Source organism: Peptostreptococcus sp. MV1 (assembly GCF_000758885.1).
In the GTDB taxonomy this organism is placed as follows: Bacteria; Bacillota; Clostridia; order Peptostreptococcales; family Peptostreptococcaceae; genus Peptostreptococcus.
In genome coordinates, this window is sequence record NZ_JRNB01000067.1 from 1 (window position 1) to 57,671 (window position 57,671).

Genomic DNA, 57,671 nt, shown 5'->3' on the forward strand with positions numbered 1-57,671 from the left:
TTTAGCGTTGGGAGAGAATTTTTTCTCTCACCAACGCTAAATATTATACAACCGTATGTTTATTTATTTTCTAATTTTAAAAGAGATTCAGCTACTCTGTTTATAGGTCCTGCTCCACAAGTCATAAAGATGTCATTAGGTCCCAACTTGTCCTTTATATAGTCAACTATATCGTCGAAGGTTGGAAGGTAGATGGCATCTACATGGTTTTGGTAGAGGCTCTGGACTAGGTCCCTGGAAGATATATCGCCGGGGTCCTTTTCTCTGGCTGCATATATATCAGTTACAATTACCTTGTCTGCTGAATAGAAGGCCTCTGAAAATTCCTTGAACAAGCTCTTGGTCCTAGAGTATGTATGAGGCTGGAAGGCAACCCATAGTTTCTTGTCCTTGAGATTTTTGGCAGCTGCTAGAGTAGCCTTAATTTCAGTTGGATGGTGGGCATAGTCATCTATGACTAGGGCCTCCCTGTAGTAACCCTTCTTTTCAAACCTCCTGCCAACTCCAAGGTATTCCTTTACAGCCTTTCTAATAGTGTCTATATCTATATCCGATACTATGGCAGCTAGGATAGCAGCTGTAGCATTGTATATATTGTGAAGTCCGTATACGGATAGGTGGAAGCTACCTAGGTTTACGCCCTTGTATTTTAGGTTGAATATGGCATAACCGTTCTCGTCATACCTGATGTCTGTAATGATGGCATCATTGTCAGGGTCCTGACCAAACCTAATTATATTTGCTCTGACATCATAGACTATGTCCTTGGTATTTTCATTGTCGCCATTTATTATAAAGTGACCATTTTTAGGTAGGAGCTTGCCAAACTTATTGAAGGAAGCCTTGATCTCATCTAGGCCTGAAAAATAGTCTAGGTGGTCTTCTTCTATATTCAATACAATTCCTATCAATGGGTTGAAGCTAAGAAAGCTATCTACATACTCGCAGGCCTCTGTAATAAAGTGTTTGGAGTTACCAATCCTTACATTTCCTCCTATTGTACTCAGGTTGCCACCAACTAGGACAGTTGGATCAGTCTGAGCATAGTCAAAAATAGTTGACAGGATACTAGTAGTTGATGTCTTGCCGTGAGTACCTGCAACAGCTATAGAGTTTTTGTATTCCCTCATTATCTGGCCCAAGAAGGCAGCTCTGTTGATTAAAAGTATGTTCTTGTCTTTTGCTTCTTGTAGTTCTTCATTGTCATCTGATATGGCAGCAGTGTAGACTACCATATTTATATCATCTGCTATATTCTCTTTTTTCTGGCCGATGTATATAGTTGCTCCTAGGCTCCTAAGGTGGTCTAGTAGGTAGGAGTCTTGGGCATCTGAGCCAGATACCCTATAGCCTTTATTTAGGCAAATTTCTGCTAGAGCACTCATATTTATGCCACCTATACCTATAAAATGTATATTCACTTACGTGTCACCTCTCCTTATTTAAAAAACTATAAAAATATTTATCTAAAGTATACAATATGAACGTTTTATATGTTATAATTAAGGAACGTTCACTATATATCGGTGTTTTTAATTACTTGAAAACACTATAGACAGTATAATGTATATTTCAAATAAAATAAAGTTTTTATTTTATTTAATAGCTACATTATACCATAAAGGGTATGTGTGTGCTAGTTTTGATATGTTTAAAACAAATAGTTCTATAAAGAAAGTTTATTATATAAAGTTTTATGTATGAATTATGAATCATACTTAAGAAAAATAAGAGTTAACTATATAAAAATGGAGGAATTATGAATAAATTTAAAAGAAATGAGCGTATAGGAGCAATCGTAAAGATACTATCAGACAATCCAAATAAGATTTTTACCTTGAGTTTTTTCACTAACCAGTTCAATGCGGCCAAGTCTACCATTAGTGAAGACCTTATAGTGGTTAAGAATGTGTTTGAAAAGCTACAGCTAGGAAGGGTCGTGACAATATCTGGAGCAGCTGGTGGTGTCAAGTATATACCAAAGACATCAAAGGAAGAGAATGAAGAGTTCCTATACCAGCTATGTGATAGGATAAAAGAAGAAGGTAGAATTTTGTCAGGTGGATTTTTGTACCTGATAGACCTGATATACGACCCAAGTGTTGTCTACAAGATAGGCGAGATATTTGCCTCTAATATAGACTACAGTGAGGCCGACTGCGTAGTTACTATGGAGACCAAGGGTATACCTATGGCCCTGATGACTGCCAAGGCTATGAACCTACCACTTGTAATAATCAGGAAAAATACCAAGGTGTCCGAGGGTCCTACAATCAGTATGACCTATGTAACTGGCTCGTCTTCTAAGATTGAGACAATGAGTCTTCCTAGCAAGGCCCTAAAGCCAGGCAGCAAGGTTATAATTATAGACGACTTTATGCGTGGGGGTGGTACTATCAAGGGTATGACTGAGTTGATGAAGGAATTTGACACTGAGGTAGTGGGAACTGGAGTATTTATTTCTACTATTCACCCAGAAAACAAGTTAGTTTCTAACTATATCTCTTTACTTGAGTTGGATACTAGGGGTGAAGAGGTCCTAGTATATCCTAATTTAAAGACCTTCAATTTTGAATACAGGGGTGAACAGGATCAAGACTAGTTTTAGCTTTATTTTATAGAAATATTAGAGGGCGTTTCAGATGCTTATACTTTGTGTAGGAGTCATCTGGAACGCTATTATGATGGGGAAAATTAAGCTTTAGTTTATATAGGGGGTATAAACTAGGGAAAGGTATATGGGAACTTCTGTGTATATACCTTGAATTTGCAGTAAAGAGGAGTGATATATATGAAATTTATTAAAAGATTGATCTTCTTGCTGGTAGTGGTATCGATAGCAGGTGGATCTTTCTATCTAATTCCTACCAGGTATCTAGATGTCAAGGCCAGCTACCAATATCCTAATATGCCAAATGGTTGTGAGGTGACTTCTCTAGAAATGCTGATGAGGTATGAGGGTTTTGACGTGTCTAATGAGAGTTTAGAGTCATACCTAGCCAAGTCTGGATACAGGGATGGCGACCCGGACAAGGCCTATATAGGCAGTCCCTATAGCAAGGATGGTTTTTATTGCTATGCAGGGCCATTGGCATCTTGTGCCAATTCCTACTTTAGGGATTTAGGAGTGTCAAGAAGTGCAAAAGATATAAGTGGGGCAAACCCATTTACTATTTTAAATTATGTAATATTTAATAAGAAGCCGGTGGCAGTATGGTATACCCTAGATGACAAGGAACCGACCTATAGTGACAGGTCATACAGGGATGCCAGTGGTCAAGATATCAAGCTCTATTCTAACCTTCACTGTGTGGTGGTAAATGGAATTGGCAAGGGCATGGTCAGTTTGATCGACCCAATCAAGGGCTATAGAAAGGTGAATTTTCTAGAATTTGCAAGGCTATATATGCAAATGGGAAATAGGGCTCTGGTATTGGAGTAGAGGATACATAGATTGATACTGTAATTTGGCTAATAAAATATATTATAATTCGGATGAAAAATGCCCAACATATGATATAATAATTGTTGACTAAAAAATGATGGAGGACGGAATATGAAAAAGGCAATAATATTAGCGGCTGGCAAGGGTACTAGGATGAAGTCTATTCACCCTAAGGTAATTCACCAGGTGTGTGGTAAGGCAATGGTAAACCATGTAATTGATGCGGCTAGGTCTGCTGGTGTAGGCGAGACTGTGGTTGTCTTGGGTCATGGTATAGATGAGGTAAGAAGTATAGTAGGTCAAGATGTGAAGATAGCCATTCAAGAGGACCAATTGGGAACAGGCCATGCGGTAATGATGGCAGATGAATATATTGGTGCAGAGGACACTATAATGGTCTTGTGTGGGGACACACCACTTATAGAGGCTGATACTTTGGAGAGGTTTTTTGCCTTCCATGATGATGGTGGATATGCAGTGTCTGTACTGACAACATCAGTTGCAGATCCTACAGGTTATGGCAGGATCATCAGGGATGACCAGGCTAGGTTGGTCAGGATAGTTGAGCAAAAGGACGCCAACGACCAGGAAAGGGCTGTAAAGGAAATCAATTCTGGTATATACTGCTTCAAGGGCAGCTACCTTAAGGAGGCCCTAGCCAAGGTTGACAATAATAATGCCCAGGGTGAGTACTATCTACCTGATACAATAGAGCTTATCAGAAATGCAGGTGGTCTAGCTGGTGCCTACCAGGGGGCTACTATAGAAGAATTGATGGGTGTAAACTCTAGGATCCAGTTATCAGAGGCTGAGGCCACTATGAGAAAGAGGATTAATGAGAGACATATGGTAAATGGTGTAACTATTATAGACCTAGCTTCTACATATATAGATGCAGATGTAGAAATAGGCAGTGATACTATTGTCCTACCTGGTTGTATGCTTACTAGAGGAGCAAAGATAGGATCAGCTTGTAATATTGGTCCACATACTAGCATAGAAAATTCTGTGATAGGTGACAATACAAGCGTCAAGAAGTCTGAAGTAATAGACGCTAGAGTAGGTGACAACACCAATGTAGGTCCATTTGCCTACCTAAGACCAAAGGCAGATATAGGTAACAACTGTAAGATAGGTGACTTTGTCGAGGTCAAAAATGCTAGCTTTGGTGACGGTTCAAAGGCTTCCCACCTTTCATATATAGGCGATGCAGAGGTCGGCAAGAATGTAAATGTAGGTTGCGGAGTTGTATTTGTAAACTACGACGGCAAGAACAAGTTCAGGTCTATAGTAAAGGACAAGGCCTTTGTAGGTTCAAATTCAAACCTAGTGGCTCCTGTTGTTGTTGAAGAAGATACCTTCATAGCTACTGGTTCTACTATTACTGACGATATACCAGAGGGTTGCCTAGCAATAGCTAGACAGAGGCAGGTATTAAAGCCAGGCTGGGTAGAGAAGAAGAGAAAAAGAGACGAGGAAATCTCTGCAAAGAAAGATAAATAAGATAGGTAAAAATAGATGAATAAACATAGATAATATGTTATAATGTAATATAGAGTGTAAAAATTAAGTTAAGTTTAAGTATTACTTTAGGAGGTTTGTATATTATGAGTTGTTACAATAGCCATAAGATGAAGCTTATTGCTGGTAACGCGTCTAAGGAGTTAGCTGCCAAGATAGCAGGTAACCTAGGAGTAGAACTAGTTGATTGTCAGGTCAATACATTTAGTGATGGTGAAATAGCTGTTACAATAAATGAAACTATTAGAGGTTGTGACGTTTTCGTTATCCAGTCTACAAATAGTCCTGTAAATAACAATTTGATGGAATTATTGATATTGATAGATGCATTAAAGAGGGCATCTGTAGGAACTGTTGCAGCAGTTATCCCATACTATGGATATGCTAGACAGGACAGAAAGGCTAAGGCAAGAGATCCAATCACTGCCAAGCTAGTAGCTAACCTAATCACAGCAGCAGGTGCTGATAGAGTTCTTACTATGGACCTACATGCAGGCCAGATTCAGGGTTACTTTGATATACCAGTTGACCACCTATTGGGTGGCAAGATATTGGCTGACTACTTTGCAAAGAAGCTATCAACTGATGATCTAGTGGTTGTATCACCAGACCTAGGTAGTGTTACAAGGTCTAGAAAGTTCGCCAACAATATCAGTAAGGAAGTGCCAATTGCAATAATTGACAAGAGAAGACCTAAGCCAAATGTAAGTGAGGTAATGAACATAATCGGTGAAGTAGAAGGAAAGAATGTAATCCTACTTGACGATATGATAGATACTGCAGGAACGATAGTTAATGCAGCCAATGCCCTTAAGAAGTTTGGTGCCAAGGATGTATATGCTTGTTGTACACATGCTGTATTATCTGGTCCAGCCATTGAAAGAATAGATAACTCAGATATTAAGGAATTGATAGTACTTGATACTATAGAACTTCCAGAAGAAAAGAAGATAGATAAGATAAAAGTCATGTCAGTAGCAGATGTATTTTCAGATGCTATCAACAGGATTTATACTTGTGATTCAGTAAGTAAGCTGTTCTAGTATCAGTTTATTTTTGAAATATAAAAATTCATATCAACAACAGAAAAACTCAAGTTCGCTTGGGTTTTTTTGTTGCAAATTTAATTTGCTTAGGGCGATTTTCCTCCTTGTGCACATAATACTATAGTGGATATCTTATGTATAAATAGATGATACTAGGAGGAGGTAGACCAATGCTTGATTATATAAAAAGCTTGAACCATATAGAATATTCAGACATACATATAAGAGAGGGCAAGGAACTAGCACTTAGGCTAGATGGAGATATTGTAAAGACCAATGTAATAGTATCTCGTGATGATATATTGAGATTTATGGATGGTGTAGGCAGGGCAGATATGGTGGACAAGATAGGGTCCAGTGGTGACTTGGATTTTTCTGTAGACTCGGATGGCTTGAGGTTTAGGGCCAACTTGTTTTTGCAGAGGTCAGGTATGGGCTTGGTGCTCAGGAGGATAAATAATCATATTAGGTCCATAGAGGAACTGGGGCTTCCTCATATTGTAACTGACTTTGCTAGATTGACCAGTGGTCTAGTCCTGATAACAGGTCCTACTGGATCAGGCAAGTCCACTAGCCTAGCAGCTATTATAGAATATATAAATGTAAATTTTGCCAAGCATATAGTCTGTATAGAGGACCCCATTGAATACTACTATGAGGACAAGAGGTCTATTATCAGCCAAAGAGAGTTGGGACTGGATTCAACTTCTTTTGAAAATGCCCTTAAATATTCTTTGAGACAGGACCCCGACGTTATAGTGATTGGTGAGCTAAGAGATCAGGAAACTGTAAGAATTGCCATGAGGGCGGCTGAGACAGGCCACCTATGTTTTTGCACCCTCCATACCTTGGGAGCAGGGGCAAGTGTGGAAAGGTTGATAGATATGTTTGATACAGGTGACCACACCAAGGTTAGGACCCAGTTGGCCATGGTGCTCAGGGGTGTATTGTCCCAACAACTGATACAAACAAGTAGAGGAAGAAGATTGGTAGTGGAGCTTCTCCTATCAGACAAGTCTGTTGCCAATATGCTCAGGGAAGGCAAGACAAATCAACTGACCAACTATATACTTACGAACAAGTCCAGGGGGATGGAGTCAATGGATGAAAACCTCCTGGCTCTCTATGATTCCAAGCTGATAGACCTAGACTGCCTATTAGACCATGCAATAGACCAAGATTACCTGATGAAAAAGAAGGGTAAGGTCAAGGAGGGCTATGGATTATGGAAGTAGTTGTATATTTTGCCCTTAGTTGTCTACTACTAGGTATCTTTACCATGACTCTCTTGGAAGCAAGGGGGCTTGAAATTTCTATAGGGGGACAAATTTTTATATTTGGACTCATATGTTTATCGGTTATTTATAATATTTACTGTGTAGCCATAGGAGATTTTTTCTACATTTGTCGGATGGTCTATATTCTGCCCTTCTTGATAGCTATATCCCTGGTTGATGCTAGCAGCCAGTGGGTATTTGATATAGATGTGATGGGCGGTCTTGTCCTTAGTGAATCTATATTGGTCTTGGAAATATTAGAAATTTTGCTTGATACTGGAAATACTATAGATAAAATTGGCCCGTTGATTTATAATAATGTAGTAGGCGTTTTGGTCTTGGTCGGCCTATCTTATGGTTTACACAGGTTTACCAAGGGGCTTGGCATGGGAGATGTCCTAGTATATGCCATGGTTGGAACCATGGGTGGCTTGCTAGATTCCTTAGCGGTATTTTTTTTATCGTTTATAAGTGCAGGCCTATATTGTGTGATAATATTGATAAATACGAGGAAAAAGGACGGTTTGATAGCATTCACTCCGTTTATTTCTATTGGTTTTATAGTGACATATGAAATAATGATATTTATTTAGGAAGGATTAAGAAAAAATGTATATAATAGTGGGGCTGGGTAATCCCGGAAAAAAGTATGAGCATACCAGGCACAATGCGGGTTTTGATGCAGTGGATATCTTGGCCGAGGAATACGGTATAAAGATAGACAAGATAAAGCACAAGGCCTTGATAGGAGAGGGCAGGATAGGTAGTGAAAAGGTGGTCTTGGTTAAGCCACAGACCTATATGAACCTGAGTGGTGAGTCTGTCCAGAGCGTATTTCAGTTTTATAAGCAAGACTTGGACCATCTAATTATCATATATGATGATATAGACCTAGATGTGGGCAAGTTAAGGATTAGAAAAAAGGGAAGCGCCGGTTCCCATAATGGTATGAAATCTATAATCAAGTGTTTGGGTTCACGGGATTTTCCTAGGGTTAGGATAGGTGTATCCAAACCAGAACCTAATAGGGACCTAGCAGACTTTGTTTTGTCCAGGGTTTCCAAGGACCAGGCTGATGATATGAGGTCAGGACTAGACAAGGCAGTTAAGACTGTGGAGGAAATTATTAGGACTGATATAGATATGGCAATGAACAAGTATAACGGTTAAAGTGTGGTGTTAATATAAATGGAAGATGTGCTAATATATCCTTTGAAAAATGACAAGGACTATAGCGGTATGCTGGCTGCTATAAATGAAAAAGGCAATATACATATAAGTGGCCTGTTACCAGTGACTAAGCCTAATATGGTGTATTCTATTTTCAAGGATACGTCTAGGCAGGTTATGTATATAGCCAATACTGAATATGAGGCAAAAAAAATATACGAAGAATTAGGCGTCTACCTAAACAAGAAGGTTGAATTCTTAACTACGAATGATATCCTATTTTATCACTTGGATGCTAGGGATAGGAAGGCAGATGCCAGAAACCTAAAGACTATACTAAGACTACTGAAAAAAGAAAAGATAGTCTTGGTTACATCAGTAGAGGCCATAGCTAGAAAGTATCTTCCAAAGAAGATAATCTTGGACAATATATTCAAGCTAAAGGTTGGTCAGACCATGGATATGCAGGAATTGGCTAGGAAGCTAGTCCATCTAGGCTACCAGAGGGTAGGCAAGGTGGAAGGTTTTGGCCAGTTTAGCATGAGGGGAGGAATAATAGACGTATTTACCCTTATGTATGACTTTCCTTTGAGGTTGGAGTTTTTTGATGATGAGATAGACTCTATCAGAGAGTTTGATATATATTCGCAGAAGTCAATCGACAAGTTCAAAACTGTGACTATTACCCCATCTAGGGACTTTATATATCCTGATGATGTGGATGCCGCTGTAGAAAAGATAAGGGCAGAGGTAAATGATATCACTGACTCGGATATCTTCAGAAATATTGAAAAGATAGGCTCTAGAGAGTACTTTGACGGAATTGAAAACTATATAGACTATATGTACGAAGGCCATGACAAGAGTCTTTTTGAGTATCTAGCAGATGATGCCCTGATATTTATAGATGATATATCCAGGTACAGGGAGAGGTTTAAAAATATACATGCAGAGTTCAAGGACAAGTATATGCTCAACCTTGAAAGGGGCTTGGCTATCAAGGGCCAGGGCAAGCTTTTGTATTCACTAAACGATTCTATTGACTGGATGGGTGATAGGAAATTAATTGTCAATTCCCTGCTTAATAAGGCGGTTAGTGATATGAATATCCAGCACGACTTTAGTATTGAGACTAGGGAAGTACCTAGCTACAGTGGTAGGATAGATATGTTTGTGGAAGATGTCAAAAGGTTGAGGCACGCAGGCTACAAGCTAGTCATAGCTGCAGCCACAAATGACAGGGCCAAGAAACTATCAAATATGCTTAATGACAATGGTATAGACAATATATACACTTCCAAGAGAGACCTGGAAATAAAGACATCCCAGGTGGTAGTTATGGCAGCCAATATAGGACAGGGATTCCAGTACCCTTCTATCAAGTTCCAGGTGACAACAGATAGGGAGATGTTGGGTGCTAGCAAGCAGGGCAAAAAATCCAAGTCCAAGAAAAAGAAGAAGGTCAATTCTTCTAAGATAGATTCCTTCCTAGATTTAAAGGTTGGAGACTATGTTGTTCACGAAAATAGTGGTGTAGGTAAGTACACCGGTATAGAACAAATTAGTGTAAATAATATAAAGAGGGACTATCTAAAGCTAGTCTATCAGGGTGGTGATAACCTCTATGTACCTATAGACCAGATGGATAAGGTCCAGAAATATATAGGAGGAGATGTAGAAAGGGTCAAGCTAAATAAATTGGGCAGTCAGGACTGGTCCAGGGCCAAGCGCAAGGTCAAGAAGGAAATAGAGGACATGACCAAGGAGTTGATCGAACTCTATGCCAAGCGTGAGGCAAGAAAGGGCTACAAGTTTGCCAAGGATACCCTATGGCAGGGAGAGTTTGAAGAAAAATTCCCATTCCAGGAGACTGATGACCAGCTCAAGGCTATCAAGGATACCAAGAAGGATATGGAATCATGTAAGGCCATGGATAGGCTAATATGCGGTGACGTTGGTTATGGTAAGACAGAGGTAGCTATTAGGGCAATTTTCAAGGCTGTCATGGAAGGCAAGCAGGTAGCTGTCTTGGTACCGACTACAATCCTTGCCCAACAGCACTACAATACCTTCGTTGAGAGATTTGAAGACTATCCTATCAGGGTAGAAGTCTTGTCTAGGTTTAGGACTGCCAAGCAACAAAAGGATATAATTAGCGCTGCCAAGAAGGGCTTGGTTGACGTCCTGATAGGTACCCACAGGATAGTGTCAAAGGATATAGATATGCCAAAATTAGGTCTGGTAGTTGTAGATGAGGAGCAGAGGTTTGGTGTAAAGCACAAGGAATCCTTAAAGAAAATCAAGGCTAATGTAGATGTCTTGACCCTATCAGCTACACCTATACCTAGGACCCTACATATGTCCTTGAGTGGTATAAGGGACATGTCTATTATAGAGGAGCCTCCACAGGAGAGGTACCCAGTAATGACCTATGTTACAGAGGCCAAGGATAGTATTATCCAGGACGAGATTCATAGGGAGTTGGCCAGGGATGGTCAGGTATTCTTTGTATATAACAGGGTCGAGGGCATAGACGAAATGGCTGCCAGGATTAGGAGATTGGTACCGGATGCCAAGGTGGGGGTCGCCCACGGTAGGATGTCATCCAATCAGTTGGAAAATACAATATTGTCCTTCCTGTCTAAGGAATTTAATGTTCTGGTCTGTACAACTATTATAGAAACGGGCATGGACATAGCCAATGCCAATACCATGATAATATACGATGCAGACAAGATGGGCTTGTCCCAGCTCTACCAGTTAAGAGGTAGGGTAGGTAGGTCTACTAGACAGGGCTATGCCTACTTGATGTATGAGAGGAACAAGGTTCTAAGTGAGGTTGCCGAGAAGAGGTTGAAGGCCATCAAGGAATTTACTGAGTTTGGATCCGGTTTCAAGGTTGCTATGCGAGACCTTGAAATAAGAGGGGCAGGAGATGTCTTGGGAGCCCAGCAGCATGGTCATATGGCAGTCATAGGTTATGAATTGTATGTCAAGATGCTCAACCAGGCCATAGCCAAGGTCAAGGGCCAAGAGGTCGAGGAAAATGTAGATGTGGAAATCGACCTGACAGTCAATGCCTTTATACCGTCCAGCTATATAGAAGACGAAATGATAAAGTTGGAAATGTACAAGAAGATTGCTACCATAGACAGCAAGGAAGACATGTATGAAATACAGGAAGAACTAGAAGATAGGTTCTCCGATATACCTAAGGAAACTCAAACCCTTCTGAACATAGCCTATGCCAAGGGACTCTGTAGGAGGTTGAAGATAGAAAGGGTAAAACAGACAGGCAATACTATAGACTTAGCTCCACTTACAAAGTACCAGACCAAGGAGGTTGGTAGCTCAAAAATAGTTGAAGAGTTATTGGTAATGTTAGAGGGCTTTTATCAAAATATAGAAAAAATAAAAAATTAGGAGGTTGTAATTTTGAAAAAAGTATTAGCAATTTTATTGGCTGCAGTAGTGGGAATATCTACAGTAGCGTGCTCAAGTGATGATGTAGGTTCTGTGGATGGAAAGGGAATATCAAAGAAAGAGTATACAGATCAGTTGAAGTTCACAAAGTTAATGTATGAGATGCAGTATGGTGAGAAAATTTGGGATCAGATGAAACTAAAGGACAAGAACTATCAAGAGACTGTTAAAAAGAATGTATTAGATTCCTTAATCAAGACTAATGTATACCTAAATTATGCAAAAAAGAATGATATCAAGCCAGACAAGAAGGTTTTGAGCCAGTACAAGGAACAGAACAAGAAGATATTTGAAAATGCCAAGTCTAAGGAAAGCTTCAAGAAGGCTGGTATAGATCAGGATTTCATGGAAAAGTATTCTGAACAGGCAGCTACAATGGCAGGTTTATCAAACTACTTACAGAAGAAGGCTGCTCCTTCAGAGGAAGAAATGAAGGCCAAGTTCAAGACTATGGGCGATAAGGTAGATGCATCTCATATATTAATCAAGACAGTTGATGACAGCAACAAGCCGCTTCCTGAAGCCAAGAAGGCAGAGGCCAAGAAGAAGGCGGAAGACCTATATAAGCAGTTGAAGGCAGGAGCAGATTTTGCAGAATTAGCCAAGAAGAACTCACAGGATCCAGGAAGTGCTGCAAATGGTGGTGCCCTAGGTGAATTTGGCAAGGGTCAGATGGTTCCTGAATTTGAAAAGGCTGCATTCGCACTTAAGGAAGGTGAGATATCTCAGGTAGTAGAAAGTCAGTTTGGTTACCATATTATCAAGTTGAACAAGAAGGTGAAGGCAGACTATGCTAAGAGTAAGGCTGAAATTAAATCAACTCTTACAAATGAAAAAGTTAAGAAGTTAGTTGAAGAAATAGTCAAGGGAACTAAGACAGAAAAGAACGAAGACAAGTTAAAAGACATTGCTTTTGGTGATGAAGCCAAGGCTGATGACAAAAAATCAGACGAAAAAAAGTCAGATGACAAGAAGGCTGCTGAAAAATCAGACGACAAAAAAGCAGACAAGTAAAAAATAAGAAGTGGCAATCTTTAAGATTATGCCACTTCTTTTTTAATAATAAAAATCTTTAATTAACAGTATTTCTCTATTAGGCTATCTATGTATTCTATTGCCTTGTCCTCTTCAAGTGTTATCATAGTAGGCACGTACATCTTACCAAATTCGTAGAAGATGTCACCAAAGTTCTTGCTTTCTATGATGCAGTAAGGGTTGTTGTCTGGAATACATTTAGGATCATTGTATTCTATCAAGAGTCCATAATTTTTGAAGGCTGTTAGAACAAAGTCCTTGTTATCGTATTCTCCTGTAACTATATAGAACTTGAAAGAATCCTTTTTATTAAGGTGTCTAGACTTTATCGATTCAAATATCGCCCTTATTTCTTCCGGTGTAAATGCTGGAAGAGAATTTAGGTGATCTGTCAGCATACCTGTCTTAGCAAATTCCTCCAAGCCACTCATTGTATAGACATCAAATTGCTTTTTCTTTTTAGAAGAATTAATTCTGTCTTCCAAATATTTTATTAGAGAACTTAGAGCAGTCTTGGAATCAACACCAGAGATATCAATGTCACTAATGCTTGATAGTAGTATTTCCATATCTTCTTTAGGTGTTCTATCTATTAGGCTCTTATAAACTTCCATAGGTATCCTATTATAGCAAGGGTTTGGCTTAAACAAGAAAACATCATATTTCTTTTCCAAGTCTGCTATTAGGTCTCCCAAGAAGTTTAGCTTTTTTCTATTATCCACTGCAAGTGTGTAGCCACTTGCTATAGATTCATAATTTCTATAGAAAAATTCTTTAAGGTTATCATCAGAGTTAAGTGCATAACAAGATGAAAGGTTTTCATCAAGTAGGGAAATTAAGAACTGCTTGTTGTTGAACTTTCCATCTTCATCTGTATATCTGTAGTCCAATATCATAAAATTGTTGAAAAAGCCCTTGTTGAAAGCTACAGAATCTTCTGAATAGAAAAGAGTGTAGTTGTTTACCTGTAGTAGAGGTATAATAGACTTCAACATATTTATATTGTCGGACTGGTTTATCTGTGACAGACTAACTAGGTGTTCTATCTTATAATTAGAAGAATTTGTAGATATATTTTCAATGAATTTTAATACTGATTCAACGGCATCTTCCTTGTAACAGTTAATAATCTTTATGTCGCACTCAAAGTTTTTGCTATCAGAAACTTTTTCGATCATTCCAAATACATCATCTATGTATCTTACATATTTTTCCTTGTCATAAAAAACAAGTTCAATATTATCCTGGAAGTCCTCAGATGTATTTTTACCGTATAAGAGTTGGAATATAGCATCTGTAGCATAGGATAGTTTTTCATTTGATGTAGACATGTTTCCGTAGTAGATTAATTCTCTCTTCTCTAATTGGCTGAGATTCAAGATGTCTGCTATTATGTCTAGCAATTCATCAGACGGTTTTTGAAGACCTTTCATTACCCTGTATATAGTAGATTTACTCATACCTGTTTTTGTAATAAAAGTTTCAATTTTCATTTTTTTCATTTTAAGTTTTTTCTTAATAAAAGAATCCAAATTTTCCATGTAATCACATCCATTTCTTTTATGTAAATAATTATAAAAATTCATTGAATATATTTATATACCTTTTATATATTCTGACATACGTAATAGGTATTCTAATATATATAACATATATCTCAATATATTCGCTACCTATAACTATATTCTATCACACTTTTATAAGATAAGACCATAAAAATCTTAGAAGTATCAAAAATACATGCTTATTTGGAGGTGCATTTTAGTGGAGCGAGTTGTACTTTTTGTCTATCATTATATTTTTGCATTTAAAAGGCTGAGATGAATTTAAAAAGTTTTTGCACAGTTAAAGAAAAATTAATATTCTGTGGTATAATATACTTTGAATTACTATGGACAGCATGTTTTATTTCAATAGAATTGAGTATATACTAGGGGGTGTAGCCTCTTTAATACACTTGGATTAAGAATACAGAATTATTTATATGGAGGAAATAATGGAAACAGAACAGAAGAAAAGTAATAAATTTATAAAGGGAACCCTGATACTAGGGGCAGCGGGAGTAATCATCAAGCTCCTAGGAGCTATATTTAGGATACCTCTGGGATCTTTGATAGGTTCTGAGGGTATGGGTTACTATCAGACGGCCTATCCGGTCTATGCCCTCTTCCTAACTTTGGCCACAGCAGGTTTTCCAACTGCTATTGCCAAGTTAGTATCTGAACAGGTGGCCTTGGGCAACCACAAGGGGGCAAATGAGATATTTAAGATAACCCATATAATGCTTTTTGCTACGGGACTTGTCATGTTTATGATCTTGTTTTTTGGAGCTGAATTTATAGTTGGTAGTGTTCAGCACAATCCGAATGCAGTTACAGCTATGAGGGCTATTGCACCGGCCTTGTTGATTGTACCATCTATGTCTGCCTATCGTGGTTACTACCAGGGTTACCAGCAGATGAGTAGGATTGCCCTATCACAGATATTTGAGCAGGTATTTAGGGTGTTTTTAGGATTGGGACTAGCCTATGTATTGATGAGACAGTTTGGTCCAAAGCTAGGTGCAGCCGGTGGTATATCGGGTGCTACAATAGGTGCCTTTGCATCATTCTTGTTCCTAGTCTTGATATATTTGAAGGATACAAAGAAGAGGAAGGAATTGGTTAATAATAGTGTAGGATATGTGAAGAAGCCTACCATGGAAATCATTGAGAATATCATAGTAGTGGTATTACCTATAAGTATAGGGGCCTGTATAATGCCTTTGGTAAATGTAGTGGATTCAGTTATAGTTATTATGAGACTCAAGGTAGCTGGTTATACACTTATGTCTGCCAATTCACTTTTTGGTCAGTTAACAGGTATGACAATGCCTATTATAGCCATGCCTATGGTCTTTACTACAGCTATAGGTATGAGTCTGGTACCAGCCATATCTGAATCATACGCCTTGAAGGACTTTGACCAGGCTAGACATAATGCCAAGTTGGCTATAAAGATTACGCTTTTGTTACTATTACCATGTGCCTTTGGTTTGGCAGCCTTGTCAACACCGATAATGTCACTACTCTTTCCTAAGCAGCCTGGTGCTACATTAGGAATGATTTTATTTACCCTATCTCCAGCCTGTATCTTCCTTGGTCTATTGTATACTTTCAATGGAATACTACAGGGAATGGGCAAGCCTATGGTTCCGGTTATGGCCCTATTATGTGGTATAATAGGTAAGATAGTTGTAAGTTATGTCCTGACTGCTATACCGGCAATAAATATTCTGGGATCAGCCTTTGGTACTCTTGTTTCTTATGTGATAGCTGCGGCTATAGAGTACATATATATAAAGAGGTCATTGAAACTTCAGTTCAACCAGATGGAATACTTTATAAAGCCGTTAATAGTAGTTATGTTGATGTTTGTAGCAGCTAGATTCTCTTATATTGGCTTGACTGCATTTATAAATCCGAAGATTTCTACCCTAGTAGCAATAGCTATCGGTGGTTTAGTTTATATATTTGGTATTTTGGGTCTTGGCGGTATCACCCAGGAAGAAATATTAGCCATGCCAAAGGGAAACAAGCTCTTGGCAAAGCTTAAAAAATATAGGTTGATAAGGGGTTAGTTTGATGACTATTAGTATAGTGGGTCTGGGTGCTGGCGATATATCTCAGATTAGTCATGGGGCCATCAGCCTCTTGAAATCTGGCAAGCCAGTCTACCTAAGAACAGAAAAACATCCAATAGTAGATCTTTTGGACATAGAATATAGGTCTTTTGACGACTATTATGATAGTAGGGATGATTTTGAGCAAGTATATGAATCTATAGCCAGGGAGATTATAGACCTGGCTAGGATGAATGATATAGTCTATGCTGTGCCTGGTCATCCTAGGGTGGCTGAGTCAACAGTAGGTCTGATCGAAAAATATGCCCTTGAAGAGGGGATAGATATAGAAGTTATTCCTTCTATGAGCTTTATCGATGCCATGTACAATTACCTGGGATTTGATCCGGCAGAGGGTTTTAGGCTCTTGGATGCCTTTACTATAGACAAGTGTGATTTGGATGAACGGGCCAATGTGATAGTGACACAGGTATATGATAGGTATATAGCATCTAATGTGAAATTAACTTTGATGGACTACTACAAGGATGAACAAGAGCTATGGCTAGTAAGTGGAGCAGGTGTGAAGGGTCTTGAAAGAAAGAAGAAGTTGGCCCTGCATGAGCTGGATAGTCAGTTAAATGAATTTGATCACCTGACTAGCCTGTATATACCTAGGTCTGATGGAAGTCCAGGCCAGGGGAAAAAATACAGGTCAATAGGAGACTTAATAAAGGAATTGGAAGGTCATACCTATATAGAAAGTTTAAATATGTTAGATAAAAAACAATCGATATCTTCTCTTGGGTCAGATAGGGAGACAAGAGATCCATATGAACATATATTAGATAAGATGATTGAAATTTGTAAAAAAGCCAGAATTGATTTGGACTTGGATTTTGATTTTATGTTGGAAGACTTGTCTGAACTGGTTTATTCACTTGCAATTCTGTCTAGCCAGGGAAGCAAGGATGGTTATTTTGACTTAGATGAGATAAGCGATATGGTCTATAGTAAAACATTGATTTAATCCAATCTTGACAGATGCTTGGAAATTGCAAAAAAAAGATAAAAAATAAAATAAATATGAATAATTTGGATAAAAACATTGAAAAATGAACAAAACTTATGTATAATATTGTTGTCAACTAGAAAGTGAGTTACATTTTTTATTGTGAAATTATAAATACAGGAGGTAGTTATTGTGAATAAGGCAGAATTAGTTGCAAAAATGTCAGAAAAGAGTAATTTAACAAAGAAGGAAAGTGAACTTGCATTAAATGCATTCATGAAAGTTGTTGAAGAAACTTTAATAGCTGGAGATAAGGTTCAGTTGGTAGGATTTGGAACTTTTGAAACTAGAGAAAGAGCAGCTAGATCAGGAAGAAACCCAAGAAAGCCAGAAGAAGTAATTGAAATACCAGCTTCAAAGGCACCAGTATTCAAGGCTGGTAAGGGTCTTAAGGAATTAGTAAACAATAAGTAATAAAATCGAACTAAATAAATAAAGTTTACTATAAAATAGTATTGACACTAGAAATTGTCGGTACTATTTTTTTCTTGTGTGGTATAATAGATAATAGTGGATAAAACTAAGTCATAATAGATGTTATAATAAGTATTGTAAGAAAAGGAAATGATCATGAGATTGGATAAGTACCTTAAGGTATCAAGGATAATTAAAAGAAGGACAGTAGCCAAGGAAGCTTGTGAAAAGGGTTTAGTAGAAATAAATGGCAAGTTAGCCAAGTCGTCTTCCGAAGTAAAGGTTGGCGATATCTTAAAGATTAGATTTGGCGAAAGAATGGTAGAATACAGGATAACCAATATAAAAGAGCACGTCTTAAAGGATGAAGCTAAGGAATTGTATGAGTTAGTATAGATTATCAAAAATTATTATAAGTGGGAGGGTATTTTTATGAATAAGGTAGTAAAAAAGGCAGTAATACCGGCTGCTGGATTGGGAACTAGGTTTTTGCCTGCAACTAAGGCTCAGCCAAAGGAAATGTTACCAATAGTGGACAAGCCAACTCTTCAGTATATTATTGAAGAAGCTGTGGCATCTGGAGTTGAGGAGATATTGATAATAACAGGTAGGAATAAGAAGTCTATAGAAGACCATTTTGATAAGTCAGTAGAGTTGGAATTAGAATTGGAAAATAAGGGCAAGACAGAGCTCCTAGACATAGTTAGGAGTATATCAAATATGGTGAATATTCATTATATTAGGCAGAAGGAGCCTAAGGGGCTAGGGGATGCTATATACTGTGCTAGGTATTTTATAGGTGATGAGCCATTTGCGGTTATGCTAGGAGATGATATGGTTGACAATGGTCAGGGCACTCCTTGCTTGAAGCAGTTGATGGATGCCTATGAAGAACATAATGCGACTATATTGGGTGTACAGGAAGTTGCAAATGAAAATACCGACAAGTACGGTATAATTGATGGACAGAAGGTTTCAAAAAATACTTACAAGGTCAATGCCCTAGTTGAAAAGCCTGATCCTGACCAAGCACCATCAAATGTGGCTATTTTGGGTAGGTATATAATTACACCTCAGATATTCGATATATTAGGTCAGATACCACCAGGTAAAAATGGTGAGATCCAGCTAACAGACGCCTTGGAAATATTGAAGGACAAGGAAGATGTGTATGCCTATATTTTTGAGGGTAGGAGATATGATTTAGGAGATAAGCTGGGATTTTTACAGGCTACAGTAGATGAAGCCTTGAAGAAACCTCAGTTGAGAGATGATTTTTTAGCATATCTAAACCAGGTTTGTGAGAGGGAAAATGGTGAAAGGTAGTTATTGTGATGGCTAAGAATAAGAAAGTTTTGTATAAGCTAGTATCTATTTTGATAGCGTTGATGTTTGCAGTTTCCAGTGTGGCTTTTGCCATTAGCGTATTGATGGGTAACTAGGGGAAAGGATGTTTTTATGACGGACATAGAAATCGAAAAATTAAAAAGTGAGAGTCTAATAGAGTTAAGAGTTATAGCAAGAAATCTGGGTGTAAAATCTGTCACTACATATAATAAGTCCGGCTTGATAGAAAAAATTAAGGAATTTGCAGAGTTGGAAAATTCATCTAATAAGATGGGACTTAGCTACAATAATGGTGATAGGCAGGAAAAGTCAAATGAAGACTTTGGAAGACGCAACAATAATTCAATGGCTGAAAAGTCTGGCTCATATAGGAATCAAAACGATGGCAATAGTGGGCAACAAAAGAGGATTCTTTATATGACACCTCCGGAAATGAATGACGATAACAAGGCTGAAGGTGTACTTGAAATATTACCAGATGGATTTGGATTTTTGAGGGGAAGCAATTATTTGTCAACGGAAAATGACACTTATGTATCCCCCAACCAGATAAGAAAATTTGGACTAAAGACAGGTGACTTTATAACAGGTGTAGCCAAGCCGGAAAACCCTAATGAAAGATTTAGGGGAATGATGTATATATACAAGGTGAATGGAGATGATATATCATCTGGAAGATCTAGGACTCCATTTGAACAACTAGTGCCAATTTATGCCAATGAAAAGCTTGTGTTGGAAACTGAAAGGTATGAGATTGCAACTAGGATAATAGACCTTTTTGCTCCAATAGGTAAGGGGCAGAGAGGCTTGATAGTTGCTCCACCTAAGGTAGGTAAGACAGTATTGCTAAAGAATATTGCTAATAGTATTACACAAAACTATCCAGATGTAACACTAATAGTCCTATTAATAGATGAAAGACCGGAAGAAGTGACAGACATGATGGAATCAATAGACGGTGAGGTTATATATTCAACTTTTGACCAGGCGTCTTCCCACCACGTTAAGGTTGCTGAAATGGTACTGAATAGGGCTCAGAGGTTGGTGGAACATGGAAGGGATGTAGTAATATTGCTAGATAGTATAACAAGGTTAGCGAGGGCCTACAACCTTACTATAAACCCTACAGGTAGGACTCTTACAGGAGGGCTAGACCCTGGAGCTTTATATGGACCTAAGAAATTTTTTGGTGCGGCAAGAAATATAAGAAATGGTGGTTCATTGACTATATTAGGTACAGCCTTAATAGATACAGGATCTAGGATGGATGATGTAATCTTTGAGGAATTCAAGGGTACTGGTAATATGGAGCTTCACCTGGATAGGAATTTAGCCGAAAAGAGGATATTCCCCGCTATAGATGTGTACAAGTCGGGTACTAGAAGAGAAGACCTTCTACTTAATGGAGAAGAAATGGAAGTCTTATACAAGTTGAGAAGGTCATTTACTAATGGAAGTAACCAGATTATATCAGATAATGTAATTGAAGAAATGAAGAAAACAAAGGACAATAAAGAATTTATAGACAAGATTAAAAAAATTAATTTTAAATAGTATCTATAAAGTTGTTGAACAAAGTCGCTTATTATGCTATAATAAGGAAGTTGAATTTTATTAGAATCGGAAGGTTCGTGATTATAGGGAAAGGAGTGAATTACATGCAGAAGGATATACAGCCAAACTACAAGGAAGTTGAAGTACGTTGTGCTTGTGGAAATACATTTATGGCAGGATCAACTCAGGACGAGATAAGAGTAGAAATATGCTCAGAATGTCATCCATTCTATACAGGTAAGCAGAAGAATATCGAAAAGGGTGGAAGAATCGATAAGTTCAAGAAGAGATTCAATATGGAGTAATATTACACCTAGATTAATATTTAGATTCGAATTTATGTATTAAGGGACTATTGCAGGATTTTGCAATAGTCTTTTTTGTATTTCAAATGATATGAATTTGGCCAGATTAGGATCCTAATTACCACAAGCTAGACTATCTATGATATAATTCTAATGACAGAAAGAGAGAGTGAACTTAGCTATGCTAATTAAGGATATAATAGAAAAATACAGTAATATTCTGTCAGGAACTAGCAGCAGTCCAAGGTTGGATGTAGAAATCCTTCTATGCTATGTCCTGGCTTGTGACAGGGTCAAGTTAATGATAGACTATGGACAGGAATTGGGAGCTCAACAATTTTCAAAATTTGATGACTTGGTAAGCAAGAGGATGGACCATATGCCCATAGCCTATATAATAAATAGAAAAGAGTTTATGGGCTTAGATTTTTATGTAGATGAGAGGGTCTTGATACCTAGGCCAGACACAGAGTTGATAGTAGAGGACTTGGTTGAAAGTCTGGCAAATTATAGAGGTTCAACAAACGTACTAGATATGTGTACCGGATCGGGAGCTATTATACTAAGTGGTGCTAGCTTGTGGAAGGAGTCTGAGGACCTAGCCAGTGGACAAGTCAACAGGGACATAAATTTTATAGGTGTTGATATATCCAAGGAGGCCCTTGAGGTAGCCAGAAAGAACAGGTATATGCTTGGCCTTGAAGGTGTAAAGCTGATAGAATCGGACCTATTTTCCCAGCTTGAAGACTATAAGGGAGGACTCGATATAATAGTATCAAATCCGCCTTATATAGAAAATGCAGTCATGGATGGTTTGCAAAGAGATGTAAAGGACTATGAGCCGAGACTAGCCCTAGTTGGTGGAGATGATGGTATGGACTTTTATAATAGGATTATAGAAGATGCCTATGATTTTCTAAGGCCAGGTGGTAAGTTGACATTTGAGTCAGGCCACGACCAGGCCCAAAAAATATTAAAAAAGATGGAGCAAGTAGGTTATATAAATGCCTACACCAAAAGAGATATACAGGGATTCGAAAGACTGGTTGCAGCCTATAAATATTGACATTTGTTATCTAGGTGTGTTAAAATATAAAATTGATTATGTGAAAAACGAGAACTAATATATATTTAGATAAAATACAGGAAGGTGAAAATCAAATGCTAAATAAGCTAAGGGTTTTAGAAGATAAGTACAAGGAGCTGAGTAAAAAAGTGGCAGATCCTGATATAATCAGCGATCAGCCTACTTGGCAAAAGTTGATGAAGGAAACTTCTGAAATAGAACCAATCGTAATGAAGTACAGAGAGTACAGTAAGGCGAGCGAGAGTATCGCAGAGTCAAAGCAGATACTAGAAGAAGAAAGTGACGAGGACCTAAGAGAGTTGGCCAAGATGGAGCTGTCTGAATCAGAGGCCCTATTAGAAGAATATGAAAATGAGTTAAAGATACTATTGGTACCTAAGGACCCTAACGATGAAAAGAATGTTATCGTAGAAGTTAGAGGAGGAGCCGGTGGTGATGAAGCAGCCCTATTTGCTGGAGACCTATTTAGGATGTATTCTAGGTATGCAGAAAGAAGGGGTTGGAAGACATCCCTTATGAGTTCCAATGAAACAGGAGTAGGTGGCTATAAGGAAGTATCCTTTATGATAAAGGGTAAGGGGGCTTATTCTAGACTAAAGTATGAATCAGGAGTTCATAGGGTTCAGAGAATACCAACTACAGAATCTGGTGGTAGAATTCATACATCTACAGCCACAGTAGCAGTGTTACCAGAGGTAGAGGATGTAGAAGTAGATATAAATCCAGAAGATGTAAGGGTTGACGTATTTAGGGCATCAGGTAATGGTGGTCAGTGTGTCAACACAACAGACTCAGCAGTTAGACTGACTCATATACCTACAGGAGAGGTAGTTTCTTGTCAGGATGAAAAGTCTCAGCTAAAGAACAAGGAAAAGGCCATGAAGGTCTTGAAGGCTAGATTGTACGACAAGGCCCTAGCAGAACAGCAAAAGGGTATAGCCGCAGAGAGAAAGAGCCAGGTTGGTACTGGAGATAGATCAGAAAGAATCAGAACATACAACTTCCCACAAGGAAGGGTTAGTGACCATAGAATTAATTTAACCCTATATAAGTTGGATTCATTTATAGATGGGGATTTAGATGAAATGATAGATGCATTGATTACAGTTGACCAGACTGAAAAGATGTCATCAATATAATCTAGGTATTTGTTAAAAGACTTTGGTTTTACTAAAGTCTTTTTTAGAAAGGAATTACACTTTTTACCTAGCTAACAAGACTCGTAAAGAAGGTTGATACTATGAAAACACTGATAAAAGAGATAGATATAAATGAGCCTGATAAGGGCTTGATAGATGTATTTGCAGCTATGCTGGCTGATGGCAAGACTGTCATATTCCCGACGGAAACGGTCTATGGTCTAGGAGCAAACGCCTTAGATGAAGATGCCGCTGCCAAGATATACCAGGCCAAGGGCAGACCAAGTGATAATCCACTTTTGGTTCATGTTGCGGATAAAAAGGATGTATACGACTTGGTAGAGAATATAGATGGAAGGGCAAAATTATTGATGGAAAAATTTTGGCCAGGCCCCCTAACCATAGTCTTCAAAAAGAAGGACATTATACCGGATAGGACTAGTGGAGGGCTAGATACTGTTGCAATTAGAATGCCATCTGACCCGGTGGCTAGACAACTTATCAGGCGGGCAGGGGTACCTATAGCAGCTCCTTCTGCAAATATATCAGGCAGGCCATCTCCAACCAAGCCGGATCATATAATCAGGGATATGGATGGTAGGGTAGATGGAATACTGGTAGGAGGACCATGCAATTATGGTGTAGAGTCTACAATTGTTGACTTATCATCAGGTATAGCCATGGTACTGAGGCCGGGTAGTGTGACCCTGGAAATGCTCAAAGAGGTATTGGGTCAGGTAGAACTAGACCCATCATTAAAAAATAAGGATGACAATATAAAGGCCAAGGCTCCGGGTATGAAGTACAAGCATTATTCTCCACAGGCCCAGGTATACATAGTGAAAGCAAATGACCTAGATGACTTTGCACAAAAGGTGGACGCCCTGTGCCTAGAGAATGAAAAGAAAAAATTGAGAACAGGGGTCATGACTAGGAGTTCAGACGGTCATACTTATCGGGCCATACGATTTGACCTAGGTGAATCTGATGCTGACCTGGCAAAGAACCTATTTGATGTATTGATTGGCTTGGATAGGGAGTCTGTAGACATAGCCTATGTACCTTATTTTGAGGAGAAGGGCCTGGGTGTAGCTATAATGAATAGGCTGAAAAAGGCTGCTGCCTATAGGATTATATAGTAGAGTGTAAATGAGCTACATTATTGTGTAGTTAAAATAAAATTTTGGAGGAATGAATATGAAAATAGCATTAGCATGTGATCATGGTGGACTGAACCTAAAGTCGGCTATCAAGAAGCATCTTGAAAAGTTGGGCCATGAAGTAGTGGACTTTGGAACTAATACAAGTGATTCAGTCGATTATCCGGATTTTTCTGAAAAGGCAGCAAACAGTGTGGCCGAGGGTCAAACTGAATGTGGTATCCTAGTATGTGGTACTGGTATAGGTATAGGTATAGCGGCCAACAAGGTTAAGGGAATTAGGTGCGCAACTGTAGGGGATACATTCTCTGCTAGGATGACTAAGGCCCATAACAATGCTAATATGATAGCCTTGGGTGAAAGAGTCACAGGTATAGGTCTTGGTTTGGATATAGTAGATGCCTATCTGAATTCATCGTTTGAAGGTGGAAGACACCAAAACAGGGTAGACAAGATTACAGCAATAGAAAATAAAAATTTATAAAAGGTATTTTAGGAGGAAAAAATGAAAAGAGTAGTAATTACAGACCATCCATTAATTCAGCACAAGTTTACATTGATGAGAAAGAAAACAACAGGTTCAAAGGATTTTAGAGAATTATTGACTGAAATAACAATGTTGATGGGCTATGAGGTTACAAAGGACCTACAGCTTAGGGATGTAGAGATAGAAACACCTATTCAGAAGACTATGGCCAAGGAATTGGATGGTAAGAAGCTAGCAATAGTTCCAATTCTTAGAGCTGGTATAGGAATGGTTGATGGATTTATCAGCTTGATTCCAGCTGCCAAGGTTGGACATATAGGTCTATACAGGGATCCAGAAACTTGTGAACCGGTAGAGTACTACTGCAAGTTGCCACAGGATATAGGTGAAAGAGAAGTATTTTTGGTAGACCCAATGTTGGCTACAGGTGGATCAGCTACAGCTGCTATTGAACTATTAAGGGCTAGAGGGGCAAAGAACATCAGAATGATAAACTTGGTCGCAGCTCCAGAAGGTATAGAAGCAGTTCATGAAAAGTATCCAGAAGTAGACATATACGTAGCTTCTGTTGATGAAAAATTAAATGAGCATAAATATATAGTACCAGGTCTAGGTGACGCTGGAGATAGACTATTCGGAACTAAGTAGTTTTAATAAGTGTGGAGGTTGCATAGACTTTTTGTTTGTGTAGCCTTCAAGCTTTTTGTAAGATACTTGGTCATGATAGTATTTGATTTTGTTCGTGAAATTAATGTAAAATAAATATTAATTATTTTTAAAATTTGCATAAGTGGGGTATATTTAAGGGTAATTAAAAGTTAAATGTGATATAATGAGTAGTCAATTGAATTTATGGAGGAAATATGGGTAAAAATAGTGTATGGTTTGAAGCTATGAAGTCTTTTTCATTACTTACACAATTGGGAATAATGGTTGTTGTATGTATATTTGGATGTGGGTTTATAGGGATAACTATTGATAAGAAGTTTGGTACTTCGCCAATTTTTTCGATAATATTCATAGTGCTAGGCATAGCAAGTGCCTTTGTTAGCCTATACAAGACCCTAAAAGTATTCACTAAAAAAGATGAAAAATACAAATAGGGACCTCTTGGAGGATGGATAGAGTAATAGTGTATAGGTTTATATGTTGATGGGTTAGGAAGTGATGCATTGGATAAACAATTGATAGAAAATTTGAAGAAAATATACATGGGTATAGGGGTCTATGACTTGGTGGGACTAGTAGTAATAGTCTTGATTGGTAAGGCTTCAGTTTCTACCATGGCAGGCCTGATAGCAGGTAGTATAGTCGCCATGTTGGGCTTACTTTCTATAGCTAAAAATTTAGATGGTCTAGGGGATAGGGACAAGACAAGAGCTACCCTGTCATCATTGGGAAGCTATGTTTTTAGAATTTTTATCTACGGGGCTATCCTAGTTTTTGCAGCAATTACAAAACATATAAACGTATATACTGTTGCATTTGGCTTGATTAGTACGAATATAGTAATAAAAGCCCAAAACCTCCTTGGAGGCAAAAATTTAATAAAGAAAATGAGAAAGGAGGATTAGGCTTATGTATCAAGCAAAATATGTTCTCTATTTTGGCAACTTCAAGCTAAGTGAGACCATAGTAACCCAGTGGTTGATAATGGCCTTCTTGATAATTGTAGCCCTACTACTTACCAGGAATATCAAGAAAGTTCCAATCAGCAAGAAACAGGTATTTTTGGAATGGGCGATTGGTGGACTTAGAAACTTAGTTACGGAGACTACGGGAACAGCTTTTATAAAGCGTGCACCTTGGATGATATCATATATTGGAACGATATTCTTGTTCTTTGTATGTTCAGACCTGATAGTAATGTTAGGCTTTAGGTCACCGACCACAGACTTGGATACAACTGTAGCTTGGGCATTGATTACATTCTTTATGATCTATGTAATGGGTGTAAAGTTCAAGGGTATAGCCTATTTCAAGGAACTATTAGAACCAACACCTTTGATGGCACCACTTAATATAATTGGTGAATTTGCAAGGCCAATATCATTGAGTTTCCGTCCCTTTGGTAATATATTGGGCGGTTCTATAATAATGTCCTTGTTCTACAAGATGTTGGAGTATTTTTCAAGTATGATACCTTCATTGAATATTCCGATTGGGGAATTTTTGATACCAGTTCCACTACACCTGTATTTTGACCTATTTGCAGGTTCACTACAGGCTTTCATATTTATAATGCTGACAATGGTATTTGTAAGTGGAGCTACACAGGAATAAGAATTAAAAGAAAAAATATAAAAATGGAAATTAGAAAATTTAGGAGGAAAAGAATATGTTAGAAGGAATGAGTTTAGGAATAGCAATAGCAGGTTCAGCTATAGGTGCTGGTATAGCAGCAGCAACAGGTATAGGTACAGGTGCAGGTCAGGGATTTGCAGCAGGTAAGGCGGCAGAGGCAGTAGCCAACCAGCCAGAAGCAAAGAGTGATATAATATCAACTATGCTATTAGGTCAGGCGGTTGCAGAGTCTTCAGCTATATACGGTCTAGTAATAGCAATTATACTAATATTTGTTAACCCTTGGATACATATGTAATCGAAAAAACAGCTAAAGATGGGAGGCAACAAATATGGAATTTAAGCCATTGGTAGGCTTGACATATGAGCTATTCTTTACCTTGGCCAATGTGCTAATATTGTTCTTGATATTGAGAAAGATACTTTTCAAAAAGGTAATTGATGTGATGGATGCCAGAGAGGCTGACATAAAGAATAATATAGAAGCAGGCCAAAAGGCAAAGGAAGAAGGCATGAAATTTAAGTCAGAGTATGAGACCAAGGTCCAGGATGCTCGTGATGAGGGTCAGATGATAGTTGATATTGCAAGAAAGAGGGCAGAAGAAAAGTCTGACACTATAATTTTAGAAGCCAAGAAGGAAGCTGAATATATCAAGCAAAAGGCAAACAATGAAATTGCAAAGGAAAAGGAACAGGCATTTAATAATATCAAGTCTGAGATTTCTGAGATAGCTGTTTTGGCAGCCTCAAAGGTCATCGAAAAGGACATAGACAAGGCCAAGCATGAAGATTTGATAGATAACTTTATTAAAGAAGTAGGAGAAGCTAAGAATGATTAGTCAGGTTGCAAGTAGATATGCAGAGGCTTTATTTCAATTAGCAGAAGAAGAAAATCAGCTTTCTCAAATATATTCTGAGATAGAGGATTTAAACAAGCTTATTTTAGAAAATACAAACCTATATGACGTATTGAGGTCCCCTTTTATAGGCAAGGACGAAAAGTTGTCGATAGCAGACCAGCTGTTTACGGACAAGCTGTCAAAAAACGCTAGAAACTTTTTGATGGTTCTGATTGAAAATTCAAGGACTACAGAGCTAGACTCGATTGTGAAGTCATATAAGCAGATGTTGGATATAAAGAATAATGTCGCAGAAGGAAAGGTAATAACTGCTATAGCACTCAGTCCAGACAAGTTGGCTGAACTAGAGGGCAAGCTTTCTGCTAAATACAATAAGACGATAAAATTAACAAATGAGATAGACGAGAGGATCCTAGGTGGTGCCCTTGTGAAAATAGGTAACGAAGAGATAGATGGCAGCTTGAAGTCTAGATTGGAAGGCATCAAGGATACACTTTCTCAGGTAATATCATAAGAAATGGTGGTGAACCAATGAATTTAAATCCAGAGGAAATAAGTTCCATAATTAAAAGTCAGATTAAGAATTATGACAATAAGATAAAACTTACCGACACTGGTAGCGTATTAAACGTTGGTGACGGTATAGCAAGTGTATATGGTCTTGAAAATGCTATGTCAGGTGAGCTACTTGAATTCCCAAATAAGGTATACGGTATGGCCCTTAACCTTGAAGAAGAGGTAGTAGGTGCTGTTGTGCTTGGTGATGATTCAGGTATCAAGGAAGGCGATGTGGTAAAGAGGACTGGTAGGATAGTTGAAGTACCAGTTGGAGAGGCCATGATAGGTAGAGTAGTAAATGCCCTAGGTCAACCAATAGACGGCAAGGGTGATATACTAACTAACAAGACTAGACCAGTTGAATATCCAGCTCCTGGAATTATGAGCAGGAAGTCAGTATTCGAACCGCTACAGACAGGTATCAAGTCAATTGACTCTATGATACCAATTGGTAGGGGCCAGAGAGAGCTAGTAATAGGTGATAGACAGACTGGTAAGACTTCTATTCTTACAGATACTATCATCAATCAGAAGGGCAAGGATGTAATATGTATATATGTAGCCATAGGACAAAAGAGGTCGACTGTAGCCCAGTTGGTTTCAACTTTTGAAGAATTTGGTGCTATGGACTACACAATAGTAGTGTCAGCTACAGCTTCAGAATCTGCTCCACTACAGTACCTAGCTCCATATGCAGGTGCTGCTATAGGTGAAGAATTTATGTACAATGGCAAGCATGTCCTAATAGTATACGACGACCTTTCTAAGCAGGCAGTTGCCTACAGAGAAATGTCCCTACTACTTAGGAGACCACCAGGACGTGAAGCTTATCCAGGTGACGTATTCTACCTACATTCAAGACTACTAGAGAGGGCTGCCAAGCTTTCTGATGAATTGGGTGGAGGGTCAATGACAGCCCTACCAGTAATTGAAACACAGGCTGGTGACGTAGCTGCCTATATACCAACTAATGTAATATCAATCACAGATGGTCAGATTTACCTACAGCCAGAACTATTCTATGCAGGTATTAGGCCAGCCGTAGATCCTGGTATATCAGTATCAAGAGTTGGTGGTTCAGCCCAGATCAAGTCAATGAAGAAGATAGCTGGTACCCTAAAGTTAGCATATTCTCAGTATAGAGAACTTGCTGCCTTCTCTCAGTTTGGTTCAGACTTGGATGAGGATACTAAGAGGAGACTAGCCCAAGGACAGAGAATAGTAGAAGTCCTAAAGCAGGAAGAACACAAGCCTGTAACAGTAGAAAACCAGGTAATTATAATATATGCAGTAATCAACAACCTATTAGCAGATATCGATTTAGAGGATATCAAGAGGTTTGAAGAGGAACTATACAGCTATATGGATAGCGTACACCCTGAAATAATTGAAAAGATACTAAAGGCTGAAGACTTTAACGAAGAGCTTACAAAGGCAATAGAAGAGTTTAAGGTAAAATTCAAGTCAGAAGTATAATTTTAAAGGAGGCGTACAATGGCAGGAGCTGGAATGAAGGCAATCAAGAATCGTATTGCCAGCGTAAATAGTACCAAGCAGATTACTAACGCCATGCATCTGGTAGCCTCATCAAAATTGAGAAAAGCTAAACAGGCCGCAGAAGACTCTAGTGCATACTTCAACACTATGTATGAAACTATAGTTGATATCTCTATGAATACTAGGGGGGTAAACAGTCAATTTTTAAAGTCTAGAGACTTGAAGAAGAGGTGTCACCTAGTAATAGCTGGAGATAGGGGTCTGGCAGGTGGATATAACTCAAATGCTTTTAAAGAGGCAGAAAAGTACATGGGGTTAGTCGAAGATTATGTAATAACAGTAGGAAAAAAGTCATATGACTATTTTTCCAAGAGAGATGTAAAAATAATAGATAGGATTGAATCAGCAGAAAAGTATGAGTATGAAGAAGTAAGGGCTATCACTGAAAAACTAATGAAGATGTATCAGGAAGGTGAAGTCGATCAAGTAATCCTTACTTATACAGAATTTGAATCTGCCTTGTCACAAAAGCCTAAGGTCATTAAACTATTACCTTTGGTTTTTGACAAGCCACTGGAGTATGGCGGTGAGAGATATAGGGAAAAGCAGGAAGAAAAAGATCCTAATGTATATATTAGTGAAGAGATTATTCGTGAGAGAGAAGAGAGAAGACAGGAAGAAGCCAAGGAAGCAGAAGAATTTGTCAAGAGGTTTAAAAAGACAGACAATAATTCAAGGGCCAAGGTTCAGTACCTACCTTCAGCAAAATCTGTTCTAGAATTCTTGATACCAAACTATATTTCAGGTACCATAAATGGGGCCATAGTGGAGTCATATGCTTCTGAACAAGGGGCTAGAAGGACTGCCATGGAATCAGCCACAGATAATGCAAATGAAATGATTCAAAACTTAGAACTTAGCTACAATAGGGCTAGACAGAGTGCTGTTACTCAGGAAATAACTGAGATCAGTGCCGGTGTTGAAGCTCTAAAGTAAGGAGGAAAAAATGGCAAACATAGGAAAAATTGTACAGGTCGTAGGAGCTGTACTAGATATTAGGTTTGAAGATGAAAAAAATCTACCTAACCTATTAAATGCTTTAGAGATAAAGTTAGAAAATGGAAATAAGATAGTTGCCGAAGTAGCCCAGCACATAGGTAATGACACTGTAAGGTGTATAGCCATGAGTGCTACTGATGGGTTAGTCAGGGGTATGGATGCCATAGATACGGGAGCACCCATATCAGTTCCAGTTGGAAAAGAAACCTTGGGCAGAGTATTTAATGTACTAGGAGAGGCAATAGATTTAAAGCCAGCTCCAGAGGGAGTTGCCCTATCACCCATCCACAAGGAAGCACCAGCCTATGATGAACTTGAAACTAAGGCGGAAATTTTGGAAACAGGTATAAAGGTAGTAGACCTACTTGCCCCTTACCTAAAGGGTGGTAAGATCGGTCTATTCGGTGGTGCCGGTGTTGGTAAGACAGTCCTAATTCAGGAATTGATCAACAATATAGCCAAGCAACACGGTGGTATATCAGTATTCTCAGGTGTTGGAGAGAGAACCAGAGAAGGTAATGACCTATATGGTGAAATGACTGAGTCAGGTGTTATAAACAAGACTGCCATGGTATTTGGTCAGATGAATGAGCCACCAGGAGCCAGAATGAGAGTTGCCCTAACAGGACTTACGATGGCTGAACACTTTAGAGACCAGGAAGGACAGGACGTCCTACTATTCATAGACAATATATTTAGATTTACTCAGGCTGGTTCTGAGGTGTCTGCCCTACTAGGACGTATGCCATCAGCCGTTGGTTACCAGCCTACACTAGCAACAGAAATGGGAGCCCTACAGGAGAGGATTACATCAACTAAGAAGGGTTCAATCACGTCAGTACAGGCAGTCTATGTGCCAGCTGATGACTTGACTGACCCAGCACCAGCGACAACATTCTCCCACTTGGATGCTAAAACAGTATTGTCTAGACAGATATCATCGCTAGGTATCTATCCAGCAGTTGACCCACTTGAGTCTACATCAAGAGTACTAGACCCTAATATAGTTGGTAAGGAACACTATGAGGTAGCTAGAGGAGTCCAATCAATTCTACAGAGATATAGAGAATTGCAGGATATCATAGCTATCTTGGGTATGGATGAACTTTCTGATGAAGACAAGGTTACGGTTGCTAGGGCTAGAAAGATTCAGAGATTCTTGTCACAGCCATTTACAGTAGGTGAACAGTTTACCGGTATACCGGGTGTATATGTACCAGTCAAGGAATCTATCAGAGGCTTTAAGGAAATACTTGAAGGTAAGCATGATGATCTACCTGAATCAGCATTCCTCTTTGTAGGTACTATAGAAGATGCAGTTAGAAAGGCGAAAGGAAGTGCTAACTAATGTTTAGTTTAAAAGTAGTAACTCCGAACAGCACTTTTTATGAGGACCAGGTAGATATGGCAATCTTTAAGACAACCCTAGGGGACAGGGCCATATTGAATGGACACATACCTATTGTAGCAGGTATCAAAGAAGGTAAATTGAGAATCAAGAAAGACGGGGGTCCTTTTAAGACAGCTGATATAGGCAATGGCTTTGTAACTGTAAATTCAGATACTGAGACTGTTATACTGACTGAATCCGCTGCTTGGCGCGAAAATGAGGTTTAATAATGAAAATTAGACATTGGGTAGTTATTATTGTGTTTGTATTACTAGCCGCAGTTTTTGGATTATATGCAATGTCGAAAGAGCACGATGCTAAGGTTCCCTTGGATGAGATATATCCAGAGAACATTATAGACAAGTACTATGGTTCATTAGAAATTCGAATGGGTAAGAATGTACCCTTCCTAGTTTTAAATGACAGGCCATATCGTAGGTGGGAATTGTACAATGACAAGGGGGAGCCAGGTCATAGGATTACATCCCAGATGATTAAAAATATCAAAAACCTACATATGGTTGGCAAGGAAAAATTAGACTATTCGGGTAAGCCGATTACATTTCCGAGAAGGGATGGCAAGACTGAGGTTTTCTCCTTGGATGATACTGTCCTGTACGAAGTTACATACGACATAGAGTATTTTGATACTCACGATCCTACTATTATGTATGGTGAGTATGGCAACAAGGATTACAAGGATAGCAAGAAAAAGAAATACAAAAATAAAAAAGAAAAAGTATGGCTAGTAAAGATAAAAGATGGAGCCTGGAGGATAGCCAAGTTTGAGCTGATTCCAGACTAGATTATTGAATGTAACGCTGATTGTGACGATTCCAAGTTGGTCTTGTCATGTCAGCGTTTAAATATATATATATCTTTATTAGTATGATGGAGGATTTGATGAAAGTTGTAGAAACCCTGTTTCCAGTATTTTTCATGGTGTTTCTAGGTTTAGTTTCTAGGAGCAAGAATTGGATTAGCTGGGACCAAAAAGAAGGAGCCAAGAAAATAGTATTTGGAATCCTATTTCCAGCCCTGATATTTCATGTAATATTTGTATCCGACCTGTCTATAAACCTATTGAAGCAGATAGTATTTTTAGATGTGGCCTGGATCATAGTATATTTGATAGGTAAGATACTATCTAGGTTTGTGGGTGAGAGATATAGGTCTTTGGCACCATTTCTATTGATGACTTGTGAGGGAGGAAATGTAGCCCTACCCCTATATATAAGCCTAGTAGGTTCAGCCTACGCCCTTAATATAGTCACATTTGACGTGGCCGGTATAATTATAAACTTTGGTCTAGTACCTATACTGGTATCTAGGCAGGTCAATTCAGGCCAGTCGGCAAAGGGGCTGCTAAAAAATATATTTACCAATTCCTTTGTGCTAGCAGTGCTATTGGGCATCTTGGCCAACCTTATAGGCCTGCATGGTATCTTGGAATCTATAGGACTTGCGACCCTATATGGCAATACCATGACAGCAGTCCTAGCACCAATTACAGGTATAATCCTATTTACTCTAGGCCATGACCTCAAGGTAGACCTATCGACCCTTAAGTCGCTTTTCTCGCTGATGGTGATAAGGTTGGTCCTATGTGGCCTAATAATAGGTGGATTTTACCTAGTCTTCCCAGGGCTAATGGCAGACCCATATTTCAAGATAGCAGTTTTCTTGTATTTTATGTGTCCAACTGGATTTCCAGTACCACTTCAGCTATCTGCCTTGTGTGATGGCAAGGACCAGGAAAGTTTTATGTCGGCCTTTATATCGGTATATATGCTGATAACCCTAGTGGCCTACACATTAATAACAGTATTTAAATAAAACAAAGAGGTGATATTATGAGTGAAATAAAAAGTCCGTGGCCAGGTCCTAAGGGGCTGATTCCAGTGACAAGTGCTAGGGCAGAAGATGATGATGTATACAGGTGTCAAGGATACTACTCTTATATGCCAACCTTATAATAAGGCTATAGCAGTTGCAGTAGCATAGTTATCTGAGTGGGCTATTGTTACCATTATCTGACTAATCTCAAGTTCGTCACACATATCTTTTAATTTACCACCTATAACCACATAGGGCTTATCTAATTCATCCCTTAAAATTTCCAAGTCCAATATTTTAAAACCCCTAAGACCTGTTCCTAGAGCCTTCACAGCAGCCTCCTTGGCACAAAAATTTCCAGCAATAGACTGGGCCTTGAAACCCTTGGCCCTTAGCATTGCTATCTCATTATCAGAAAAAAGCTTATCTATAAGGCGTGAATTCCTATCAAGAGCTTGACGTATACGGTCAATTTCAATAATATCATTGCCTATTCCATAAATCATATCAAATCCTCCAAAAATATATTCTAATTATATTAGACCTTATCATACCTCCAATGTCAACTCTATTTTTATTAAAGACTATAGCAGTTGCAGTAGTATAGCTATCTAAGCGGGCTATTATTAGGCAAGCCTATCTTTATTAAATGAAAATGAAAAATTACAATAATATCTCAAGTAACCGATACCAGTACCCCTCCCCTAGTATTTGTAGTATAATAAAAAATGTATTGGTATATCCAAATACAGATAAAATTAGGCTGCAAATGTAAAATTAGGCTGCAAATGGCGACCTAAAGGGAAAGGAATTATATAATGATAGATTATAACGCCTTATATGAAAAGGCAAAAAAAATAAGAAGGAATGTTGTCAAGATGATATACAAGGCCCAGTCAGGCCATCCAGGTGGTTCTCTGTCTTGTGTGGATATATTGACTGCACTCTACTTTGGCAAGATGGATGTAGATCCACATAACCCAGATAGGGCTGATAGGGACAGGTTTGTCATGTGCAAGGGACATTCTTCGCCTGCTATATATGCAACCCTAGCGGCAAAGGGATTTTTATTAGAAGAGGAATTGGATGGTTTTAGGCAATTCAATGAAGACCTTCAGGGTAGTCCTGATATGCTGAGGATCAATGGTATAGATATGTCTACAGGATCTCTAGGGCAAGGTCTGTCTGCAGCTTGTGGTATGGCCCTGGCGTCCAAGATTGATGATGTCGACTACAATGTCTATGCTCTCTTGGGTGATGGTGAATTGCAGGAGGGTATGGTCTGGGAGGCGGCTATGTTTGCCAACCAGTACAAGCTAGACAACCTTCTAGCTATAGTTGATATGAACGGACTTCAGATAGATGGCTCTACTGATGAAGTTATGAGTCTAGGCTCAATAGCAAAGAAGTTCACATCATTTGGCTGGTATGTACTTGAGATAGATGGCCATGATTTTGACCAGATATTTGGGGCCCTGAATACCTTTGACAAGATTGAATCCAAGCCGGTCTTGGTAATAGCCAATACTATAAAGGGCAAGGGGGTTTCTTTTATGGAAAATGCCTGTGAATGGCATAGTAATATACCAAATGAAGCAGAGTTTAAGTTAGCCATGGAAGAGCTAAGATAGGAGAGTTTATGAGTAAGAGTTCGATGAGAGAGGCCTTTGGAAGGGCCTTGGTAGATATAGGAGATGAGAGAGAAGAGGTAATAGTTGTAGATGCTGACCTAGCTACATCTACAAAAACCCAGTATTTCAGAGAATCTTTTCCGTCTAGGTTTGTAGACGTGGGTATAGCAGAACAGAACCTGATAGGTGTATCTGCTGGCTTGGCCTCTACTAACAAGACGGTATTTGCTAGTTCCTTTGCAGTTTTTGAAACTGGAAGGGCCTATGAAATTATAAGAAATACTGTATGTATGGCCAGGCTAAATGTCAAGTTATGTGCTAGTCATGCAGGTCTGATGACAGGACCAGATGGGGCTACCCACCAGAGTTTGGAGGATATAGCTACTATGAGAGTCTTGCCTAATATGAAGGTCCTGGTACCAGCTGATGCCAGAGAGGCTGCCAGTATGGTGAAATTTATGGCTGATGATTATGGACCAACCTATATGAGGATGGTCAGGGATGATACAGAGGATATATATGGCCATGACTATATATTTGAACTTGGCAAGGCCCAGGTCTTGAGAGAGGGTAAGGATATTAGTATACTTGCCTGTGGTCCCATGGTCAAGAAGGCCCTGGATGCAGCTAGTGACCTAGAGTCTGCTGGTATAGATGCCAGGGTGGTCAATGTATCAACTATAAAGCCTATGGATATGGAAACGATCATAGGTTGCGCTAGGGAGACTAGGGCAATAATAACGGTTGAGGACCACAGTATCCATGGTGGTTTGGGTTCTGCTGTGGCTGAAATCGTGGTAGAGCATTGTCCAGTCAGGGTCAAGATGATAGGTGTCAATGATAGTTTTGGTATGTCTGGAAGGACCCGGGAGCTATATAGTCACTTTGGTTTGACTAGTGAGAGGATAGTAAACGAAGCAATTTCTATCTTGGATATAGGTTAGTAGGAGGTATTGTGGTTTGCAAAAGGTTGAGCGACTATAATATTGAGGTGTTGGATATAGTGAATAATTAATAGTAATCACAGTAAAGGCAAGGTATATTATGAAGGATAGTTTAGAAAAAAGAGTAATAAAGACAGTTGCTATAGTGCTTGTAACGGCTATAGTGACTGGATTTGCATTGGTTAAGATTGGCTTTTTGGGGTTTGTACCGCCGGCAGAATACAAGAAGTATGCCAAGTACAAGGCCTTGGAAGCTAGTATAAAGAAGGAATTCTATAAGAAACCTGACGAAAAAAAGCTAGAGGATGCTACATACAAGGGGCTTTTTAGTGGGCTTGATGATGTGTATTCGGCCTACTATACTGCAGATGAGATGAAGCAACTTCTAGAAGTATCTACAGGCAAGTATGTGGGTATTGGATTTGTGGTTGGTGCCGACAAGGGAACTGGAGCTATAAAAGTAGAGTCTGTCATGGACAATAGTCCTGCCAAGGCTTCTGGAGTGAAGAAGGGGGACCTAGTCATAGCTGTAAACGGAAAAAAATACTCATATATGGAGATGGATATTGCAGTTAAAAATCTAAGGGGACCAGAAAATACCAGTGTAAAGATAAGTTTCTTGAGAGATGGCCAGAAGTTAGAAAAGACTATTACTAGGAAAGAAATAAAGATAGTATCCATAGAGAGTAAGATGTTGGAAAATAAGATTGGATACATTAATATAAAGGGATTTGAAGAGGACACATCCAAGGACTTTAGGAAGGCTTTGGACAAGTTGGAGGCTCAGGGGATGAAGGCCTTGATTATTGATGTTAGAGATGACGGTGGCGGACTACTGACTGTCGTTGAAGATATATGTGATAGGATTTTAGGTAAGGCGGTCATAGTCTATACCCAGGATAGGCAGGGCCACAAGGAATATATGAAGAGTAGCGACAAGGAAAAGATTGACAAGCCTATAGTAGTCCTTACAAATGGTAATTCGGCTTCTGCTTCTGAGATATTGACTGGGGCAATCCTTGATAACAAGGCCGGTATATCTATAGGAGAGACTACCTATGGAAAGGGGCTAGTCCAAGGCATGTTAAAGTTGAGGGATGGTAGTGGCTACAAGATTACTACAGCCCAGTACTTTACTCCAAATGGTAGCTATATAGACAAAAAGGGAATCAAGCCAACTATAGAGATTAAGGACAAGAACCAACAACTTAGTAAGGCTGTAGAATACTTGAATGGAAAGATAGAAAAATAAGATGATTTTATGGAGGAAGATATGAATCTTTTGGTTAGTATATCTAGGAATATATACCCACTAGATAAAAGGAGTATAGACAAGGCCAGGGCCAGGTGGAATGACCTTATACATCCACCTCAGTCCTTGGGTAGGTTGGAGGATATCACTTGTATGATGGCAGGCGTATATGGCAGTGATGAAATTGAAGACAGGCCCAAGAAGTGCATAATAGCCTTTGCTGGAGACCACGGTGTCCATGCAGAGGGAGTATCACCCTACCCACAGGATATTACTAGGCTACAATTTGAGAATTTTGTAAATGGTAAATGTGGTGTAGCCAGCCTAGCCAAGTGCAATAATATAGACATGGTTGCAGTGGATATAGGTATGAAGGGGAGAGAATCCATAGTCGGTGTCCTTAACTACAAGATAAGGGAAGGAACTGACAATATGGCCCAGGGGCCTGCTATGAGCATGGATGATGCAGTCAAGGCTATAGAGATTGGTATAGAGGTAGCTGAGAGGTGTATAGTTGACGGTTACAAGATAATAGGCATAGGCGAGATAGGTGTATCCAATACTACACCATCAACGGCTATCCTGTCAGTTATGTCTGGACGTGACCCTATAGACATTGTTGACTTTGGGGCAGGTCTGCCTAGTCAAGAGCTCAAGCATAAGGCTGATGTCATCAGAAAGGCAATAGAGATAAATAACCCCAACCCAACTGATGGTATAGAGGTCTTGGCCAAGGTTGGAGGTTTTGAAATAGGTGGTATGGTGGGTGTAATATTAGGTTGTGCAGCCAATAGGATACCGGTTGTTATTGATGGATTTATATCCTATGCAGCCGCCCTAATAGCCAATAGGATAAATCCGAAGAGTCTAGATTATTTGATTCCTTCACACTTGTCTGGTCAAAAGGGGGCTAGGTTGGCACTCGATATACTAAAGATGAATCCAATTTTGGATATGAACATGTGTCTAGGAGAGGGATCTGGTGCAGCCTTAGCCATGCCAATAATAGATTCTGCCATATATGCATATAATAATATGGCCAGGTTCAGTCAGGAGCCAATAGGTGACTTTTTGAGGTCTTACGAGGCTGACCAGGGCAAGTAGGGTGGCTAGTATGGCGAGGATAATTTTAGTAACCGGTGGGGCTAATTCAGGTAAGAGCAAGTTTGCAGAGGACATCTGCCTGGGACAGCCTGGAAGAACTAATAACATAGAAGATGAAAGTAAAAATAAGATAGTTGATGACAAGAGACTAGATGCTCGTGATATAGGGAAAAATAATAAGGTTCTATATATAGCTACTGCCAAGATACTTGACTATGAGATGGCAGAAAAAAAGAAAAAACACCTGGATAGAAGGGCATCCTATGGTTGGGATACACTAGAGGCCTACAGGGATTTTGACAGGTTTTTTAGAGAACAATCCATCTTGGACAAGGCCTATGATTTTATCTTATTTGACTGTCTGACCATGATGGTGACAAATATATTGTTTAATGACAATATGGACTTTGATGCAGGTGATAAGGAACTTAGGCTAGAAAAAGAAAGACTCGTTTTTAGGGAGATAGACAAGCTATTAGACCTGGTAGAGGACCAGGACCTAGATCTAGTATTTGTGACAAATGAATTGGGTATGGGCTTAATAGGAGACTCCAGCCTATCCAGATACTTCTTGGAGTTGGCATCCAAGCTCAACAGGTATATAGCTGATAGGTGTCAGGCCATGTATTTTGTGGTATCAGGTCAACCTATAAGGGTTAAGTAGTTGGTCAAATATAATATATAAAAGGTATAATTGGTATGTCTATATTAAGAGATGTAATATATAGCTTACGATTTAGTTGGAGGTGGTCGAGCATGAGATTTTTGAATATACTTCAGTTTTTGACTAGAATAAGTATTAAAAATGACCTAGGCTACGACCCACATATGGAAAGGGGAATTGTATATTTTCCGGTGGTTGGAGGCCTAATAGGCCTGATACTAGTGGTGGCTAACGGGGCATTTGAGTGGATTTTTTCTGGTATAGATAATATATACCTCCAAGCCTGCCTAGTTTTACTGTTGGAAGTAGTATTGACTGGGGGATTGCATATAGATGGTTTTGGCGATACCTTTGACGGTTTTTTTTCATACAGGCCTAAGGATAGGATTTTAGAGATAATGAAGGACCCAAGGCTGGGTACCAATAGTCTACTGGCCATAGTATTTTTACTTGTTTTTAAGCTAATATCTATGGCAGTCTTGATAGACTACAATATGGCCTGGTGTATAGGTTTTATGCCACTGGTCGGACGCTTGGGGGCAGTCTTTATGACATACAAGACTAGGCCTGCCAGAGAAAATGGTATGGGGAATATGTTTATAGGAAAATCTAGCCTGACAACATTAATTTTGGCGAGTATATTTTCTCTATTGGCAGCAGGGGTCTTGACGTATTTTAGCCAGCCTAATCCCTACATATTTACATACCTACTAGGAGCCATAGTCCTCACATTTATCTTGACCAAGCTACTTGTGAGGTCTAGCTATAAGAAGATAGGTGGTATCACAGGGGATGTACTGGGCTGTGGAATTGAACTTAGTGAGATTGTATTTTTGATATATATTTTGATTGTAATGAGGTGATAGAATGAATAAATTGATATTGGTTAGACACGGGCTAACCGTAGACAACGAGCACAAGAGCTTTTCGGGTTTTAGTGACTGTGACCTTAGCCAGGTTGGCAAGGCCCAGGCTCAGGGACTGTGTGAGTATTTGAAGAGGTATGAGGTAGACAAGATATATACATCAACTCTTAAGAGGACAGTTCAGACAATTGAGTCCTATGCTGACTACAAGGGCCTGGAAATAGACAGGAGAGACGGCTTTAGGGAAATGAATTTTGGACTTTTTGACGGTCTCAACTATGACGAGATAAGGGAGAGATACCCTCAAGAGGCTGAGAATATGATGGTTTCTAGTATAGGCTATAGGTTCCCTGAGGGAGAGAATCTGGAGGAAATGTACCGGAGAAATGCCAGGGAACTGGATATGATAATAGATGAAAATAAGGATAACGACAAGAATATACTAATTTGTTCGCATATGGGGACTATAAGGAATATCCTATCTCATTTGCTGACTAAGAGTCTGGATATCCATTGGAATTTTAGACTTCAAAATGCAACGATAACAATATTGGATATGTCAAGTGGCTTCCCAATGATTGAATTAATGGGATTTGTACCTTATAGTGAAGATTTAATAAGAGACCCTTATAGGTCATAAGTTTAGAAAGAGTATCTTTATAGGTTACATAGTATAGGTCTTGAACATATGCAATTGGATGTGGAATATAGGTCTAGACAATAAGATTGTGAAGGGAGGGGTAAGACTTTTGAATAATATAATGTTTCAGGGGACTGCATCAAACGTAGGTAAGAGTATAATATCAGCAGGAATCTGTAGGGTCCTATGGCAGGATGGATACAGGGTAGTCCCCTTCAAGTCACAGAATATGTCCCTCAATTCCTATATAGACAAGTATGGTGGAGAAATGGGAAGGGCCCAGGTATTTCAAGCGGAGGCATGTCATATAGAACCGAGAGCCTATATGAATCCAATCCTTCTAAAGCCATCCGGAAATCATATGTCCCAACTTTTAATGAATGGTAGACTTGTAAAAAATATATCCTCTAGTGACTACCAGGCTATGAAGCCTGACCTAGTACCTTGGTTGGAAGGGGTCTATAATATGATCCAAAAAAAATATGATATTGTAGTCCTAGAAGGAGCAGGTAGTCCAGTAGAGATAAATATAAATAAATTGGACATATCAAATATGGCCATGGCCAAGATAGCAGATTCACCGGTTGTCCTAGTGGCAGATATAGACCGAGGGGGTGTATTTGCTTCGGTAGTTGGAACCCTCAGCCTTATGTCAGATGAGGAAAGGGCAAGGGTCAAGGGGGTCATAATCAACAAGTTTAGGGGAAAGAAGGAATACTTTGAAGAGGGTGTCAGGATCTTGGAAGATATCATCAAGATACCTGTTCTGGGAGTAGTACCATATCAAAAGCTGGGCATAGAAGAAGAGGATGGGGTAAGCTATAAGATCTACCATGGCTCTAGACAAGCTTATAGGCCTGATACGATAAATGTGGCTGTCCTAAAGCTGGACCATATGTCCAACTATACTGACTTCAATATATTTGAGCATATAGAAGGGGTAAATCTCTCCTATGTATCCCTAGACCAAAATTTAGCTTGTTACGATTGGAAGGAAGGTTGGAAATTTCCAGATATGCTACTTATACCGGGTTCAAAAAATACCCTAGGAGATATGGAGACCTTGAACCAGTCGCCAATGAAGGACCAGGTGATGGCCTATGCCGAGGAGGGTGGTTTGCTTATTGGTATATGTGGTGGCTACCAAATATTGGGCCAGAGTATAAAGGATGATCATGCCCTTGATGGTAGAGGTGGCAGTGTCAAAGGTTTGGGGCTTTTGGATGTATATACGGTTTTTGGCAAGGAAAAAAAGACCAGTCAAGTCAAGTGGTCATTTGGAGACGAGGAAGGATATTTTTCTGGACTGGGAGGCAGTCAGATAGAGGGCTATGAGACCCACTTGGGGACAAGTATTCCTCTTGATGAAAAAAATAGGGAAGTTGATAAAGTCGATAAAATAGATAAGGAACTTGAAGCAAAACACGAGAAAAAGGAAGATGAGGGTCAAAATTATATAATTAGGGATGGTCACATAATGGGGACCTATTGCCATGGTATATTTGATTCGTCTGAATTTTTGTCAGGGCTATTGAATAATATTGCCAAGAAGAAGGGTTTGGATAAGAAGATAGATGTAAAAAATTACAAGTCTATCAAGGAGGCTGAGTACGACAAGCTAGCTGACCTAATAAGAGAAAATGTAGATATGGAAAAGATCTACAAGATAATATTTGAAAGTAAATAAAGATATAAAAAGATATGTGTGATAAATTAAAGTGTTTATAGGAACACAGATTGAAGGTAAGTATGAAGAAGATTGTAATTGCAGGAACAGGAAGTGGAGTGGGCAAGACTACTATCAGCCTGGGTATAATGAAGGCCCTGGTAAATAGGGGCAAGTCAGTACAGCCTTTTAAGGTGGGACCAGACTATATAGACCCTAGCTATCACAAATATGTCACAGGAAGGCCATCTAGAAACTTAGATTCCTATATGTTGGATGAAGATCAGGTCAAGTATGTTTACAGCCAGGCATCTAAGTCAACTGATATATCAATAATAGAGGGAGTAATGGGTTTATATGATGGATTAGGTATCGACATCAACAAGCATTCTACATCACAGATAGCAAAGACATTGAAGGCACCGCTAATACTAGTTTTAGATGCCAAGGCTATGGGGGCATCAGCTGCAGCTATGGTTTTGGGCTACAAGCAACTTGACAAAAATGTAGATATAGTCGGTGTAATCGCCAATAATGTCAGGACCAAGAGACACTATGAGATAGTCAAGGCATCAATTGAGAAGTACTGTTCTCTAGAGGTCTTGGGATATCTTCCACCGGATGATGAAATTAGTTTGGAGTCCAGGCAGCTGGGCCTGGTTCCTAGTCAAGAAATGGAAAACCTAGACAAAAAAATAGATAGAATAGGTCAATTGGTTGAAGAATATGTAGATGTAGATAGGATTATAGAGCTATCAGAGAGTGAGGCAGTGACATCTAGCTTTGAGCTAAGTATGTTTGTAGAGGACCCGGATGTATTGGATTTGGCAAGGGATAAAAGGATGGCAGTGGCCTATGATAAGGCCTTTAACTTTTATTACCCTAGTAATATCGAACTCTTGAAGTCTATAGGCGTTCAGTTGAAATTTTTCTCTCCATTGGAAGATGAATCTGTGCCGGATGCTGACATAATATATATTGGTGGTGGTTTTCCAGAGGTATTTGCAGGCCAATTAGAGGCCAACAAGTCTATGAGAGAAAGTCTCTATAGGGCCTATGAAGCCAACAAGCCCATATATGCAGAATGTGGTGGCTTGATGTATTTAGGAGAGGACTTGCTAGACTTAGAAGGCAATAGCTTTCAGATGGTAGGTGCTATAAAGGGGCACAGCAAGATGGAAAAATCATTAAAGAGGTTTGGCTATTGTCAGGCTACTGCCAAGGAAGACAACCTAATAGCCTACAGGGGTCAGCAGATTTGTGGACACGAATTCCACCATTCGAGCTTCCATTCAGACCTTGATACGGCCTTTGATATAGAAAAAATAGTAAACGGACAGGTTATAGATAGGTGGGAGGGTGGATATTTTTCAAAGAACACCCTAGCAAGTTACCTGCATATCCACTTTTATAATAACTTGAGTCTGGTATGTTACCTATTGAGTAGGGTCTAGTTATGCTAGATCTTTTTAAGAGTAATTCTGGGGGAAATTTTTTACTAGTTGCTGTCTTGTCATTTTGCTTGGACCTTTTAGTAGGTGACCCATATTGGTTCCCACATCCAGTTATATTTATGGGGAGGCTAGTGGCATATCTAGAAAAGAGATTTAGAAAAATATTATCTAAACCATCTATAGCAACTGACCTAGACAATATCAATGGTATAGATAAGTACAGATACAAGCCATATGGGTATAGTAACAATCAGGTCAAGAATAGGTCCAGGTGGATGAAGGCATCAGGTCTAGCCATATGGATAATAGTGGTGGGAACTAGTTCACTATTGGCCTATATATGGTTTTACATATTTGATTTTAATATGTATTTAAGCCTACTTATGTCGACTATAGCCTTGTCTACCTGTCTTTCTACAAGGTGTCTGGCAGCTGAGGCGGGCAAGATATACAAGGCCCTTGACAAGGGGGATATAGACTTGGCCAGAAAGCAGCTGTCATATATAGTTGGCAGGGATACTGGAAACCTGGACCAGGCGGATATAATAAGGGCTACGGTTGAGACGGTTGCTGAGAATACTGTTGATGGTACTTTGGCACCTATGTTTTATTATTTCTTGGGTGGACTAGGCATGGCCTTTGCCTACAAGGCAGTAAATACTATGGATTCTATGCTAGGCTACAAGAATGAAAAGTACAGGGATATAGGATTTTTTCCAGCTAGGCTAGATGACCTGTTTAACTATATACCAGCCAGACTATCATTGATATTTTTTATAGTGGGTAGTATATTTTTGGGTTATGATTTTAGGGCTTGTATGAGGATTGGTATTAGGGACAGGAAAAACCACACCAGTCCAAACTGTGCATATCCAGAAGGGGCTGTAGCTGGAGCTCTTGGAATAAGATTGGGAGGAACCAATGTATACTTTGGTCAGGAGGTATACAAGCCAAGCATAGGAGATGCCAATAGGCCCCTAGACAAAGAAGATATAATAAAGGCTAATAGGCTCTTGTATGCTTCTAGCCTTGTGGGACTTTTATTTTTCCTATTGGTCTATATACTATTTAGACACCTACTTAGAAATATAGTAGTATAGGGGACTTTGTTTTTCACGCTGGTTCATAGACTGGCGGACTAGTCATTATAAATATGGAGGGACTATGTTGGGACATGGGGCAGATTTGGACAAGATAAAAAGAAAATATAGGATAGATGGACCCATTATTGACTTTAGCTCAAATATAAATCCATCCATTCCAGATGGACTGGCTCATATGCTGGTAGCCAATATAGACTCCTTGAGGGCTTACCCTGACATCGAGTATATGGAGCTGAGAAATACAATTGCAGCCTATATTGGTGGCCTAGGACCAGAAAATATATGCGTAGGCAATGGGGCAAGTGAGCTAATATTCCTGTTTATGAAGTCGATCAAGGGAAGTCTGGTAATTATAGGGCCGACCTTTTCTGAATATGCCAGGGCTGCCCAGATATCGGGTTTGGATTACAGGATTGTGAGTATGGATGTCAAGGGTGACAGTTTCGAATTAGCTGGGCTTGACAGGCTGGATGCAATAGGGGACCTAGAGGCTATAGTTGTCTGCAACCCAAATAATCCAGATGGAGGCCTAAAGGACTTATCAAGTCTAGTGAAGTATTGCCATTCGAGGTCAGTCAAGCTCTTGGTGGATGAAACCTTTATAGAGTTTTGTAGGGACTATGATGACTATACCTGCCTAAACTACGATTATGAGGATATATTTGTCTTGAGGGCCATGACCAAGTTTTATGGTATGCCAGGCCTGAGGATGGGTTATCTTTTAAGTAAAAATAAAGACTTTGTTGGTAGATTATATAGTATAAAGGAGCCTTGGACTGTTAACTCCATGGCTGAAAAAATAACGATAGAAGTGCTAAAAAGAGAAGTTGAAAATTCCTATACATTTGGGGAGAATACCAGGTCTGCCTATGAAAAAGAGAGGGCCTATCTAGTGAGGGAGCTTGATAAAATCAAGTTAATAAGGGTATATAGGACGGATTCTGCTTTTATCCTATTTGAGATGGACAAGGCGCTCCCTTACACATCTGCTAGTATCAAGGATTGCCTGATAAGACAGCATTCAATTTTGATAAGGGATGCCAGCAATTTTTATGGACTAAGTGATAGGTTTATCAGGTTGGCTATAAAGGATAGGAAGTCTAATGAAATACTTTTAGATGCTCTTTTTAGTATATTTGGAGGGGGAAACCTATGAAGAAGGGGTATGGAACCTGTCCAGCGACGTGCGGAGAGTTGGTTCAAGGTTATTCGAATAAAACAGAATGTATTAGTTCCTACTGCATTGATGTCTTTTCAAGGGCAATAGTGACTGAGGGGGCTGGTATGTCAAATAAATACACAAAGAATAAGAAAAAGTCAGTTGAGGCAATAGGCCAGGTCTTGGACTTTTTTGATATAGATAGGTCATGGATGGACAAGCTCAGCCTGTCTATAAGGTCTAACATACCTACAGGCAAGGGTATGGCTAGTTCTACAGCAGATATAGGGGCTAGTATAATGGCCATTCTTGACTACTTGGGTGAGGACATGGAGCCCAACTTGATTTCAAAGATGGTTGCCAATATAGAGCCCACTGACTCAATCTACAATGAAAATATATGTATCTTTGATCCAGTAAAGGGTCAGGTGGTAGATGAGCTGGGCAGGTTGAATATCAAAAAGGTACTGATACTAGAGCCAGCCTTTAAGATAAATACTGTTAGGTTGAGGATGAGACAGGACTACTACAGGTGTCTAAGTGAAAATAAGGAACTGACTAGTCAGGCCTTCAAGAAGCTGAAATACGGCGTAGAGAATGACAATATGGAATCAATTAGACAGGCCTGTGAGACCAGTGCCCTGGCCAATGAAAATATCAAGTCAACGCCTTATTTAAGAGAATTAATCGAACTGGCTAGAGATTGTAATTATGGTTTTTTGAATATTTCACATACAGGATCTGTAGTTGGCATAGGACTTGATACTGGCACAGATATAGATAGATTGGTATATGAAATAAGGAATTCCGAGATTTCTAAAATATATAAAAGGCAGTATGTAAAGAAGGTAATTGATGGAGGTTTGAGAAGGAGGTAGACCGGTGGACTATATAAAAAATCCAGGTAAAATTGAAGAAAAGAGCTTTGAAATTATCCAGGCTATAATAGATGAGACTAGGCCTGACTATAAATTTTCATCAAGGATAGAGGAACTGATAATCAAGAGGGCTATTCACACGACAGCAGACTTTGATTATTTAGATATTTTAAAAATCTCAGAAGGGGCAGTGGAAACAATAGTCCATGCCCTAAAAAATGGTGCAACTATATATACGGATACAAGCATGGGCCTAAGTGGTATAAACAAGAGGATCCTTGACAAGTTGAAAGTTGGATATAGGTGTTTGATAGCAGACCGGGCAACTATAGACTTGGCCAAGGCCAAGGGGATTACCAGGTCTATGGCGGCTGTAGAGATAGCAGCTCAGGATAGCAATGACAAGATATTTATATTTGGAAATGCCCCAACAGCCCTTTACAAGGCTATAGAAATGAATGAGGAAGGTCTTTTAAAGACGAGTGCCATAATAGGGGTTCCGGTTGGATTTGTAGGAGCAGAGGATTCCAAGGAGGCCTTAATGAATAGCCAGATAGAATATATAGTATCTAGGGGTAGAAAGGGTGGTAGTAATTTGGCTGCAGCCATTATAAATGCGATACTCTACCACTATTTTATGTAGGGGATGTATTCTTGCTAAGGCTAGCTAGTTTAGCTTGTTGTTGACTGGTATATGGATATATAAATTAGGGTGGTGACTATATGATAGATGAGTTTGTATATGTGGATGGAAAAAAGTACAGGAGGGGCTATACTACAGGATCTTGTGCCTGTGGGGCAACTAAGGCCTCACTTAAAGTTCTCTTAGAAAAGTCACCCATAGATAGGGTGAGGATAGGGACACCCAAGGGAATAGACCTAGACCTTGCAGTTGACAATATTAGCCTAGGTAAGACCTGGGCCCAATGCTCTGTCAAAAAAAACGGGGGAGATGATATAGATGCAACTCACGGTATGGATATATTTTCCAGGGTTGAGCTGGTAGGTCCGGACTCCTTGCCTTATTTTAGGTCAGATCTAGATTCGGATTATCTGGTCATCACATCAGGACAGGGTATAGGAAGAGTAAGCAAAAAAGGCCTGGACGTAGCCATTGGCAGGCCAGCCATCAATAGGGTTCCCCTAGAGATGATAGCTAAGGAGGTCCAAGAGCTAATAGATGAGCTGGGGCTTGATATCTATGACTACCTAGGTGGACGAAAAATACTGGTGACTATATTTGCACCAGAGGGTCAGGCAATAGCCAAGAAAACCTTTAATAGCAATTTAGGCATATTAGGAGGTATATCCATTATAGGTACTAGTGGCATAGTTGAACCCATGAGTGATGAAGGCTGGAAGAAGGCCCTATCTGCAGAGTTGGCTATCAAGAAGGTAGAAGGTAGGGATGCTATTGTTTTGGTTCCTGGAAATATAGGCAGGAATATAATGGTTGAGTCCTACGGTGTAGACCCAGATGAAGTTGTGAAAATGAGTAATTTTATAGGATATATGTTGATGGAATGCAAACGTTTGGGCTTTGCTAAGATCAGGATAGGTGGTCATATAGGCAAGCTGATAAAACTGTCTGCAGGCATTACTAACACCCACAGCAGGGTGGCAGATGCCAGGAGGGAGATAATGGTGTCAAACCTAGCCCTACTAGGAGCACCACTAGACCTATTAAAAGAGGTTGATGCTTGCCTGAGTACAGATGCCATGGTGGATGTCATCAGGTCTAGGGGCTATAATACCGTCTTTCAAGTGCTGGCAGACAAGGCCCTTGCTAGGGCGAGGCAATATATGAGGCTAGGGCAAGATGAGACTGTGGATATGGAAGTATATTTGTTTTCTATGGATGGAGGCCTCTTGGCAAGGTCGGCTAGTAAGGACAGTGTAGTTGTCGACGCCTATCCAATAAGGTGATTTTTTGAAGTGATTTAGAATTGTGTGGTGACTTGTCTACGAAAGGAATTTGTATGGTATACGTTGTAGGAGTAGGTCCGGGTTTGGGTCTTTACCTGACTAGGGCAGGAGAAAATATAATAAAAAAGGCCAAATTGATAATTGGCGGTGCAAGGAACATAGATTTTATAAGGTCCAGCCTAGGTATATCGAGTGACCAAGAGGTCTACAGCTTGGGAGCAAACCTAGCTGATATGATGGACAAGATAAGGGCCTGTATGGACGAGGATATAGCAGTCCTAGCTTCAGGTGATCCATCGGTCTATGGTATAGCAGACTATATCAAGAGAAATATGTCAGAATGCCAAGAACTGGAGATAGTGCCAGGTATAAGCTCTATCCAGTATGCTTTTTCGGCCTTTCAAATACCTATGAATGACCTATATATATCTAGTAGCCATGGAAGGCAACCGGATTATGACCTTATATTTATGCATGACAAGGTGGCCATCCTGACAGACTCTAAGATAGGTCCTAGGGAGATAGCCCAAGAAGTCAAAAAAAGAGGTCTAGGTTATACTTTTTATGTGGGTGAAAACCTGTCATACCCAGACCAGAGGTTGACTGTAGCTAATGCAGACCATATATTGGATAGACAGGCCTATGATATGTGCCTAGTAATACTGGTTAAGTGGAGAAGTGAAGATGAAGAATAGTGAATTTATAGTTGGCAAGGTGCCTATTACCAAGGAAGAGGTCAGGGCCATATCTCTGGCGAAATTGGACCTTTCAGAGGCTGATAACTTTTTGGACGTAGGATCTGGAACGGGTAGTGTGACAGTTGAGGCAGCCTTGAAAAATAAGGGCATAAGAGTTATCTCAATAGAAAAGGATCCGGTGGCCCTTGATCTGACTAGACTTAATATAGAAAAATTTAATCTGAAAAATGTGGTTCAAATTGATGGCCTAGCCCCCCTAGACCTAGAATTGTATGGATTGAAGGATAAGTACCAGGCAATATTTTTAGGGGGGACTGGCAAGAATCTAGGGAAAATTTTGTCATGGTCTTATGAAATACTGGACAAGGGTGGCAGGATAGTATCTAATTTTATACTCTTGGAAAATGCAGTCGAGTCTTATAGACTAATGAAAGAAATTGGATTCAAAAATGTAGAACTAGTCCAGGTAGGAGTATCCCTACTTGAAGAACTAGGAGGGGGGCACTACCTCAAGCCTAGAAATCCAATCGTAATTATAAGTGGAGAAAAGTAATGGAAAAAATATATTTTGTTGGAGCAGGTCCTGGTGACAAGGAATTGATTACTGTGAAGGGACATAGGCTCTTGAGTCAGGCAGATATAGTAATATATGCAGGTTCTCTGGTAAACCCAGACCTACTTGACTATTGTAAGCTAGGGGCTAGGATATACGATAGTGCAGGTATGAGCCTGGAAGAAATTATAGCTATAATGGAAGAAGGGGCCAAAAAGAACATCTTAGTAGTAAGGCTACAGACGGGTGATATATCCATCTATGGTTCTATTAGAGAACAGGCAGAGGAGCTAAAAAAGTTGGGAATAGAATATGAATCGATACCAGGTGTAAGCTCATTTTTGGGGGCTGCAGGAGCCCTAGGCCTAGAGTATACTGTGCCTGAAGTATCCCAAAGTCTAATTATCACCAGGATAGAAGGTAGGACTCCAGTCCCTAAATTTGAAAGTCTCAAGTCATTTGCAGTCCATCAAACGTCAATGGCTATCTTTTTATCCATCCAAAATATAGGGGGTGTAGTTGATCAACTGGTAGAGGGTGGGTATCCCATGGATACGCCAGTAGCAGTGGTCTACAAGGCAACTTGGCCGGACCAGGAAGTGGTAAGAGGCTCCTTGGCTGACATAGCTGACAAGGTCAAGGCAGCAGGTATAAAAAAGACGGCCCTAATTTTGGTGGGCAGGTTTTTGGGACATGAATACAAGTATTCCAAATTATATGATAAATATTTCAGCCACGAGTACAGGTAATCAAAATAGGTGTTGCTATGATGATTAAATATATATATTTAACAGACCAGTCAAGGAAGCTTGCTGAGAGGATAAATGAAAGCGTGACTGATCATATCTTGATGGATATTGACAATAAGTATGGAAATAAAAAAAACAAATATGGAAAAGGCATTAAAAGAGGTGGCTGCCTTATTTCATATAGAGATTTCAAGAAGGATTCGGCGAGGATATTTGCTGAAGCTGACTGCCTAGTCTTTATAATGGCAAGTGGTATAGTGGTTAGGGCAATAGCAGGCCTCTTGACCGATAAATTTAGGGACCCAGCAGTCCTAGTTGTGGACGAGTTGGGTATAAATGTCATCAGTCTCCTGTCTGGCCATATGGGTGGAGGAAATGATTTTTGTAGGATGATAGCTGCTAGGATAGGTGCAAATCCGATAATTACAACGGCTACTGACATCAATGGCAAGTCTGCCTTTGATATGCTTGTGAAAAAGATGTGGGCAAATGTGGATAATATCAGGGACCTCAGCCTAAAAATAAATTCATCCCTCCTAAGAGGTGGGGACAACTATATCTATATAGACCCAGACTACAGGGACTACTTTGCAGAGGAAGAACTATCGGGCTTCAAGATAATAGATTCAATAGGAGACCTGGCTCTGATAGGCCTTGAGGGTATAGATAAAAATGGTCTAGAAGATAGGAGTCAGATAGAAAATATATTTGATAAGACTAATGTGGTCAGTCTTAGTAATAAAGATAATGAAAATAAGATAGTTATCAGTGACAAGTCCTATATTTGTCACTATGCTGAAAAACATGGTCTAGTCCTGGTAATTCCAAGAAGGAATGTACTGGGGATAGGTTGTAGAAAGGATACTGATTCGAGCCTATTTGAAGGGCAAGTATTGGAATACCTATCAGGCTATGATATAGATGTGAGGTCAATTGGAAGGGTGGCTAGTATAGACCTAAAAAAGGACGAGACTTGCATAGGTGACTTTTGTGCCAAGTATGGGATAGAGAGTGACTTCTTTGCCCCCCATATCCTGGCCAATTATGAGGACCGGTATGAAAAGTCAGATTTTGTAAAAAAGACTATTGGAGTCTATTCTGTAGCCCAGCCAGCCTGTCATATCCTGTCAGGTGGAAGGCTACTAGGACAGATGTACAGAGGCAAGGGTATTACCCTGGCTCTGGGAAGAAGATAATATAAGCAGGCTTTTATATAAATAAAATTGGCTAGTCTCAGGATAAGATTAGGTTTTAAGAAAGGAAATAATATGATATATGTAGTTGGGATAGGGCCAGGAAATAGGGAACATATGACCCTAGAAGCCCTTGAAACTATTGAAAAATGCGATGTAATAATAGGCTACAAGACCTATATAGGCCTGGTCAGGGAACTGATAGTAGGAAAGACAGTCCTAGAAAATGGGATGAGGCAGGAGGTCGATAGGTGTAAGAAGGCCCTAGACTTATCGAGTCGAGGCCATAAGGTGGCCCTCATAAGTGGTGGAGATTCTGGTGTGTATGCCATGGCAGGATTGGTTTACGAGTTGAATTCCAAGTTGGACAATAAGGAAGAAATAAGGGTAGTCCAGGGAGTTACATCAAGCATATCAGCAGCAGCCAGCCTAGGTGCCCCGCTCATGCACGACTTTTGCCAGATTAGCCTGAGTGACCTGATGACAGACTGGTCACTGATAGAAAAAAGGATTGAATTAGCTGCTATGGCAGATTTTGTTATCTGCATATACAACCCCAAGAGCAAGGGTAGGCCAGACCATTTGGAGAGGGCCTTTGAGATAATGGCAGAGTATAAGCCAAGGTCTACACCTGTAGGCATAGTAAAAAATGCTGGCAGGCCTAATGAAGAAAAGTATATAATGACATTGGAAAGTATGGATTTTGAAATTTGTGATATGTCTACCATGATAATTGTGGGTAATAAAGAAACATATATTGATGGAGACAAGGTAATAACTCCAAGGGGGTATGGGATATGATATTGGTCTTAGGTGGGACTTCGGATAGTTTGAAGATATGTGATAGGTTAAATGAAATAGGTATAAGTGACTTTGTCCTATCAGTGGCAACTGAATTTGGTAGAGACTTGGCCCTAGAGCACGCAAAAAATATAATAAATGGCAAGATGGACAAAAAAGAAATGATAGAATACATCAAAGACAAGGAGATCAGGCAGGTAATTGATGCTACCCATCCTTATGCAATTGAAGTTTCTAGAAATGCAATAGAGGCTTGTGACCAGACAGATATCAAGTATATTAGGTTTGAGAGGAAGTCGCTTTTGGATGAGATCAAATACCAGCAGGAATATGTGGTAGATACTATAGAAGAGGCCTGCGATATGGTCATGAAAAACAAGTCTTGGGAAAATGTACTTATAGCTACTGGTAGCAAGAATCTAGCTACCTATGTCAAGCTCCTTAAGGGCAAAAAGCTATTTGCCAGAGTCCTCCCAACCAGTGAAGTAATCAGGAGTTGTGAGGCCATGGGCCTAAATGCAGACAATATTATAGCCTTGAAGGGGCCTTTTAGTAAGGACATAAATGTGGCCCTACTTAAACATTCCAAGATAGAGGTGGTAATTACCAAGGAAAGTGGCTTTGCAGGTGGTTTTATTGACAAGATAGAGGCTTGTGAGGAGTTTGGAATACCAGTCATTATAATCAGGAGAAGGACCATAGATTATCAGAGGATGATACATGATATAGACGAAATAGAAGAAAGTTTGATATTTGGCTAGGAGGGAAGATGGAAAAGAAAAATAATGAAAAGGCCTTGTTAGTTATTAGCTTTGGGACTTCACATATGGATACGAGAAAGAAAACTATAGAGGTTTGCGAAAGAAAGTTGATGGATGCCTTTCCTGAATATGATTTTTTTAGGGCATGGACATCCAAGATGATTATAAAAAAACTAAAATACAGGGACAAGGAGGAGATACTTTATCCGAGTCAGGCCCTAGATATGCTCCTTGAAAAGGGCTATAGGGAGGTATACATCCAGTCTCTCCACCTTATCTGCGGTGAAGAGTACAATAAGATGGTGAATATAATAGACAATTACAGGCACAAGTTTGACAAGCTTGTAGTAGGTAGGCCCCTGCTTACAAGCTTGGATGACTATGACTATGTGACCGATTTTATAAGAGATGTCAGCTTAGAAGATACTGAGCATGATGTGAATAGGTCTGCCAGTGTGTGGATGGGGCATGGAACTGGGCATATGGCCCACTCTGCCTACGCAGCTATGGACTATAGGCTGAGTAGGAGGTCTATCAAGGCCTATATAGGTACTGTAGAAGGGTATCCAGAACTGGAGGATATAATATTTTTCCTGAAGAAGGATGGAATAGAAAAACTACACCTTAGACCCTTTCTCCTGGTAGCAGGTGACCATGCAAAGAATGACATGGCAGGAGATGATGAGGACTCTTGGCTAAATATATTGAAAAGAGAAGGATTTGATGTAGAGGTCCATATGGAGGGGATAGGTGAGTTTGTACCTGTTCAGGACAAGTTTGTAGAAAATCTAAGGGATGCAATTGAGGAAGAAAAAAGCATGGGTCAGGCTCAAGAAGCTGACAATACTGAAAAAGGGAAGTTCTATGGCATAGGTGCTGGACCGGGAGATAGTCAGTTGATGACCCTAAAGGCTATAAAAACTATAGGAAAGCTAGATATTCTTTACCTACCTAAGGCTAAGATGGGTGGGGATAGCACAGTCAAAAAAATAGTAGCCCCTTATCTGAAGTCAGACCTAGTCTTGAAGGAAAGGCACTTTCCAATGTCTTTTAATAGCCAGGAAAAAAGAAAATCATGGGATGCTATTTCAAGAGAGATAATGGACGATGTGAAAAATGGCAGGCAGGTTGGCTTTGTTAGCCTTGGTGATCCTATGTTGTATTCTACTTATATCTACCTATTGGATAGGCTGGTAGACCAGGTTGAGGTAGAAACAACAGCTGGACTTAGTTCTTTTTCCAACATAGCAGCCTCAAATAATTTCCCTCTGGCTATGGATACCGACTCAATGGTGGTATACCCGTGCACATCTAGTATGGAAGATATATCGAGAATCCTAGACTCTTTTGACACTATTGTCTTGATGAAGGTATACAAAAAATGCAGAGCCATAATAGAAATGCTGGAAGACAAGGGCCTAGCAGACAAGTCCATAATGGTATCTAATTCATCTATGGAAGGTCAGCTAGTATATGGGGATATCAGTCAGGCTAAAGACCTAGACAAGTACTCTTATTTTACTACAATAATCATAAATAAAAGAAGATACCAAGAAAAATAAATAATAATTATAAAAAAATTGTGAATCTGTATATACTTATAGATAAACAATTTTTTTGTTGCGATGAATGTATAGGGAATAATAAAAAAAGTTATGAATTTTTTTGAAAAAAACGTTCACCTTTTTTGTAAATAGCCTATAATGATATGTAGAACGATTATCTATAATATATAATATTAATAATACATTTTAGGAGGCTGTTTTTATGGTTGAGTTGAATGAAGAAAAAATTATTTCAGAATTTATGACTAATAATGGATATAAGGCTTTGTATAATGGTCAGGATGTAGACATAGCTTCTATAGATATGGATGATTTAAAGGATAGATTTTTGCTCATGAGATCAATTAATGGAGACAAGGTAGCAAGGAATAAATTTATACTAGGTAAAATTGACTATATAAAGAAGATAATAACAAGTGATAATGAAATAAAGAATTTTAAGTCAAGAGGATTGGACGATGAAGATCTTTTTCAAACGGGCGTAATCGGAGTTATTTCTGCAATAGATAAGTTTGATTTTAGGCCAGGAGTCAAGGTTAATACATACATAAATAATAATGTGAAATATAGTATTAAGAATACATACAGAAAATATGGATCGATAAGTGTATCAAGAGAAGCAAATTCTATATATAGGATATGTTCAAAAGAAATGGATTTGTTGGAAGAAAAGATTGATTCAAGAAAAATACTCGAATTATCAAGGGAAACCAATATACCTCCTTCAAGGCTAGTCTATGGTATTATGGCAGTCAAGAACAGGAATTGTCAATACAGATATGACAACGATGGTTTTCTAGATGCTGACCTTGTATCTACTGAAAAATATTTCCGTAAGGTTTTGATGAGTTATCTAGAGGAGAAAGAACGTAAATTTAATTTTTGGTTGATTAATGAATCTATCGCAAAATTGGAAGAAAAAGAAAATTTGGTTATCAAAGAAATCTATATAAACGACAAAACTCAGAAACAGGTGGCTGATCAACTGGGGTGTTCGACAACATCTGTTGGAAATATCAAAAAGAAAGCTATTGAAAAAATAAGGTATATGATGAGAGATTTAGATGATTAATTAAGAGGAATACTTTGACCAAAAATTTACAGCAGGTAAAAAATACCTGCTGTAAATTTTTGATTAAATAATATTCTAAGGATTAAATCTTAGGCTATGTTTCTTGAATAGGGGGTCAGTAAAGTTAACAACTATACCTATAAATATACCCGTAGCAAGTGAGGCTCCGAGCATGACAGGTAGGTAGGTCATCATAGTTAGATTTTCTATCATGGCACTGGCAACCAGTAGCTGTCCAATATTGTGCATGATGGCCCCAAAGACGCTGATACCGACTTTTGAAAATCCACTTATCTTGATTGCTATGTACATACCAAATAGGCTGAGGTAGGCACCGGCTATGCT

Annotated in this window: 60 protein-coding genes (1 of these 60 running past the window's edge); 56 read left to right on the top strand and 4 right to left on the bottom strand. The window is 39.2% G+C overall.

What is annotated here, in order from left to right; all coding sequences use genetic code 11:
• Window positions 1–59: 59 nt before the first annotated feature.
• Entirely contained in the window at window positions 60–1,421 is a 1,362-nt protein-coding gene (gene murC / locus HMPREF1639_RS05185) for a UDP-N-acetylmuramate--L-alanine ligase (protein WP_036764121.1), read from the bottom strand.
• Window positions 1,422–1,759: 338 nt separating this feature from the next.
• Between murC and purR the strand changes: the two genes are divergently transcribed.
• From purR to HMPREF1639_RS05230, 9 genes are all read left to right on the top strand, one after another.
• A complete protein-coding gene (purR, locus tag HMPREF1639_RS05190) occupies window positions 1,760–2,602 on the top strand; it encodes a pur operon repressor (RefSeq protein WP_036764123.1) in 843 nt (280 codons plus the stop codon).
• Between the two features lie 189 nt (window positions 2,603–2,791).
• Complete coding sequence (locus HMPREF1639_RS05195) at window positions 2,792–3,442, top strand: C39 family peptidase (protein ID WP_036764125.1); 651 nt, start codon at window positions 2,792–2,794, stop codon at window positions 3,440–3,442.
• Between the two features lie 114 nt (window positions 3,443–3,556).
• A complete protein-coding gene (gene glmU / locus HMPREF1639_RS05200) occupies window positions 3,557–4,948 on the top strand; it encodes a bifunctional UDP-N-acetylglucosamine diphosphorylase/glucosamine-1-phosphate N-acetyltransferase GlmU (RefSeq protein WP_036764127.1) in 1,392 nt (463 codons plus the stop codon).
• 104 nt (window positions 4,949–5,052) lie between these two features.
• Window positions 5,053–6,009 (top strand): ribose-phosphate diphosphokinase, encoded by a 957-nt coding sequence (locus HMPREF1639_RS05205; protein ID WP_036764129.1) that lies wholly within the window; start codon window positions 5,053–5,055, stop codon window positions 6,007–6,009.
• 173 nt (window positions 6,010–6,182) lie between these two features.
• Window positions 6,183–7,247, top strand: coding sequence for a type IV pilus twitching motility protein PilT (locus HMPREF1639_RS05210; RefSeq protein WP_052045429.1), 1,065 nt, complete (start codon window positions 6,183–6,185; stop codon window positions 7,245–7,247).
• The gene (locus tag HMPREF1639_RS05215) at window positions 7,238–7,882 is read left to right on the top strand and encodes a hypothetical protein (RefSeq protein ID WP_036764133.1); all 645 of its coding nucleotides are present in this window, start codon (window positions 7,238–7,240) and stop codon (window positions 7,880–7,882) included. The genes HMPREF1639_RS05210 and HMPREF1639_RS05215 overlap by 10 nt, the downstream gene beginning before the upstream one ends.
• Window positions 7,883–7,898: 16 nt before the next feature.
• Entirely contained in the window at window positions 7,899–8,459 is a 561-nt protein-coding gene (pth, locus tag HMPREF1639_RS05220) for an aminoacyl-tRNA hydrolase (RefSeq protein ID WP_036764135.1), read from the top strand.
• A gap of 18 nt (window positions 8,460–8,477) precedes the next feature.
• On the top strand, window positions 8,478–11,882 hold the full coding sequence (gene mfd, locus HMPREF1639_RS05225) for a transcription-repair coupling factor (protein WP_036764137.1): 3,405 nt from the start codon (window positions 8,478–8,480) through the stop codon (window positions 11,880–11,882).
• A gap of 12 nt (window positions 11,883–11,894) precedes the next feature.
• Complete coding sequence (locus HMPREF1639_RS05230; protein WP_036764138.1) at window positions 11,895–12,956, top strand: peptidylprolyl isomerase; 1,062 nt, start codon at window positions 11,895–11,897, stop codon at window positions 12,954–12,956.
• A gap of 62 nt (window positions 12,957–13,018) precedes the next feature.
• On the opposite strand, the gene HMPREF1639_RS05235 is transcribed toward HMPREF1639_RS05230, so the two are convergent.
• Window positions 13,019–14,518: a helix-turn-helix domain-containing protein gene (locus HMPREF1639_RS05235; protein WP_036764140.1), complete on the bottom strand. Its 1,500-nt coding sequence runs from the start codon at window positions 14,516–14,518 to the stop codon at window positions 13,019–13,021.
• A 455-nt stretch (window positions 14,519–14,973) separates the two neighbouring features.
• Between HMPREF1639_RS05235 and HMPREF1639_RS05240 the strand changes: the two genes are divergently transcribed.
• The 25 genes from HMPREF1639_RS05240 to HMPREF1639_RS09550 all read left to right on the top strand — a co-directional run bounded on the left by HMPREF1639_RS05240 (window position 14,974) and on the right by HMPREF1639_RS09550 (window position 34,787).
• Window positions 14,974–16,596, top strand: coding sequence for a putative polysaccharide biosynthesis protein (locus tag HMPREF1639_RS05240; protein ID WP_036764142.1), 1,623 nt, complete (start codon window positions 14,974–14,976; stop codon window positions 16,594–16,596).
• A gap of 4 nt (window positions 16,597–16,600) precedes the next feature.
• Entirely contained in the window at window positions 16,601–17,608 is a 1,008-nt protein-coding gene (locus tag HMPREF1639_RS05245) for an SAM-dependent methyltransferase (protein WP_036764144.1), read from the top strand.
• A gap of 174 nt (window positions 17,609–17,782) precedes the next feature.
• Window positions 17,783–18,064 (top strand): HU family DNA-binding protein, encoded by a 282-nt coding sequence (locus HMPREF1639_RS05250; RefSeq protein ID WP_036764146.1) that lies wholly within the window; start codon window positions 17,783–17,785, stop codon window positions 18,062–18,064.
• A 156-nt stretch (window positions 18,065–18,220) separates the two neighbouring features.
• On the top strand, window positions 18,221–18,460 hold the full coding sequence (locus tag HMPREF1639_RS05255; protein ID WP_036764148.1) for an RNA-binding S4 domain-containing protein: 240 nt from the start codon (window positions 18,221–18,223) through the stop codon (window positions 18,458–18,460).
• A gap of 36 nt (window positions 18,461–18,496) precedes the next feature.
• The gene (galU, locus tag HMPREF1639_RS05260; protein WP_036764150.1) at window positions 18,497–19,390 is read left to right on the top strand and encodes a UTP--glucose-1-phosphate uridylyltransferase GalU; all 894 of its coding nucleotides are present in this window, start codon (window positions 18,497–18,499) and stop codon (window positions 19,388–19,390) included.
• A 132-nt stretch (window positions 19,391–19,522) separates the two neighbouring features.
• The gene (gene rho / locus HMPREF1639_RS05265; protein ID WP_036764151.1) at window positions 19,523–20,965 is read left to right on the top strand and encodes a transcription termination factor Rho; all 1,443 of its coding nucleotides are present in this window, start codon (window positions 19,523–19,525) and stop codon (window positions 20,963–20,965) included.
• A gap of 104 nt (window positions 20,966–21,069) precedes the next feature.
• Window positions 21,070–21,270 (top strand): 50S ribosomal protein L31, encoded by a 201-nt coding sequence (rpmE, locus tag HMPREF1639_RS05270; protein ID WP_007789643.1) that lies wholly within the window; start codon window positions 21,070–21,072, stop codon window positions 21,268–21,270.
• 181 nt (window positions 21,271–21,451) lie between these two features.
• On the top strand, window positions 21,452–22,336 hold the full coding sequence (prmC, locus tag HMPREF1639_RS05275) for a peptide chain release factor N(5)-glutamine methyltransferase (protein ID WP_036764236.1): 885 nt from the start codon (window positions 21,452–21,454) through the stop codon (window positions 22,334–22,336).
• Window positions 22,337–22,431: 95 nt separating this feature from the next.
• The gene (gene prfA, locus HMPREF1639_RS05280; protein WP_036764154.1) at window positions 22,432–23,496 is read left to right on the top strand and encodes a peptide chain release factor 1; all 1,065 of its coding nucleotides are present in this window, start codon (window positions 22,432–22,434) and stop codon (window positions 23,494–23,496) included.
• A gap of 101 nt (window positions 23,497–23,597) precedes the next feature.
• Complete coding sequence (locus tag HMPREF1639_RS05285) at window positions 23,598–24,635, top strand: L-threonylcarbamoyladenylate synthase (protein WP_036764156.1); 1,038 nt, start codon at window positions 23,598–23,600, stop codon at window positions 24,633–24,635.
• Between the two features lie 58 nt (window positions 24,636–24,693).
• Window positions 24,694–25,140, top strand: coding sequence for a ribose 5-phosphate isomerase B (rpiB, locus tag HMPREF1639_RS05290; protein ID WP_036764159.1), 447 nt, complete (start codon window positions 24,694–24,696; stop codon window positions 25,138–25,140).
• Window positions 25,141–25,161: 21 nt separating this feature from the next.
• Window positions 25,162–25,791, top strand: coding sequence for a uracil phosphoribosyltransferase (upp, locus tag HMPREF1639_RS05295; protein ID WP_036764161.1), 630 nt, complete (start codon window positions 25,162–25,164; stop codon window positions 25,789–25,791).
• A 215-nt stretch (window positions 25,792–26,006) separates the two neighbouring features.
• Complete coding sequence (locus tag HMPREF1639_RS05300) at window positions 26,007–26,246, top strand: AtpZ/AtpI family protein (protein ID WP_036764163.1); 240 nt, start codon at window positions 26,007–26,009, stop codon at window positions 26,244–26,246.
• Window positions 26,247–26,315: 69 nt separating this feature from the next.
• Complete coding sequence (locus tag HMPREF1639_RS05305; RefSeq protein ID WP_052045430.1) at window positions 26,316–26,717, top strand: ATP synthase subunit I; 402 nt, start codon at window positions 26,316–26,318, stop codon at window positions 26,715–26,717.
• Between the two features lie 4 nt (window positions 26,718–26,721).
• Complete coding sequence (locus HMPREF1639_RS05310) at window positions 26,722–27,426, top strand: F0F1 ATP synthase subunit A (RefSeq protein ID WP_036764165.1); 705 nt, start codon at window positions 26,722–26,724, stop codon at window positions 27,424–27,426.
• Between the two features lie 55 nt (window positions 27,427–27,481).
• On the top strand, window positions 27,482–27,745 hold the full coding sequence (gene atpE / locus HMPREF1639_RS05315; protein WP_036764166.1) for an ATP synthase F0 subunit C: 264 nt from the start codon (window positions 27,482–27,484) through the stop codon (window positions 27,743–27,745).
• 34 nt (window positions 27,746–27,779) lie between these two features.
• A complete protein-coding gene (atpF, locus tag HMPREF1639_RS05320) occupies window positions 27,780–28,286 on the top strand; it encodes a F0F1 ATP synthase subunit B (protein WP_036764167.1) in 507 nt (168 codons plus the stop codon).
• Complete coding sequence (locus HMPREF1639_RS05325; protein WP_036764168.1) at window positions 28,279–28,821, top strand: F0F1 ATP synthase subunit delta; 543 nt, start codon at window positions 28,279–28,281, stop codon at window positions 28,819–28,821. Before atpF ends, HMPREF1639_RS05325 begins: the two co-directional genes overlap by 8 nt.
• 17 nt (window positions 28,822–28,838) lie before the next feature.
• Window positions 28,839–30,341: a F0F1 ATP synthase subunit alpha gene (gene atpA, locus HMPREF1639_RS05330; protein WP_036764169.1), complete on the top strand. Its 1,503-nt coding sequence runs from the start codon at window positions 28,839–28,841 to the stop codon at window positions 30,339–30,341.
• Between the two features lie 18 nt (window positions 30,342–30,359).
• Window positions 30,360–31,358 (top strand): ATP synthase F1 subunit gamma, encoded by a 999-nt coding sequence (atpG, locus tag HMPREF1639_RS05335; protein ID WP_036764170.1) that lies wholly within the window; start codon window positions 30,360–30,362, stop codon window positions 31,356–31,358.
• A gap of 10 nt (window positions 31,359–31,368) precedes the next feature.
• Window positions 31,369–32,769, top strand: a complete 1,401-nt coding sequence (atpD, locus tag HMPREF1639_RS05340; protein WP_036764171.1) for a F0F1 ATP synthase subunit beta — start codon at window positions 31,369–31,371, stop codon at window positions 32,767–32,769.
• A complete protein-coding gene (locus tag HMPREF1639_RS05345; protein ID WP_036764173.1) occupies window positions 32,769–33,038 on the top strand; it encodes a FoF1 ATP synthase subunit delta/epsilon in 270 nt (89 codons plus the stop codon). The genes atpD and HMPREF1639_RS05345 overlap by 1 nt, the downstream gene beginning before the upstream one ends.
• A gap of 2 nt (window positions 33,039–33,040) precedes the next feature.
• Window positions 33,041–33,616: a hypothetical protein gene (locus tag HMPREF1639_RS05350; protein WP_036764175.1), complete on the top strand. Its 576-nt coding sequence runs from the start codon at window positions 33,041–33,043 to the stop codon at window positions 33,614–33,616.
• Between the two features lie 98 nt (window positions 33,617–33,714).
• Window positions 33,715–34,647: an AEC family transporter gene (locus HMPREF1639_RS05355; RefSeq protein ID WP_036764177.1), complete on the top strand. Its 933-nt coding sequence runs from the start codon at window positions 33,715–33,717 to the stop codon at window positions 34,645–34,647.
• A gap of 17 nt (window positions 34,648–34,664) precedes the next feature.
• Window positions 34,665–34,787 (top strand): hypothetical protein, encoded by a 123-nt coding sequence (locus tag HMPREF1639_RS09550; protein WP_278244227.1) that lies wholly within the window; start codon window positions 34,665–34,667, stop codon window positions 34,785–34,787.
• Here the strand turns inward: HMPREF1639_RS09550 and acpS are convergent.
• Window positions 34,782–35,153: a holo-ACP synthase gene (gene acpS / locus HMPREF1639_RS05360; RefSeq protein ID WP_036764179.1), complete on the bottom strand. Its 372-nt coding sequence runs from the start codon at window positions 35,151–35,153 to the stop codon at window positions 34,782–34,784. The two genes, HMPREF1639_RS09550 and acpS, sit on opposite strands and share 6 nt — an antisense overlap.
• A 312-nt stretch (window positions 35,154–35,465) precedes the next feature.
• Between acpS and HMPREF1639_RS05365 the strand changes: the two genes are divergently transcribed.
• From HMPREF1639_RS05365 to HMPREF1639_RS05470, 22 genes are all read left to right on the top strand, one after another.
• Complete coding sequence (locus tag HMPREF1639_RS05365; RefSeq protein ID WP_036764180.1) at window positions 35,466–36,278, top strand: transketolase; 813 nt, start codon at window positions 35,466–35,468, stop codon at window positions 36,276–36,278.
• Between the two features lie 8 nt (window positions 36,279–36,286).
• Window positions 36,287–37,222 (top strand): transketolase family protein, encoded by a 936-nt coding sequence (locus tag HMPREF1639_RS05370; protein ID WP_036764182.1) that lies wholly within the window; start codon window positions 36,287–36,289, stop codon window positions 37,220–37,222.
• A gap of 100 nt (window positions 37,223–37,322) precedes the next feature.
• Window positions 37,323–38,474, top strand: coding sequence for a S41 family peptidase (locus tag HMPREF1639_RS05375; RefSeq protein ID WP_036764184.1), 1,152 nt, complete (start codon window positions 37,323–37,325; stop codon window positions 38,472–38,474).
• A 21-nt stretch (window positions 38,475–38,495) separates the two neighbouring features.
• Window positions 38,496–39,578 carry a nicotinate-nucleotide--dimethylbenzimidazole phosphoribosyltransferase gene (gene cobT, locus HMPREF1639_RS05380; protein ID WP_036764186.1) on the top strand — a complete coding sequence of 361 codons (1,083 nt, stop codon included), beginning with the start codon at window positions 38,496–38,498 and terminating at the stop codon, window positions 39,576–39,578.
• A gap of 10 nt (window positions 39,579–39,588) precedes the next feature.
• Complete coding sequence (locus tag HMPREF1639_RS05385; protein ID WP_036764188.1) at window positions 39,589–40,242, top strand: bifunctional adenosylcobinamide kinase/adenosylcobinamide-phosphate guanylyltransferase; 654 nt, start codon at window positions 39,589–39,591, stop codon at window positions 40,240–40,242.
• A gap of 92 nt (window positions 40,243–40,334) precedes the next feature.
• Window positions 40,335–41,105: an adenosylcobinamide-GDP ribazoletransferase gene (gene cobS / locus HMPREF1639_RS05390; protein WP_036764190.1), complete on the top strand. Its 771-nt coding sequence runs from the start codon at window positions 40,335–40,337 to the stop codon at window positions 41,103–41,105.
• Window positions 41,106–41,109: 4 nt separating this feature from the next.
• On the top strand, window positions 41,110–41,748 hold the full coding sequence (locus HMPREF1639_RS05395) for a histidine phosphatase family protein (RefSeq protein ID WP_036764192.1): 639 nt from the start codon (window positions 41,110–41,112) through the stop codon (window positions 41,746–41,748).
• 109 nt (window positions 41,749–41,857) lie between these two features.
• Entirely contained in the window at window positions 41,858–43,435 is a 1,578-nt protein-coding gene (locus HMPREF1639_RS05400; protein WP_052045431.1) for a cobyric acid synthase, read from the top strand.
• A 62-nt stretch (window positions 43,436–43,497) separates the two neighbouring features.
• Complete coding sequence (locus HMPREF1639_RS05405; RefSeq protein ID WP_036764196.1) at window positions 43,498–44,868, top strand: cobyrinate a,c-diamide synthase; 1,371 nt, start codon at window positions 43,498–43,500, stop codon at window positions 44,866–44,868.
• A gap of 2 nt (window positions 44,869–44,870) precedes the next feature.
• Window positions 44,871–45,968, top strand: a complete 1,098-nt coding sequence (gene cbiB / locus HMPREF1639_RS05410) for an adenosylcobinamide-phosphate synthase CbiB (protein ID WP_052045432.1) — start codon at window positions 44,871–44,873, stop codon at window positions 45,966–45,968.
• A gap of 64 nt (window positions 45,969–46,032) precedes the next feature.
• The gene (locus HMPREF1639_RS05415) at window positions 46,033–47,127 is read left to right on the top strand and encodes an aminotransferase class I/II-fold pyridoxal phosphate-dependent enzyme (protein WP_036764198.1); all 1,095 of its coding nucleotides are present in this window, start codon (window positions 46,033–46,035) and stop codon (window positions 47,125–47,127) included.
• The gene (locus HMPREF1639_RS05420) at window positions 47,124–48,008 is read left to right on the top strand and encodes a GHMP family kinase ATP-binding protein (RefSeq protein ID WP_036764200.1); all 885 of its coding nucleotides are present in this window, start codon (window positions 47,124–47,126) and stop codon (window positions 48,006–48,008) included. Before HMPREF1639_RS05415 ends, HMPREF1639_RS05420 begins: the two co-directional genes overlap by 4 nt.
• Before the next feature lie 4 nt (window positions 48,009–48,012).
• On the top strand, window positions 48,013–48,651 hold the full coding sequence (locus HMPREF1639_RS05425; RefSeq protein ID WP_036764201.1) for a cobalt-precorrin-8 methylmutase: 639 nt from the start codon (window positions 48,013–48,015) through the stop codon (window positions 48,649–48,651).
• Between the two features lie 83 nt (window positions 48,652–48,734).
• A complete protein-coding gene (gene cbiD, locus HMPREF1639_RS05430; RefSeq protein WP_036764242.1) occupies window positions 48,735–49,934 on the top strand; it encodes a cobalt-precorrin-5B (C(1))-methyltransferase CbiD in 1,200 nt (399 codons plus the stop codon).
• Window positions 49,935–49,987: 53 nt separating this feature from the next.
• Window positions 49,988–50,629: a precorrin-6y C5,15-methyltransferase (decarboxylating) subunit CbiE gene (gene cbiE / locus HMPREF1639_RS05435; protein WP_036764202.1), complete on the top strand. Its 642-nt coding sequence runs from the start codon at window positions 49,988–49,990 to the stop codon at window positions 50,627–50,629.
• Window positions 50,619–51,185, top strand: coding sequence for a decarboxylating cobalt-precorrin-6B (C(15))-methyltransferase (locus HMPREF1639_RS05440; protein ID WP_036764204.1), 567 nt, complete (start codon window positions 50,619–50,621; stop codon window positions 51,183–51,185). Before cbiE ends, HMPREF1639_RS05440 begins: the two co-directional genes overlap by 11 nt.
• On the top strand, window positions 51,185–51,934 hold the full coding sequence (locus HMPREF1639_RS05445) for a cobalt-precorrin-4 methyltransferase (protein ID WP_036764206.1): 750 nt from the start codon (window positions 51,185–51,187) through the stop codon (window positions 51,932–51,934). Before HMPREF1639_RS05440 ends, HMPREF1639_RS05445 begins: the two co-directional genes overlap by 1 nt.
• A 20-nt stretch (window positions 51,935–51,954) precedes the next feature.
• Complete coding sequence (locus tag HMPREF1639_RS05450; RefSeq protein WP_052045433.1) at window positions 51,955–53,130, top strand: cobalt-precorrin 5A hydrolase; 1,176 nt, start codon at window positions 51,955–51,957, stop codon at window positions 53,128–53,130.
• A 72-nt stretch (window positions 53,131–53,202) separates the two neighbouring features.
• Window positions 53,203–53,928 carry a precorrin-3B C(17)-methyltransferase gene (cobJ, locus tag HMPREF1639_RS05455; protein WP_036764208.1) on the top strand — a complete coding sequence of 242 codons (726 nt, stop codon included), beginning with the start codon at window positions 53,203–53,205 and terminating at the stop codon, window positions 53,926–53,928.
• The gene (cobK, locus tag HMPREF1639_RS05460; RefSeq protein WP_036764210.1) at window positions 53,925–54,689 is read left to right on the top strand and encodes a precorrin-6A reductase; all 765 of its coding nucleotides are present in this window, start codon (window positions 53,925–53,927) and stop codon (window positions 54,687–54,689) included. The genes cobJ and cobK overlap by 4 nt, the downstream gene beginning before the upstream one ends.
• 8 nt (window positions 54,690–54,697) lie before the next feature.
• Window positions 54,698–56,251 carry a cobalt-factor II C(20)-methyltransferase gene (locus HMPREF1639_RS05465; RefSeq protein WP_036764212.1) on the top strand — a complete coding sequence of 518 codons (1,554 nt, stop codon included), beginning with the start codon at window positions 54,698–54,700 and terminating at the stop codon, window positions 56,249–56,251.
• Window positions 56,252–56,456: 205 nt separating this feature from the next.
• Window positions 56,457–57,326: a sigma-70 family RNA polymerase sigma factor gene (locus tag HMPREF1639_RS05470; RefSeq protein WP_052045434.1), complete on the top strand. Its 870-nt coding sequence runs from the start codon at window positions 56,457–56,459 to the stop codon at window positions 57,324–57,326.
• Between the two features lie 75 nt (window positions 57,327–57,401).
• On the opposite strand, the gene HMPREF1639_RS05475 is transcribed toward HMPREF1639_RS05470, so the two are convergent.
• A protein-coding gene (locus HMPREF1639_RS05475) for a Gx transporter family protein (RefSeq protein ID WP_036764213.1) crosses the window boundary here: on the bottom strand, window positions 57,402–57,671 show its 3' portion. The gene runs 258 nt beyond the window's last position; only the last 270 of its 528 coding nucleotides appear in the window; its start codon lies beyond the right edge, outside the window — the gene reads right to left on this strand; its stop codon occupies window positions 57,402–57,404.

What these genes read in the sequence shown, in the direction of transcription:
- purR (WP_036764123.1), top strand. Translation starts at nt 1,760, where the DNA reads ATGAATAAATTTAAAAGAAATGAGCGTATAGGAGCAATCGTAAAGATA.
- HMPREF1639_RS05195 (WP_036764125.1), top strand. Translation starts at nt 2,792, where the DNA reads ATGAAATTTATTAAAAGATTGATCTTCTTGCTGGTAGTGGTATCGATA.
- glmU (WP_036764127.1), top strand. Translation starts at nt 3,557, where the DNA reads ATGAAAAAGGCAATAATATTAGCGGCTGGCAAGGGTACTAGGATGAAG.
- HMPREF1639_RS05205 (WP_036764129.1), top strand. Translation starts at nt 5,053, where the DNA reads ATGAGTTGTTACAATAGCCATAAGATGAAGCTTATTGCTGGTAACGCG.
- HMPREF1639_RS05210 (WP_052045429.1), top strand. Translation starts at nt 6,183, where the DNA reads ATGCTTGATTATATAAAAAGCTTGAACCATATAGAATATTCAGACATA.
- HMPREF1639_RS05215 (WP_036764133.1), top strand. Translation starts at nt 7,238, where the DNA reads ATGGAAGTAGTTGTATATTTTGCCCTTAGTTGTCTACTACTAGGTATC.
- pth (WP_036764135.1), top strand. Translation starts at nt 7,899, where the DNA reads ATGTATATAATAGTGGGGCTGGGTAATCCCGGAAAAAAGTATGAGCAT.
- mfd (WP_036764137.1), top strand. Translation starts at nt 8,478, where the DNA reads ATGGAAGATGTGCTAATATATCCTTTGAAAAATGACAAGGACTATAGC.
- HMPREF1639_RS05235 (WP_036764140.1), bottom strand. Translation starts at nt 14,518, where the DNA reads ATGGAAAATTTGGATTCTTTTATTAAGAAAAAACTTAAAATGAAAAAA.
- HMPREF1639_RS05240 (WP_036764142.1), top strand. Translation starts at nt 14,974, where the DNA reads ATGGAAACAGAACAGAAGAAAAGTAATAAATTTATAAAGGGAACCCTG.
- HMPREF1639_RS05245 (WP_036764144.1), top strand. Translation starts at nt 16,601, where the DNA reads ATGACTATTAGTATAGTGGGTCTGGGTGCTGGCGATATATCTCAGATT.
- HMPREF1639_RS05255 (WP_036764148.1), top strand. Translation starts at nt 18,221, where the DNA reads ATGAGATTGGATAAGTACCTTAAGGTATCAAGGATAATTAAAAGAAGG.
- galU (WP_036764150.1), top strand. Translation starts at nt 18,497, where the DNA reads ATGAATAAGGTAGTAAAAAAGGCAGTAATACCGGCTGCTGGATTGGGA.
- rho (WP_036764151.1), top strand. Translation starts at nt 19,523, where the DNA reads ATGACGGACATAGAAATCGAAAAATTAAAAAGTGAGAGTCTAATAGAG.
- rpmE (WP_007789643.1), top strand. Translation starts at nt 21,070, where the DNA reads ATGCAGAAGGATATACAGCCAAACTACAAGGAAGTTGAAGTACGTTGT.
- prmC (WP_036764236.1), top strand. Translation starts at nt 21,452, where the DNA reads ATGCTAATTAAGGATATAATAGAAAAATACAGTAATATTCTGTCAGGA.
- prfA (WP_036764154.1), top strand. Translation starts at nt 22,432, where the DNA reads ATGCTAAATAAGCTAAGGGTTTTAGAAGATAAGTACAAGGAGCTGAGT.
- HMPREF1639_RS05285 (WP_036764156.1), top strand. Translation starts at nt 23,598, where the DNA reads ATGAAAACACTGATAAAAGAGATAGATATAAATGAGCCTGATAAGGGC.
- rpiB (WP_036764159.1), top strand. Translation starts at nt 24,694, where the DNA reads ATGAAAATAGCATTAGCATGTGATCATGGTGGACTGAACCTAAAGTCG.
- upp (WP_036764161.1), top strand. Translation starts at nt 25,162, where the DNA reads ATGAAAAGAGTAGTAATTACAGACCATCCATTAATTCAGCACAAGTTT.
- HMPREF1639_RS05300 (WP_036764163.1), top strand. Translation starts at nt 26,007, where the DNA reads ATGGGTAAAAATAGTGTATGGTTTGAAGCTATGAAGTCTTTTTCATTA.
- HMPREF1639_RS05310 (WP_036764165.1), top strand. Translation starts at nt 26,722, where the DNA reads ATGTATCAAGCAAAATATGTTCTCTATTTTGGCAACTTCAAGCTAAGT.
- atpE (WP_036764166.1), top strand. Translation starts at nt 27,482, where the DNA reads ATGTTAGAAGGAATGAGTTTAGGAATAGCAATAGCAGGTTCAGCTATA.
- atpF (WP_036764167.1), top strand. Translation starts at nt 27,780, where the DNA reads ATGGAATTTAAGCCATTGGTAGGCTTGACATATGAGCTATTCTTTACC.
- HMPREF1639_RS05325 (WP_036764168.1), top strand. Translation starts at nt 28,279, where the DNA reads ATGATTAGTCAGGTTGCAAGTAGATATGCAGAGGCTTTATTTCAATTA.
- atpA (WP_036764169.1), top strand. Translation starts at nt 28,839, where the DNA reads ATGAATTTAAATCCAGAGGAAATAAGTTCCATAATTAAAAGTCAGATT.
- atpG (WP_036764170.1), top strand. Translation starts at nt 30,360, where the DNA reads ATGGCAGGAGCTGGAATGAAGGCAATCAAGAATCGTATTGCCAGCGTA.
- atpD (WP_036764171.1), top strand. Translation starts at nt 31,369, where the DNA reads ATGGCAAACATAGGAAAAATTGTACAGGTCGTAGGAGCTGTACTAGAT.
- HMPREF1639_RS05345 (WP_036764173.1), top strand. Translation starts at nt 32,769, where the DNA reads ATGTTTAGTTTAAAAGTAGTAACTCCGAACAGCACTTTTTATGAGGAC.
- HMPREF1639_RS05350 (WP_036764175.1), top strand. Translation starts at nt 33,041, where the DNA reads ATGAAAATTAGACATTGGGTAGTTATTATTGTGTTTGTATTACTAGCC.
- HMPREF1639_RS05355 (WP_036764177.1), top strand. Translation starts at nt 33,715, where the DNA reads ATGAAAGTTGTAGAAACCCTGTTTCCAGTATTTTTCATGGTGTTTCTA.
- HMPREF1639_RS09550 (WP_278244227.1), top strand. Translation starts at nt 34,665, where the DNA reads ATGAGTGAAATAAAAAGTCCGTGGCCAGGTCCTAAGGGGCTGATTCCA.
- acpS (WP_036764179.1), bottom strand. Translation starts at nt 35,153, where the DNA reads ATGATTTATGGAATAGGCAATGATATTATTGAAATTGACCGTATACGT.
- HMPREF1639_RS05365 (WP_036764180.1), top strand. Translation starts at nt 35,466, where the DNA reads ATGATAGATTATAACGCCTTATATGAAAAGGCAAAAAAAATAAGAAGG.
- HMPREF1639_RS05370 (WP_036764182.1), top strand. Translation starts at nt 36,287, where the DNA reads ATGAGTAAGAGTTCGATGAGAGAGGCCTTTGGAAGGGCCTTGGTAGAT.
- HMPREF1639_RS05375 (WP_036764184.1), top strand. Translation starts at nt 37,323, where the DNA reads ATGAAGGATAGTTTAGAAAAAAGAGTAATAAAGACAGTTGCTATAGTG.
- cobT (WP_036764186.1), top strand. Translation starts at nt 38,496, where the DNA reads ATGAATCTTTTGGTTAGTATATCTAGGAATATATACCCACTAGATAAA.
- HMPREF1639_RS05385 (WP_036764188.1), top strand. Translation starts at nt 39,589, where the DNA reads ATGGCGAGGATAATTTTAGTAACCGGTGGGGCTAATTCAGGTAAGAGC.
- cobS (WP_036764190.1), top strand. Translation starts at nt 40,335, where the DNA reads ATGAGATTTTTGAATATACTTCAGTTTTTGACTAGAATAAGTATTAAA.
- HMPREF1639_RS05395 (WP_036764192.1), top strand. Translation starts at nt 41,110, where the DNA reads ATGAATAAATTGATATTGGTTAGACACGGGCTAACCGTAGACAACGAG.
- HMPREF1639_RS05405 (WP_036764196.1), top strand. Translation starts at nt 43,498, where the DNA reads ATGAAGAAGATTGTAATTGCAGGAACAGGAAGTGGAGTGGGCAAGACT.
- cbiB (WP_052045432.1), top strand. Translation starts at nt 44,871, where the DNA reads ATGCTAGATCTTTTTAAGAGTAATTCTGGGGGAAATTTTTTACTAGTT.
- HMPREF1639_RS05415 (WP_036764198.1), top strand. Translation starts at nt 46,033, where the DNA reads ATGTTGGGACATGGGGCAGATTTGGACAAGATAAAAAGAAAATATAGG.
- HMPREF1639_RS05420 (WP_036764200.1), top strand. Translation starts at nt 47,124, where the DNA reads ATGAAGAAGGGGTATGGAACCTGTCCAGCGACGTGCGGAGAGTTGGTT.
- cbiE (WP_036764202.1), top strand. Translation starts at nt 49,988, where the DNA reads ATGGTATACGTTGTAGGAGTAGGTCCGGGTTTGGGTCTTTACCTGACT.
- HMPREF1639_RS05440 (WP_036764204.1), top strand. Translation starts at nt 50,619, where the DNA reads ATGAAGAATAGTGAATTTATAGTTGGCAAGGTGCCTATTACCAAGGAA.
- HMPREF1639_RS05445 (WP_036764206.1), top strand. Translation starts at nt 51,185, where the DNA reads ATGGAAAAAATATATTTTGTTGGAGCAGGTCCTGGTGACAAGGAATTG.
- HMPREF1639_RS05450 (WP_052045433.1), top strand. Translation starts at nt 51,955, where the DNA reads ATGATTAAATATATATATTTAACAGACCAGTCAAGGAAGCTTGCTGAG.
- cobJ (WP_036764208.1), top strand. Translation starts at nt 53,203, where the DNA reads ATGATATATGTAGTTGGGATAGGGCCAGGAAATAGGGAACATATGACC.
- cobK (WP_036764210.1), top strand. Translation starts at nt 53,925, where the DNA reads ATGATATTGGTCTTAGGTGGGACTTCGGATAGTTTGAAGATATGTGAT.
- HMPREF1639_RS05465 (WP_036764212.1), top strand. Translation starts at nt 54,698, where the DNA reads ATGGAAAAGAAAAATAATGAAAAGGCCTTGTTAGTTATTAGCTTTGGG.
- HMPREF1639_RS05470 (WP_052045434.1), top strand. Translation starts at nt 56,457, where the DNA reads ATGGTTGAGTTGAATGAAGAAAAAATTATTTCAGAATTTATGACTAAT.